This window comes from Streptomyces sp. NPDC059866, from assembly GCF_042731325.1.
In the GTDB taxonomy this organism is placed as follows: Bacteria; Actinomycetota; Actinomycetes; order Streptomycetales; family Streptomycetaceae; genus Streptomyces; species Streptomyces flavusporus.
Genome location: NZ_JBHWJT010000027.1, coordinates 57,672 through 104,993, shown reverse-complemented (window position 1 = coordinate 104,993; position 47,322 = coordinate 57,672). Strand labels below are relative to the sequence as shown.

Sequence of the window (47,322 nt, the reverse complement as noted above, 5' to 3'; positions counted from 1 at the left end):
CTCAAGTCCCTCGCCGACTACCTCGGCAGGATCACCCCACCCAACAGCTGAAGCCGGAGATAATTAACCACGGGATTTCTGGCGCATCACACTAGTGTGATGCGCCCGAAATTCCGAGGCTAAGTCTGTTGCTGGCTATCGGTGGAGGAGGCGATTCTGGCGAGGTAGTCGGCGAGAGAGTTGAGGATCTCGTCGGCGGTCTTGGTCCAGGTGAAGGGTTTCGGGTCCTCGTTCCAGGTGTCGATCCAGGCTCGGATGTCGTCCTCCAGTGCTTTCACGGAGGTGTGGACGCCGCGGCGAATGAGTTTGTCGGTCAGCAGGCCGAACCACCGCTCGACCTGGTTGATCCAGGAGGAGCCGGTCGGGGTGAAGTGGACGTGGAAGCGTGGGTGCTTGCCCAGCCAGGTCCTGATCTCGGCGGTGTTGTGGGTGGCGTAGTTGTCACAGACCAGGTGGACGTCGAGTCCGCTCGGTACAGCCTTGTCTATGGCGGTCAGGAACTTCCTGAACTCCCGTGCTCGGTGGCGTCGGTGGAGCTCACCGATGACGGTGCCGTCGGCGATGTTGAAGGCGGCGAACAGACTGGTGATGCCGTGCCGCAGGTAGTCGTGGGTGCGCCGCTCGGGCATGCCCGGCATCATCGGCAGCACCGGCTGGGACCGGTCCAGCGCCTGGATCTGCGCCTTCTCGTCCACGCACAACACCACCGCCTTCTCAGGCGGGTTGTGATAGAGGCCGACGACGTCGACGACCTTGTCGACGAACTGCGGGTCGGTGGAGAGCTTGAAGGAGTCCTGCAGGTGCGGCTTGAGGTCGAACTTCTTCCAGATCCGCCCGATGGTGGACTTCGACAGCCCGGTACGAGCAGCCATCGAGGCACGCGACCAGTGGGTGTCCTTACCCGGCGTGGATTCCAAAGTCGCCACGACCACCTCCTCGACCTGGTCGAGGAGGATCGAGGGCGGCCGACCCGGCCGGGGCTCGTCATGCAGGCCGTCGAGGCGTTTGGCGATGAACCGGGCACGCCAACGGTCCACCGTCGACGTGTCAACTCCCAGATCCGCTGCGGCTTGCCTGTTCGTCCCGCCCTCCGCGCAACGCAGCACGATCCTCGCGCGCAACGCCAGATACTGAGCGGTCTTCGCCCGCCGAGCCCACCGGGTCAGCTGGGCCCGTTCGGCCTCGCTCAGGACCAGGTCGGCCTTCGGCCGGCCGATACGAGCGGCATCCTCAAGCCCGGCCAGCCGCTCAGCGGCGAACTTCCCGCGCCACTTTCTCACCGTCGCTACCGTTACACCGACCTCTGCCGCCACACGCGCATTCGGCGCCCCGTCCGCACACGCCAGCACGATGCGCGCCCGCTCTGCAAACCGGGGCGCCACCACCCCACTTGCCCAACGGGACAACTCCGCGCGCTCTTCAGCGGACAGGGCGACTTCAACAGCACGAGGACCCGGCGACATGACAACAGACTATCAACTTAGCCTCGGAATTTCGGGCGCATCACACTAGCGCCGCGGCAGGCAACGTTTGCCCGTCAAGGAGCGGCGTCGTGGGGGAGCGTGCTCTGGGGGTCCCCTCGGCCGGAGGCTGGGGGAGTGCCGGCCGGAAGCCCTCGTACTGGATGTACGGCGAGGCCGTGGGCGACGCGGTGGCGGAGTCCGCCGGCCGGGAGGGCGGCGGACCGCAGTGGTGGGGTGTGCTCGACATCCCCGTGGGGCTCGCGCTGGCCTGGGTGGCCTCCGCCGTGATCTTCCGCTGGTCGCCCCGCCGGGTCCAGCCGGGCTACACCTGGCTGGCGTTCGGCTCCGCCGTGCACCCCCTGCTGTGGGTGGCGGCCACCTGGCTCCTCGCCCTGTACGTCGAGGAGAGCGGTGCCTTCGGCGCCGTGTACGGGCCTCTGACCGCGTTCATCGCCCTGCTGCTGTGGGCCAACCTCACCGCCGTCGCCTCTTCCTCGGCATCGCGTTCGCCGCACAGCTCGAAGCCGCCCGCGCCGGCATCGAATCGCCGGTCCGGCCCGGCCCCGGAACAGGTGCGTGACGCCGGTCGCCAGCCGGGCTGCCGTTGCCATCAAGCTCCCGTGCTTCAGCCCTTCACCGCCCCCGAAGTGAGGCCCTGCACGATGTGGCGGCTGGCGAAGGCGAACAGGAGCATGGTGGGCAGGATGGTGAGCACGGCCGCCGCGGACATCGAGCCCCAATCGATGTTGAAGCTGGAGATGAAGCCGTTCAGCGCTGTGGGGACGGTCTTGTTGCTGTCGCTGTTCATGAGCGTCACCGACAGGAACAGCTCGTTCCAGCAGTTGACGAAGTTGAAGATGAACGCGGCGATGATGCCCGGGCGCATCACCGGCAGCAGGACCCGGAACAGCGCCGAGAACCGCGACAGGCCGTCGATCATGGCGGCCTCCTCCAGCGCGTCCGGGATGTTCTCGAAGAAGCCGCGCAGCATCACCGTGCAGAACGGGATGCACACCGCGATGTAGACGAGGATCAGGCCGAGGCGGTTGTCGACCAGCTTCAGGTCCGTCATCAGCAGGTACAGCGGTCCCAGCGCGATGAACGACGGGATCATCTGGGTGACCAACGCGGCCATCAGCAGAGCCGACTTGGTGCGGAACTTGAAGCGGGCCAGCACGTACGCCGAGAGCATCGAGATCGCCGTTGCCGTCGCACCGGCTACCGTGGAGACGACGAGGCTGTTGGTGAGATAGGTCCCGAAGTCGGCCGTGCCGAACAGGCCGCTGTAGTTCTCCAGCGAGAACCGCTCGGGCCAGTAGGCGAGCGGGAACTTGAAGATGTCGCCGGGTGCCTTGAGCGAGGTGACGGTGATCCAGTAGAGGGGGAAGACGGTGAAGAGCAGCCACACGCCGAGGAAGGTGAACTTTACGGCCCGGCCGGCCGTGGACTCCTTGCCGATCATTGCCGCACTCCTTTCTTCTCGCGCGTGGCCATGAGGAAGAACACCGCGAACACCAGCAGCGCGGCCACCACGAGGAGGCCGAGCGCGGAGGCCCTGCCGTAGTCGCCCTGCTGAGTGATCTTGATCATCCAGGTGGTCACGATGTGCGTCTCGTTGTTCGGCCCGCCACCGGTCATGCCGAAGATCAGGTCGGGGAAGTTGAAGATCCAGATCACCCGCAGCAGTACGGTCAGCGCCAGCGTGGTGCGGATGTACGGGATGGTGATCTGGAAGAGCGTGCGTGCCTTGCCCGCGCCGTCCAGCGCCGCCGCCTCGTAGAGCTCGTCGGGGATCGACTGGAGCGCGGCCAGGATCATGATCGCGAAGAAGGTGACGCCGTACCAGATGTTGGCGATGAGCACGGCCACCATCGCCGTCTTCGGATCCGCCAGCCAGGCGATCGGCTCGTCGATCAGACCGGCCTTCTGGAGCAGGTCGTTGACGACACCGAACTCGCTGTTGAACAGCCAGCGGAACAGGATGCCGATGAGGAATCCGGAGATCGCCCAGGGAAAGAAGATCAACGCCTGGTACAGGCCGCGGAAGCGGAAGCGGCGGCGCAGCCACAGCGCGAGCGCGAAGCCGATCACCAGCTGGGGCACGATCGAACCGAACACCCAGATCGCGCTGTTGCCGAGGACGGTGCCCCAGGCCGGGTCGGCGAAGACGTCGCTGAAGTTCTTGAGCCCGACCCAGGAGGTGTCGGTCAGGTCGGTCAACTTCCAGTTGCGGAAGGCCATCTGACCGCCCGCGATCATGGGGTAGTACGTGAAGACCGCCACGAAGACCGCGGCCGGCGCCATGAACGCGGCGATCTGAAGACCGCGCCGGGTGGTGAACTCCCGTCGCCGGCCCCCGCGGGGGAGACCCTGCTTGTGCGAGGTCTCCCCACTGCCCGGCGCCTTCGTCTTCGTCGCCGTTGTGGACGTGACGGACATGTCTACTGCTCCTGCTGCCACTTCTCGGTCCAGTACGCGTCCCAGCCCGCGACCAGCTCCTTGGGCGTCGTCTTGCCGAGGATGAGCTTCTGCACGTCGGCGTCCGCCTTCTGCTGCCACTCGGCCCACCAGGTGACGCCGCGCGGCTGGGTGACGACCAGGTACTTGTCCGGCTGCTCGGTCATCGTGACGTAGCTCGACCAGGGGCCGGTCTTGTAGAAGGGGTCGCTGGTCGCGGACTTGAGGATGGGCACCAGGCTGTTCTTCTTGGTGAACGTCGTCGACGCCTCGCCCTGCGAGAGGAACTCGACCAGCTTGACGGCCTCGGCCTTGTGCTTGCTGCCCTGGGCGACACCCCACCCGGCGGTGGCCAGCGGCTGCACGGTCTTGCCGCCGGGCCCGGCCACGAGCGGCGCGGTGCCCCACTGGTCCTTCGAGATGGACTTGGACTCCGAGACCGTGGCGATCACTTCGGGGTCCTGGAGCAGGAACGCCGTGGAGCCGTTGGAGAACGCCTCGACCATCTCCGGGTAGCCCCAGGCGACGGACGACTTGGGGGAGGCCTGCTTGAAGAGCTTGAGGTAGTTCTCCATGGCCTCCTCCGCCTCGGGGGTGGCGAAGATCGTACGGCCGTCCTTGAGTTTGAAGCCGTTCGCCGGGTCGACCTGGTCGGCGAGGTAGGCCTCGATGGCGGCGGTGGCGTTGCTGTTGGAGTTGGCGCCGCCGCGGAAGGCGTAGCCGTATCGGCGCTGGGCCGGGTCGTGGATGGCGGAGGCCTGCTCCACCAGTTCCGCCCAGGTGGCCGGCGGCTTGCTGAAGCCCGCCTCCTTGATCAGGTCGGTGCGGTAGAAGAGGCTCAGGCCGTAGAAGCCGTACGGCACGAAGTACGTCTTGCCCTTGGCGTCCTTCGAGGCGTTGACGGCGTTCTCCGTCATCGCCTCCCAGCCCTTCCAGCCGTCGAGGTCCTTCTTCATGTCGTAGAGCCAGCCGTTGTTCGACCAGGGCCCGACGGTGATGTCCCGGACCTCCAGGACATCCACCCCGCTGCCGGACTGGAGCATCTGCTGGAGCTTCTGGTCGGCCTGCTCGGTGGGCGGGGAGACCAGGTTGACCTTGACCTTGGGGTTCTGCTGCTCGAAGTCGGCTATGAGGTCCTTGAGCAGGTCGCTGCGGGTCGGGTTCGTCAGGCTCTCGACCATGTTGAGGGTGACTGTTCCGCTCGCCTCGGGGCTCATGGTGGAACAGCCGGTCAGGACCATCGCGGCGGCGGTGCCGAGCGCGAGAGTTGCCGTCCTTCTTCTCATTGTGCTGACCTCTTCCTTCAGTTTTCTCGTGCCCACTGGCCGAGGACGGGGACGCATTTCTCGGCGAAGTACTCGTAGTCGGCGGCGGTGTTGTAGACGTGGGCGGACAGGCGCATGTAGCCGATGCCGTCGAAGCTGGTGAAGGCCGCCTCCACGCCCAGTTCGAGAGCCACCCGGTCGCGCAGTGCGTCGGCCTCGACGCGGTCGGCGGCGAGTCCGTCCGGGAGGCGCACCAGGCGCATGCCGGGGACGGGCATGCCGACGTCGACCGCGCTGTCCGCGCCGGTCGGTTCGGCGAGCGCGCTGCCGATGACACGGGCGCCGTAGTCGGCCAGATCGTCCATGTAGCGGCGGGCGGCGTGCCAGCCCCAGGTGCGCTCGACGAACGCCAGGGACGTCGGCGCGGCGAGGTAGGCGGTGGCGTCGACGGTGCCCTGCTGGTCGAAGCGGTCCGGGAACGGATCGGCCGCGGCCCAGGAGTCGATGAGGGGGTAGAGCCGGTCGCGCAGGGGGCCGCGGGCGACCAGCGCCGCGGTGCCGCGCGGGGCGCAGCCCCACTTGTGCAGGTTGCCGGTCCAGACGTCGTAGGTGGCGTCGGCGAGCGGCTCGGCGAGCAGTCCGGGCGCGTGTGCGCCGTCGACGAGGACGGGGATGCCGCGCCGACGGGCCTCCGCCCCGATGCGCTCCACCGGGAACCGACGTGCGGTCGCCGAGGTGATCTGGTCGACGACGACCAGCTCGGTGGCGTCGCACAGTTCGGCGACCACGGCCTCGTACGCCTGGTCCGCGTCCGCGTCCAGCGGCACCCGGGCGGTACGGACCCGGCCGCCGTAGCGCCGTGCCAGCCGCTCGGCCCCCATCGTCACCGCCCCGTAGCCGTGGTCGGTGACGACGATCTCCCCGCCGGGACGCAGGGTGAGGGCGGCGTAGACGACACTCGCGCCGGCGCTGGCGTTCGGCACGAGGGCGAGGTCCCCGGCACTGACGCGCAGGAAGTCGGCGAGCTCGACACGGGCGGCGGCGAGCCGCTGGGGGAGCGCCGGGAACCACACCACGGGTGAGCGTTCCATCTCCACGCGCAGCAGTTCCTGCCGGTCCTGAGCCACCAGCGGAACCGCTCCGAAGGAGCCGTGGTTCAGGTGCTTGAGGGCAGGATCCAGCGACCACGCCCGGTCGGCGGGCCGGCCGTCCGCCAGCAGCAGAGGGCGCGGTGCGGTGGTCACCTCGGTCTCGCTCACAGGACTCCACATCTGGGCAGGGCGGGTCCACGGAAGATCGGAATCCGCCGGACACGTTTGATGACTCGGCATCCTGCACCACCTGTCTCGGCGGAAACAAGGGTCGTACAGTGAAAGTCATCAGATGACTTACGTGTGACATGCATCCGGCACATCTGGCACTCGCTACAGTGCTCCAAGGGGACGGCGGCCTGATCGCCGGCCCGCCAGGGGAGGAAGAGGGGACGGATGTCCGCAGTCGAGAAGGCGTTCCACGGCCTACGGCACATGATCGGGACGGGACGCCTCGGTCCGGGCGAGCGCATTCCGCCCGAGGGCGAGCTCTGCGAGGAACTGGGCGTCTCGCGCGGGTCACTGCGCGAGGCCGTACGGATGCTCGCGGCCCTGGGCGTCATCGAGCCGCGGCACGGCTCGGGCACGTACGTCTCACAACTGAGGCCCGAAGACGTGATCGGCAGCCTCTCCCTGACCCTCGAACTCCTCCCGCTCTCGGGCCTGTTGGAGGTCTACGAGATCCGGCGCGTCCTGGAGGCCCACGTGGCCGCCCAGGCGGCGGCGCGCTGTACACCGGAGACCGTGCGCACGCTGTTCTCCCTCATCGAGGACATGGAGGCCACGAACGACCCCACCGAGGCCTCCGAGCTGGACCACCGCTTCCACGCGGAGATCGCCCGTGTGGGTGGCAACCCGACCCTGGCCTCGCTCCTGGCGGTCTTCCGCGCCCGCTCCCGCAAGTACCAGGTCTTCACCCTGCCCGAAGGCCCCGACCTGCGCAGAAAGAGTGACGACGACCACCGCGTCCTGGCCACCGCCATCGCCGACCGCGATCCCGTCGCCGCGGCCGGCGCGGCACAGGCGCATGTCGCGCAGACGGAGCGGTGGCTGCGGGCGTTCATGCCGCCGGTGGAGGAGGCCGACGCCACGGATTGACGAGCGGGGGCTGTGCGGACTTTCTGGTGTGTCGAGACGTCCGTCGCGTGGTCAGCGGCCTGCCGCGGCAGTCACCGTCGCGGGGTCCACCCCGGTCAGTTCGACCACGCGGTGCGGTGGCACCCCGGCGGCCAAGGCCCGCCCGATCAGGCCGTCACGGGCATCCGCGGTGTCGCGGTAGGCGAGCAGGTGCTCCTCGATCCGGGCGAGCGGCTTGGGCGCCGTGTGGAGCGGGATGGACCTCCCATTACCCCGTCGAGCCCGGATTACCGCAGGATCACCGTGGCGAGTGAACGCCGCCGGGTCCAGCCAGGTGCATCAGCATGAAGCGCGCGTGGACGAGCCGGAACCCGCCGAAAGAGGCGATGCTGCCGGCCGTACGCCTCGCTCGCAGTCCGGCGGTCCCTACAGTTCCTCGCCCGGGACGGGCAGGTACGTCTCGCGCAGCATGGTCAGCACCGGGTGTTCGATCGCCATGGGCGTGTCGTCGATGGTCGAGATCGCTCGGACGCCGATCGAGGTGTTCGTCGCGAAGGCGACCGGCATGGCCTTGGCCTCTGCGAGCGTGACGGGCGCGACCTTGAACTCAGTGCGCTGCTGGAGCAGCGCCGCGGTCACGTCGGGCAGCACGGGGCACGGTGCGGGCGAGCTCACCCTCACCGGGCTTGTGCGGGCCAGTGAGGTCTCCCGGCCCACCGTGGAGGAGATCGTCGCCGAGCTCGCGGCGCAGGGGCTGGCCGAGGAGGTCACGGCGGATCCGGAGGCGCCGCGACCGGTCGGGCGGTCGGCCAAGCGGTACCGGTTCCGGGCCGAGGCGGGGTGTGTGGCGGGCGTGGACATCGGACCGCACAAGGTGCTGTGCCTGGTGTCCGACCTGCGGGGCGATACCGTCGGCAGCGCGCGGGCCGACGTACGGCCCGAGATGAGCGCCGCGGAACGCCTGGGCGTTCCGCGGCGGGGTGATGAAGGAGGCGACGGGCGGACGCGAGGTGCGAGTGCTCGGGGTCGGGACGACCGGCATCGTCGCCGACGGCAAGGTGGTCCGCAGCGACCGGCTGCCAGACTGGCAAGGGGTGGACCTGGCGGCAGAGCTGGGGGACGGGCGGACGTATCCGGTGCTCGCCGGGAACGACACCAACCTGGCGACGCTGGCCGAATACTGGCGGGGAGCGGCGCGTGGCACGGGTGACGTCGTCTATCTGCCGGTCGGACGGTCCATATCGGTCGGCCTGCTGCTCGGCGGCACGCTGCACAAGGGCCGTCACGGCGGGGCGGGCGAGATAGGTGTCCTCGGGTCGCTGGGCTGGTACACGGCTTTCGACCGGTTTCTCTCCCACGGCCGGTCCGGTTCCGTCCCGGCGGGTGCGGCGGCCGAGCGGGTATTCGAGGCGGCCCGCGGGGGAGATGCGGAGGCCACGGACGTCGTCCGGGCGTTCGTCGCGGACCTCGCGACCGGTGTCGCGGCGACCGTACTCACGGTCGACCCCGAGCTGGTCGTCATCGGCGGCGGGCTATCCCGCGCAGGCGATCTGCTCGCGGAGCCCCTGCGCGCGGCACTGTCACGCCTGTGCCTCTTCCCCGTCCAGGTCGAGACGTCCGTCCTCGGCGACGAGGCGGTGGCCCTCGGCGCGGTCCGCCTGGGCCTCGACCACGTCGAAAGGGACCTCTTCGGTGTCCCGACGGTGACCGACGTCCCGTCATGAGGAAAATGCGTAGCGATCCCTGAGCCCGCCGGCAGGCGGCGACTGCCGGACTTCCGTGATTCTCCACACAAGTCCGGCTGGAGCATCAGGGCGGGACCGGAGAGATATGGCAGCCGTCGCCGCGCCGGGGGCGTTTCTTTCGGATCACCTTGCCGTCCGGACGAGGATGGCTGCGAGGCGCGCACGTGGTCAGAGGGGCTGGAGCCCGGTGTCGGGATCGGTCAGTCGTCGCGGGGCTTGCCGAACTCTTCGATCAGCACGGGATACTGTTCCCCACCGTGTCCGGCGGCGAGCGAGCGATCGGCCATCGCCTTGATCAACTTCGGCAGTTCGGCGTTGACACCCACCGCCTCGCTCTCCTCGACCAGGTGCGCCATCGCCCGTGCGTCGGTCTCCAGGGCCGACACCTCGGCCGGGAAGGAGCCGCTGTCGATCTGCTCGGCATATCCCGGCAGCCATGCGGCCACACCGGCAGCGATCTGCTGCGCGAACGGCGCATACGTTGCCGCGTCAACACCGGCCGTCCTGAGCAGGGCAGTGCCCTGGAGCCAGGCGTTCAGGACGCTCCACATCATGGCCAGTCCGGCCACGTCGTACAGGGACGCCAGCCCATGGTCCGCGCCGAGGTAGGTGACAGTACCGAGCGCGGCGAGTGTTGACTTGTGTGCCTCGAAGTCCGACTGCGGCCCGCTGTGCAGGATCATCGCCTCGGCGGTCCCGATCGCCGACGGGATGGCCATGATGGCGCCGTCCAGGTAATGGGCGCCGCGCTGCTCGGCCCATTGGGAGGCTTCCCGGGCCTGGGCCGAGGCGCCCGAGGTCAGATTGATCAACATCGTGCCGCCCAGCTCGACATCGCTCGCGCCGAACAGCTCGTGCATGGCCTGGTAGTCGGTAACGCAGATGATCGTCAGGGAACCGGCCTTGACCGCGTCGCCAACCGTCGGCGCCAGTTGTGCACCCTCGGCCACCAACTGGTCGGCCTTGGAGGTCGTACGGTTCCACACGGTTGTGGGATGCCCGGCCTTCAGGAACGCGCCGGCGAGTGCCTGGCCCATCAGTCCGAGTCCGATGACTGTCACGGGTGTATCGGGGCTGTTGTTCATGGCAGCATCGTCAACGTTGATACCGGTGTGAAGGTCAAGCGGGGGTTCGATGCGGATCGGGGAACTGAGTCGCCGGACGGGCGTCAACGCCCATCAGCTGCGCTACTACGAGGCCCAGGGCCTGCTGGAGGCGGACCGCGGCGCGAACGGTTACCGCGAGTACGACGAGAACGCCGTGCTGCGGGTGAAGCAGATCCGGCACCTGCTTGGCGCCGGTCTGTCCTCCGAGGACATCGCGTACCTGCTGCCCTGTGCGGTCGGAGAGGCCCCAGAGCTGCCCGGGTGTCCCGAGTTGCTGGCCGCGATGCGGTCACGGCTGCGGCGACTGGACGATCAGATGGACAGGCTCGCTCAATCCCGCGAGGCTCTTGCCGACTACATCGATGCGGCCGAGCGAATGGGCAACGAGAGCTATCCACCCTTTGACGATGCCAACCTGGAGCCCGTCCCCGCCTGAGCAGCCGGGGTGCCCCGTCTTGCGGAACCGTCTCGACCTCATCTTCTCAGGTCAGGAGCATTCTCGCTGGTGCTGCGCTTGGCTTCGGGCGGTCGGCAGGCCCTGGTCTCCAAGGGCCCCGGCGGCGCCCGATGCAAAGCTCGGTCCATGGCCAGGCGGCGACGACCAGCGCGATGAACGCGATGCCCAGAGAGAGGGTGCTGCCGAAGGCGACACCTGCGCGGGCGAGAGCTGTGGGAATGCTCGAGCTGTCCCAGCGGGCCAGGGCAGCGGCGGTGATGCCGGCGGCCAGGGCCAGGGACAGCACAATGGAAAGCAGGATCAGCACCACCGTGCTTCGGTCGGGGATACGCGTAACGCCACCTGGAGTTCGGACTGTTGGATCGGCTACGGGTTCACGTCCTCCCGGGTGAGTCGCGTATTTTGGCTGGTCACAGCCGGTGGTGACCGACCCGGCCGGACGGCTGCTGTGGATCTCGCCCGCACTGCCCGGCCGTGCCCACGGCCTCACCGCGGCCCGCACCCACCGGATCATCCGGATCTGTGCACGCCAAGGCATCCCGATCCTCGCCGACCGCGCCTGCCTGGGAGCCGGCCCGTGAGTGACGACACCCCTCAGACGCCCACCGGGCCGCGGCCTCACGCCACCCCAGCGAACCGTCAACCCCGCGCTGTCCGCCGCACGGGCACCGGTCGAGCGCGGCGTCGCACGACTGAAGTCGTGGCGGATCTTCCGCAGGGCCCGGTGCAGCCCGAATCGAATGTCGTCAATCTCCGCCGCCGTCCTCACCCTGGAGCGGCAACGCTGAAAAGGCTCAGTGAACAAGTGCTGTCCGTTCTCGTGAACAAAGCCAGCCGGGCCCACCTGCCGGCCTGGAAAGCACTCACCGGTTGAAGTCGGCGCGCCCCGCGGTGGCCCGGCCCTCGAGACTCCACCGGCCGGCGGAGGCGCTCGACGCGGCCTCGCGGCCTTCCCGTGGGCGTGCTGGTATGGGCGCAAAGACGGGAGCTTCCCGGACCGGCCTGTCGGTACCGTCGTCGCCTTCGCCTCCCGGCGGGAACGGCGGGACGGCGGGACGACCGTACTCTCCGGAGAGGAGACACCGCGGATGAGTGAGGTGCCGATCCACACCACCAGGCTGAACCCCACAGCCAACGAATCGCTCATGGCCGTCGCCCGCGCCGGCGCCGCCGCTTTCGGTTACACCGCCGAGCTCGGGCTGGACGGTCGGCTGGCCCAGTTGCTGCGACTGCGCGTGGCTCAGATCAACAACTGCACCTACTGCCTCGACGTCCACTACGGCGCCGCCCGGAGGATCGGTATCCCCCAAGCGAAGATCGACTTTCTCACCGCATGGTGGGAGACGCGGCTGTTCAGCGATGCCGAGCGGGCCGCGCTGGAGTACGCCGAAGCCCTCACCCGCGCCTCCGACACCACGGTTACGCAGGCGTTCCAGCAGTACCACGACAAACTGGCCGCCCACTTCGACGAGACCGCGATGCTGGAGATCGTCGCGGTGGTCATCAACATGAACATCTGGACTCGGCTCAAGCTCGCCGAGGGCGCCATGCCCTCTCCCGACTAGCGCGTGTCTCTTTGAGGAGTTGGTCAGTTGATCGGATGTGTCGGTCCGCTCAGTGATCACTGATGCGATGTGGGACCGGAACGAGCCGCTGATGCCGGCCGACCCGGTCCGCGGCCGGCGGTGGGCCGACCGCCGTCGCACCTTGGAAAGTTGCTCAGGCGGCTCTTGGGTCAAGGTCACGGGAGACGATATGAGGGTGGAGCTGCGTCGAGCCGATGGCGGGGTGATCGCGGTTGAGGTGGTGGGGGAGCCGGACGCGTCTGCGGTGCTGTTCTGTCACGGGTTGGCCGACTCCCGGCTGGCCGCGTACGGCTTCGCGGGTGCGGCCCACGCGCTTGGACTGCGCTTCATCGCCCCGGATCGCCCCGGCATCGGCGGCACCGACGCCCGTCGCCTGTCGCGGGTCGTGGACTGGGCTGCGGAAGCCACTCTGGTCCTGGATGCGTTGGATGTCGGCTCGGTGGCGCTGCTCGGCGTCTCGGGCGGCGGGGCGTTCGCGGCCGCCTGCGCGTCCGAGTTGCCTGACCGCGTCCGCAGCCTGCTGCTCATCGCGCCCCTTGGCCCGCCTGCCTGGCCCACCGGCGGGATGGCGGCCGGGCAGCGCGCGTCCTTGCAGATCGCCCGGCACGCTCCGGCCTTCGGTGGCTGGTTTCTGGGCCGCCTGGCCACGCTGGCGCGCCGGGCACCAGGGCTGTTCCTTCGCCTGGCGACCAGTGAGATGCCCGCCGACGACCGGCGTGCCCTGGCCCGGTCGGACGTGCGCGCGGCGTTCCTGACCAACTACCTGCGCGCGTTCCACCGCGGCAGCTGGGGAGTCGGGCAGGATCTGCGCGTGCTGACCCGGCCCTGGGGTTTCGACCTCGAGTCGATCAGGGTGCCCACGTCGATCCACCACGGGGACGCCGACACCACCGTCCCGCTCCAGCACGCCCGCCGCTTCGCCGCGGCGATACCGGGCGCACGCCTTCACATCCATCCCGGCCAAGGCCACTTCTCGATCCTCACCGCACCCGAGCAGACACTGGCGACACTCGCCGCATAGCCGGTCGAGGTCGCCGCCGGAGATCACGGCGACGACGCGTCCGGTGGGCAACCGGGCCGCGTGGAACCGGTCGACCACAGCCGCCTTCCGTGAGAGGTCAGGCAGGCGTTTGCGTGAGTCAGGAGAACCTCCGGGTTCGTGAAGGCGTCGGACGCCCCCACGGGTGCAGGCTTCCCTTCCGGGCCCACGCTCTACTGCCAGGTCGCGGTGTCGGGGTCGATGCTGTGGGCGCGCGCGCTGGCGTCGATGATTCGACGGAACCACGTGGCAAGGCCGGCGCGGATGCCGTCGTAGTGGGCAGCGAATCCCGGATCGGCCTCGTACTTGCGGCCGAGACAGACCTGCATCTGCCTGGTGAGGGGAAAGTACGAAGCAAAAACTTCGCGGTGCCGCTCGACGAGTTGATTCGCTTCCGGGCTACCGGGTGTGACGCCGGCGTCCATCGCATCCCCGAGGGCGCGTTCGAAGTCGGCCATGGCGTCGGTGATGGCCTGCCATTCCTCTGGATCGCGAGAGGCCGATCGTTCGGCGTACTGCCGCCATTGCGTCGTGTCTCCGTAGTGCTGACGGGCTTGGGCGGGCCCGTCCGGGTTCCACTGGGGGCCGAAGATCGCGGTCTGCTGTTCGACGGTCAGCAGCAGGCCGCGCTCGTGGGCGTCGATCATCCGGTCCAGTCCGGCGCTGAGTTGCTGGAGGCGGTCGATCCGTTCGGCAACCTGTTTGCGCTGCGTGCGCAAGGCGTCGGGCACGTCTGCGGTCGAGTCGTCCAGGATGGCCCGGATCCTGTCCAGGCCGAGACCGAGCTCACGGTAGACGACGATGCGGTGCAGGCGTTCCAGATCAGCGGCGGTGTAGAGCCGGTATCCGGCAGCCGTGCGCAGTGACGGTCGCGCCAGACCGATCTCGTCCCAGTGGTGCAGCGCGCGGACTGTCACGCCCAGACCTGTCGAGGCCTGACCGACGGTCAGGCCATCGGCGTCAGTGGCATCAGGCATGCTTCTCATTGTCGCCGCGACCGACGCCCGGTGCGGTGATTCCGATGGCTTCAAGGTTCCGCGCCTCCTGACCGGCCGGGTCAAAGGGCTTCGCCGCGGTGAAGACGATCCGTGCGTTCTCGGGGGTGATCACCTCCACATCGCGGGTGTTCCAGGGCGTTCCCGTGGGCCGTCGACCCAGTCCGGGCGTAGCGCACGACAGGCCTCGACAAGGGAATCGACCTGGCTCAGCACGCACGCGAAACTGAAGCTCGTCGCCGGTGGCTGCTCCGGAACGCTCTCCGCCGAGACGAGGAGTACGTCCTGGAACGCCCAGCGGCGCAGATGCACAAGTGTGCCGGGGATGCTGAACAACTCGAAGAACCCGAGCCCGCGGCTCCAGAAGTCCACCGACGCCGCCAGATCGCTCGTGGGGATGGTCACGAACGCAGGCATTCCATAGATGCCGCGGAACGGCTCCGGCGGAACCGCATCCGGGCCGGGAGCGGGCACGGGACTCATCTCGAACGCGTTGTAGTGGTCGCTCATGCACATCACCCTGCAGCCTCCCGCAACGTGAGGGTCAAGCCGAGTCCGTGAATCTCGCCCTACCCCAACGATGCGACCAACGTTGTGGCCGGGTACAGCCAGCTCGGGCAGATTGCGGCCTCGATGTGGGCGAGTTGGGCGGCGAGGATCTCTTGGAACGCAGCGTGGCGGTCCACCCCGAGGGGGCGGACGTCGCGGGCGAAGTGAGCCAGGGCCGGGAAGCGTTCGGGGCCGGCGCCGAGCACCGCGACGCGAAACAGCTCCATGCCCTGTTCGTACTCTCCAGGGGTGACGGTGCTGACCCCGGCCTCGGAGGCGATCAACGCGGCGATGAGGACCGCGATCCGATGGCAGCCGATCACGAGACCCCGAACGGAAACAACGAACGCATCCGCACCGCCTGGTTTGACCCGGCCAACTCCGAGGCCCTGACCGGAGCACTTGACGCGCTCCTCGCCGACCTCACACAGCCACGCCGGCAGAGACGGGCGCCCAGCCTTGTGCGGCAGCCGCAAGGAACTTCCGCACAACCGCGGTGACGACCCTGTGGATCGCCCCGTGCAGGACCGGTGCACCCCCTGGGCCGCCAGCACCGCGGGGGCCGGCCCGAGATCGGGCCGGGCGTCCATGTCGAGGCGGAAGGTGCCGTACGGGCCGCCGATGGGCTGAGCCATGGTCGCCGCCCCTGGACCCCGAGGAACTGCAGAGCTGGGGGGCGTTCGACGACGGTGCCCTGCTCGATGACGTTGCGGCCGTGCTCGACGATGTCATTCCGCCTGAGGAGCACGTCGACGAACTCGCAGAGCGGCTGCGCGGTCATTCGATGCGGCTTGTGACCATCGCGGTCGCCGCGGAAGCGGAAGAGCGGGATGCCGCAGCAGCCTGGCTCATCGAGCAGACGCGCACGCTTCGCTGCGAGCACCTGCCGGGCGGTCATTGGATCGAAAGCGTGGTGGCACACCCAGACGCGCGCCGCCGCCTCCGCGTCGATGAGGGCCACCCATCTCAGGCGGTAAAGCGGCTCTGGATGTCCGGGCGCTCGGCGAGGTGCGGGGGATAGCCGGGGCCGAGGCGCGGGTGGGTGTCGTCGGCTGTCATCGGTTCCTTGCAAGAGGCGCAAACCACCTCGGCGTTGCTCTTGTGGCCGCAGCGGTCGTGGTGGAAGACCACCGGCGGTCCCTGCTCGCCGCTGAGCCAGCGGTTGCCCCAGGTGTTCATGGCAGCCAACACGCCGAAGAAGTCGCGCCCCTTCTCCGTGAGCACGTAGTCGTAGCGCACCGGCTCGTGCTGGTAGGCCTTCTTCTCCATGAGACCCTCATCGACCAGGCGGCGGAGACGGTCGGTCAAGGTGTTACGAGCGATGCCGAGCTCCTGCTGGAACGCGTCGAACCGCTTGATCCCGTAGAAGGCCTCCCGCAGGACCAGCGGCGTCCACCAGTCCCCGAGCATGTCCATGGTGCGCGCGACGGAACAAGGCCAGTTCGCGAAAGAGGTCCGCCTCATGACCTCAGCATATAGGTCTCACCATAGGACTTAGCATTTCGGACCTATAGATCCGCAAGCCGAGCGGTAAGCAGCCGCAGGGGCGGCTGCCACCGCGGCGACACGCCACAGCGGTCGGGCTTGACCGGCCTTGGCGAAACGGTAGGCCAGGCCCCTGCCCCGGGGGCCCGTGCCGCCAACGACGGTGACCTTGCAGCTGGTCATGCTGCTCCTTGAGCATGGGGACGATGGGGGAGAAACCGGGTTGCGGCAGGAGGCGGCACCGTGGGTTCGCCGCTGTGATGACGAAGGTGCCGAAGGAGAGCAGCCCACGCTGCGCCAGGTCCTGGGCACCAGCCGCCGGCGTGCCGTCCCCGGTCCGGTGCCGGCGCCGGACCGGGGGGGGCGTCTTCGAGCGCCCGGGTTACCGGCCCGGCTCGCGCTCGATGTCACGGACCAGGTCGAGGGCCCGTCCCAGGGTGGTGAGCTTGGCGTCCAGCGTCTCCCCGGCGGGGTAGAAGCGGACGGTGTCGACGCCGGCGTCGCGCCACACCCGCAGCCGGTCCCGCACCATGTCCTCGGTGCCGATGAGCGTGGTGCCCAGCACCATCTCGTCGGTGACCAGGTCTGCCGCGCCGTCCCGGTCACCGGACTGCCAGCGCTCGCGGACCTCGGCGGCCACGTCGGCCCAGCCCTGGCGGCTGTATGCGTTGTTGTAGAAGTTGGTGCTCGCGGAGCCCATGCCGCCCAGGCTGAAGGCCAGTTCCTTCTTCCGGCCGGCCACCATCGCCCGCAGCACGTCCTCGTCCTCGGCGAAGGCCACCTCGGCGCCCTGGCAGATGTCGAGGTCTGCGCGTGAGCGGCCGGAAGCGGTGAGGCCCGCGTCCAGGTGGTCGAAGTAGGCCTCTTTGGCGCCCTCGGGAACGAAGCTGGTGCCGAGCCAGCCGTCGGCTGTCTCGCCGGTCAGGTGCAGCATCTTCGGCGAGAGGGTCGCCAGGTAGACCGGGATGTCGTGCTCGGCGCGCATCGACAGGCGCATGGGCTTGGCGTCCCGACCGGGCAGCGGGATCTGGAACTCCCGCCCGGCGTAGGAGACTTTCTCACCCGCGGCGGCCTGCCGCACGATCTCGACGGTTTCCCGCATCCGTGACAACGGCCGGTCGAAGGGGACGCCGTGCAGTCCTTCGATCACCTGCGGGCCGGATGGGCCGAGTCCCAGCAGGAAGCGCCCCTGGGAGATCTGCGACAGGGTGATCGCCGCTCGGGCGATGGCCATCGGCGTGCGGGTGGCGAGCTGGATGATGCCGGAGCCGAGCAGCATGCGCTCGGTCCGCGCGGCGAGATACCCCAGCGGCGACGGCGCCTCGGAGCCCCAGGCCTCCGCCACCCAGCAGATGTCCAGGCCCAGCTTCTCCGCCTCGGTGACGAAGTCCACCGTCTCCGGCCAACTGCCCCCGGATGCCTCGATCGTGGTCGACGTACGCATCACACACTCGCCTTTCCGGACTCTTCCGCAAGCTTCTTGATCGCCGTGAGAGTGACGCCGATGTTGGTCTCGAACTCCCTCATCCGCACGAAGACGATCTTCTGTTCCTTCTCCGGCATGCGGTCGATGGCGAAGGAGAGTCCGGAGCGGCCCGGCCCCAGCTGCATCCACTGCCTCAACAGCGTTCCGCCGTCCTCGGGTTCGAGGGTGAATCGCCAGATCGCCGAGGGTTGCTCGGGGTCCTCGACCGCCCAGGCGAACACCCTGGGCGGCTCGTACTCCACCACGTGGGAGGTGGTGGCCCACTCACCAAACGCCTCGTGCCTGCTCCGGCCCACGAAGCGGGCCCCCGGCGCGGGTCGTGTTCCCCCGTCCAGCCACTCCACCGACTGCAACTCCGCGCTCATGCGCGGCATCAGCTCGATGTCGGACACCAGCCCCCATACCCGTTCCGGTGGGGCGGCGATCCAGATAGGCACCTCGACCGTCGGCTTGTCCGCGTAGCGCGCGCCCGTCCACTCCATGGCCCGGCAGCCTCCTCATTCAGTGGCGAAGATCCGTAAAGAAGGGTTTGAACATCAAAGTTGCGCAGATGGATGCATTCGTCAGGACAGATGCGCCGACCCGAGGAGACGGTCGGCGAGTACGTCGAGCCGGTGGGCCGGCGAGCCGAGAAGTGAGCGCCGCGCACGGGCGCGCCTGAGCAGTACGTGCGACGGGTGCTCCCAGGTGAAGCCGATGCCCCCATGGGTCTGCAGGGCGTCGGCCGTCACCGACTCGACCGCGTCGGCCGCCGCCGCGAGCGCGGCACGAGCCGCAATGTCGGCGTCGGCGCGCTTGCCGTCGGCGGCGTGGGCCGCCGCCTGGACGAGCATCCAGGCGGCGTCGAGCTGGACGGACCGGTCCGCGAGGACGTGCTTGAGGGCCTGGAACGATCCGATCGGCCGGCTGAACTGCCGACGCTGCCCGGCATACTCAACGGCGCCCTCCAGTGCGCGTCGCCCGGTGCCGATGAGCTCGGCTGCCAGCACGGTGAGCAGGCGAGCGACCGTAATCGCGCCGAGCGGTCCGAGCGGTACGGCGGGCGCGCCGGTCAGCCACAGGCTCGCCATCGGCTCGGTGACGTCCAGCGACTCCACAGAGGTCCGCACGGTGGTCGGTTCGGCGAGCTCCACGAGGGCCGGCCGCGCCGGGACGTCGCCCTCGTCGACGAAGACCAGCAGCAGTTCGGCGTCGAGGCCGAACGGCACCGCTGCCAGCACGCCGTCCGCCGCCGCGCCGTTCAGCGTCAGCGATCCCGCCCGCCGGCCGGGCACCATGTCGGCGGGGAAGGTCTCCCAGGCCGGTACGGCGACGGTGGAGCCGCCCACGACGCCGGCCAGCGCGGCCCGCGCGCCGGGACTGTCGGCGTGCTCGACCAGTACCGCGGCGACGGTCGCGGTGGCGGCGAACGGGATGGTTGGCAGGGCCGCCCCTATCCGCTCGGCCAGGACGCACAGGTCCGCAACACCGCCACCCGAGCCGCCCAGTCTCTCGGGCACGCCCAGGCCGAGCAGTCCGAGTTCGGCGAGCGAGGCCCACAGCTCACGGCTGAGGGTCTGGGGGATGGCACCCCACGGCGGAGGCAGGGCGTTCCTGCGGGCACGGGCGGCGAGCAACCGCTCGGCGGTTCGGCCCAGTTCGAGCTGTTCGCCGGTCGGCGCGAAGCGCATCGGGGCCCTCCTCACGTCGGGGGAAATCCACGGCGCTCAGCATTGACTAGTAAGTCTATCTACGCAACTGTTCTGCTCATCCGCTTACCGAAGACACCAGGAGGCCTTGGTGGGACCGCAGAGCAGCGAACCGGCCGAGCGCTTCCGCGCTTCGGTCCAGGCATTCGTGGCGGACCTGGTCCCGCCGGACTGGCGGGGCATCGGCGCCCTCGACCCGATCGAGCGCGAGACGTTCCAGGAGAAGACGCGGGCCGCGCTCGCCGAGCGCGGCTGGGTTGCCCCGGCATGGCCGCGGGAGTACGGCGGCGCCGGCCTCGGGCCGGCGGAACTGGCCGTCGTCATCGAGGAGCTGACCGCAGCCGGCATTCCGTCCGGCTCGGACAACGACGAGTTCGGCATCACCATGCTGGGCAACACCATGCTGCGCTGGAGCGACCCGAGCCTGCTGCGCCGGTTTCTGCCAAGGATCGCCTCCGGCGAGTATGTCTTCGCGCAGGGCTTCTCCGAGCCGGGCGCCGGCTCGGACCTGGCCTCGCTCTCCCTGCGGGCCGAACGGTCCGACGACCAGTGGGTACTGAACGGGCAGAAGCTGTGGTCCTCCGGCGCACACAAGGCGAACTGGGCGTTCGTCCTGGCCCGGACCAACCCCGACGCCCCGGCGCACCGCGGCATCAGCATGCTCCTGGTCCCCTTGGACCAACCCGGCATCGACATCCGCCCCATCCGCAACCTCACCGGCGAGGCGGACTTCAACGAGATCTTCTTCGACAACGCGACGACCGAACTCGGCCTGGTCGTGGGAGAGGTCGACCGCGGCTGGACGGTTGCCATGACGCTGCTGGGCTTCGAGCGCGGCGCGACCGCGCTCAAGGCGCCGATCCGCTTCCGCAACGAGCTGGACCGGCTGATCGAGCTGGTCCGCGAGCGCGGGCTGCACCGCGACCCCGACATCCGCCGCCGGATCGCCTGGTGCCATGTCCAGGTCGAGCAACTGCGCTGCCACGGGCTGCGCACCGCCGCCATACTGATCGCCGGAGAGGAACCCGGCCCCGCCGCTGCCGCGTTCAAACTGCTCTGGAGCGAATACCACCAGCGGGCCACCGAGCTGGCCGTGGACGTCCTCGGTCTGGACGCGCTGACCCCGACCGGGCGGCCCTCGCCGAACTGGTTCCACACCGACGACCCCGGCGCGCCGAACTCGTCCGCGTCCTGGACCAGCGTCTACCTCAACGCCCGCGCCGGCACGATCTACGCCGGCTCTTCCCAGATCCAACGCGGCATCGTGGGGGAGCTGGTGCTCGGCCTGCCGAAGGAGCCCCGCCCCGCGCCCACTGCCGCACGCTGACTGCCGAGAGCCGAGGAGTATCGGCGATCGTCCGCAGTCCTTACCCGGACATCGCCATCCCGGACGTCGATCGGTCCGAGGTGCTGGGCAGCCCAGTCGGTGAGGTGCCCGGTGCAACCGCCGTCGGCCCAGATGCGCGAGAGCCGCCGATAGCGGCCCGCCGCTGCCGGCAACAGGATCCGGGCGGCGTCCCGGTCGGTCGTGGACGCCGGCGTGACCAGCACGGCCAGAAGGACGCCGAGCGTGTCCCCGTCGCGGTTGACCGTGGCGAATATCCAGCCTGCTTCGGCGAGTTGGTCGACACGGCTTGACTTCTCCATCGGGAAGCCATTCCGAGCGTCACAGTCGGCCGGAGGACAGCGATCGATTCGGGTAGCTGATGTCGGTTTCGATGAAGTCGACTGGATGCCGGGTCGGATTGAGTCGACTGCCGCCCCCATGGTCGGGGAGCCGACGGGGCGGCAGTCGGTAGGGCACGGCCGACTGTCATCCCAACCGGATTCTCGCTGCCTCCGGCAGTTCCAGATGCCCGCCCTGGAACCGCCTCCGTAGGGCGCGATCGTGGGTGACCAGAACGATCGCCCCCGAGTACCCGGTCAGCGCCTTCTCCAGTTCCTCGACCAGCGCCGGTGACAGGTGGTTGGTCGGCTCGTCGAGCAGCAGGAGGTCGGCGGGCTCCGAGACCAGTCGCGCCAGATCCACGCGGCGGCGCTGGCCGTACGACAGCTCGCCCATGCGCAAGTGCAGCTCCGCCGGGCGGAAGAGGCCGAGGGCAAGCAGGGCATCTGCGTGCTCGTCGGCGGAGCCCGCGCGGCCCAGCGCGAACGCCTCGGCCACCGTCAGGCCCGGCGGCCACGGCGTCTCGTCCTGGCGCAGATGGCCCACCCTGCCCGGCACGTGCACCGAGCCCGCGTCCGGCCGCAGCTCGCCGGCGAGCAGCCGCATCAGCGTGGTCTTGCCGACGCCGTTGGGGCCGGTGACCAGGAGCCGGCCGCCGCGGCCGAGGGTGAGGGAGCCCAGCTGGAGGCGGTCTCCTACGCGTACGTCCGACAGCTGTACGGCGGGGAGCTCCGCGGAAGCGGTCTCGGTGCCTTCCCCCGCGAATTCCCCTGCCGTCCCGATCCGCGCCCTGAAGGCCAGCGGGTCCGGCGGCGGCGCCACCGGGTTCGCCGTCAGCCGCTCGACCCGCTCGCGGGCGTTGCGGATACGGGCCATCGCGCCGTGCGCCCGGCCGCGGGCGCGGAAGCCGCCGTGGCCGAAGTTGGCCAGCGGCACCTTGCGCGGGATGGCGTCGAGGCGGACGGTGTGGCCGGCGGCCAGCCGCTCGTTGCGGGCCAGTTCGTCCCGCCATTCCTCGTACTCCTGGAGCCGGCGGCGGCGCTCCGCCGCCTTCGCCCTGCGGTAGCCGGCGTAGCCGTCGCCGTAGCGGATGACCTTTCCCGCCTCGGCCTCCAGGACCGTGGTGGTCAGGCGCTCCAGGAAGACGCGGTCGTGGGTGACCGCGAGCACCGTGCCGGGGTGCGCCCGCAGCTGCGCCTCCAGCCACTCCACGGCCTGATCGTCCAGGTCGTTCGTCGGCTCGTCCAGAAGCAGCAGCTCCGGCCGGCCGGCGAGGACGCCGGCCAGGGCAAGACGGGAGCGCTCGCCGCCGGAGAGGGTGCCGAGTCGGCGCTCACGGCGGAGGGTGGGCAGGCCGAGGTGGTGCAGGGCGATGTCCACCCGGTGGTCGGCGTCGTAGCCGCCCCGGGCCTCATAGCGCTCGAGGAGCACGGCGTACGCGGCGAGTGCCGCCGGGTCCGCACCGTCGCCGAGCGCCTGCTCGGCCCGGCGCAGCTCCGCCTCCAGGGCGCGCAGGTCCGCAAGGGCCAGGTCGACGGCGTCCTGGACGGTGGCGGTCGGGGGCAGGGGGAGGGTCTGTGGCAGATAGCCGATGCCGTCGGCGGCGGTCACGGTCAACTCGCCGCTGTCCGGGCGCTCCTGACCTGCGATGAGGCGGAGGAGGGTGGACTTGCCGGAGCCGTTGTCGCCGATGAGCCCGGCCTTCTCGCCCGGCTTCAGCGTGAAGGAGACCTGGTCGAGGACGGTGCGGCTGGGATAGCGCTTGGTGACGTGGTAAAGGGTGAGTTGTGAGGTGTGCAAGATCGGGTCCCTCCTGGCCGCGGGTTTCAGCCCGGGCCGGATCGGGGTGGATGGCTGCACGGCGGGGCGCGGCGACTGCGGAGCGGTGCTCTACGCGGTCGGCGCCGGCTATCTCACAGGGAACCCATGCGAAGGACGGTACGACACGATGACCGGATTGGCAAGACGATACGTCTCGCCTTGTTGAGCGCATTGGTGCAGGCGGCTTGACCTCGGACGGTGACGGCAACACTGCCGTCACCTGTTCCGTCGGTGCCGGTCGGTGGGTTGCTCAGGCTGCGACTTCCCGGCCACTCGGCGCTGGGCCGGACAACTGAAGCACTCAATGGCCGACTGAAGTGCGCAGTGGCCCAGAGCGGGGCTGCTGCCCTGAACGGTCCGCCGAGACCACGAAGGCCTGTGATGCCATGGGGGCCGACCGGTCGTCCGGCCGGCCCCGTGGTTCACAGCCGGTCGAGCACCGCGAAGGGTTCTGCGTCACCTCCGTTGTCGGCCGCGACGATGCGCCGGCGCAGGGTGAAGGCCCTGCCGGGCGGCAGGGTGACCTTGCGCTGGCTCATGGTCCAGATTCCGCAGGCGTATGCGGTGAACTTCGTGTCCTCGTAGACGAGGCCGTAGGTCTGGCCGTCGAGGCCGGTCATGCCGATCCACGGCGCGGTCGGGGTGAAGTCGGCTGGGGATCCGGCGGTGACGATGCCGGTACCGGGGACGCCGGAGCGCTGGCCCAGGCCGTCGTGGTCGATCACGTCCCCGACCCAGAAGGACTGCTCTGCCGTACCGCGGTTGGTGAAGACGCTCTCCGCGACGACCCACCGCTCGCCGTGGGTGACGGTGTACGTCGTCACGACCTCCAGGTCGGGCACCTGCGTACCCGCGCCGACCGCGCGCACGGCGGCCGTGCGGCCGGAGGCGGTGACGATGTCCACCGTGGTGGTCCGTACGGTCAGCTGCTGCCAGGCGCCGCCGCCGCGCGGCTGGGCGAGCGAGGCGTACGGCAGGTTGAGCCAGTCCAGTTGGTCGAGGTGGCCGACGGCGGCCAGGTCACGAGGCTTGCCGACGGTCACGTTCGGCAGCTGGCCGTCGTTTGAGCCGGCCGAGATCGCCAGGGCGACCATGTCGTTGCCGAGCACGATGTCGGACGTGGTGGCCTCGGACTGCGGGCCCGGTACCGTACGGCCGGTCCTGGCGAACGCCGCCGTCACCCGGCTCACGCGCAGGTCGACCCGGGACGAGCCCTGCCTGCGTACCGTCACCGTGCCACTCGACGGCTCGTAACCGGCGCCGTTCGCGCTGACCTCGTAGGTACCCGCGGGGGCGAAGGCGATGTACTCGCCCGAGGGGGTGGTCGTGGTCCGGGCGAACGGGGTGCCGTCCGGGCCCGTGACGGTGACCTCGGCATTGACCAGCGGTGCGCCGGTGGAGCGGTCGAGCACCCGGCCGATGATCCCGTCGGCCCCGTCCGGGCGCCGCTTGGCGCCGGGGACGCCGTCGTGCACGTCGAAGGAGGCGATGGTGTACGCCGGGGACGCGGCGTCCCGGGAGTTCAGCACGATCCGCAGGTCGCTGCGCCACCGGTCCTCGGTGACCTCGCACAGGACGTAGCCGCGGTAACTGCCGTTGTAGAACTTGACGTGCGGGTTCGCCGCCAGCCCCTGGCGGACATCGTTGTCCCAGCCCGCCCCCGAGGAGATCGACGTACCGACGAACTCGGTGGCGATCACCGGCGAGCCGGGGTCGGTGAAGTCGCTCTTGAGGTCGTTGACCCAGTGAGTGTGCCAGTCGCCGCTGAGGACCACGGGGTTGGACGGCTTGCGCTTGGCGATGTGGTCCAGGATGCGCGACCGGGCGGCCGGATAGCCGTCCCACTGGTCGAGGTTGACGACCTGGCCCGGACCGAGGTCGTAGTCGAAGGCCGCCATGATCGTCTGCTGGGCGATGACGTTCCACCGGGCCGTGGACGCATCGAGCTGGTCGAGCAGCCAGCGCTCCTGCTCGGGGCCGGTCATGGTGCGGGATTCGTCGTAGACCTCGCCGGTCGGCTCCTTACGGCCGTCGCCGAGCGCCTGGTCGCTGCGGTACTGGCGGGTGTCCAACACGTTGAACTGAGCGAGCTTTCCGAACTTCACCGCCCGGTACATCAGGGCGTCCGAGCCGACGGCGCGCTGCGCGGGACGCATGGGCAGGTGCTCGTAGTACGCCTGGTAGGCGTTGGCGCGCCGCTCCAGGAACGGCCGGCCGTCGCCCGCGCCGCCGGGGACGTCGGCGGCGTAGTTGTTCTGGACCTCGTGGTCGTCCCAGGTGAGGAAGAACGGGAACCGGGCATGGACTTCCCGCAGGTCCGGGGAGGTCTTGTAGAGGGCGTAAAGCCGCCGGAACTCCTCCAGGGAGCCCTTGCTGGTCTCGTAGATGTAGTCGCCGAGGTGGACGACGAAGTCGACGTCCTGCGTGGCCAGGTCGCGGTAGGCGGGATACGGGCCGCCCGCCCAGGCCTGGCAGGAGACGAAGGCGAAGCGCATCCGGTCGGCGGCCGTGCCCGGCGCGGGCAGGGTGCGGGTGCGGCCGGTACGGCTGTACACGCCGTCGGCCTGGAAGCGGTACCAGTACCAGCGGTCGGCGTCGAGGCCTTCGGCGGTCACATGGACGGTGTGCGCGGACTCGGGCGTGGCCGTGACCTCGCCGGAGCGCAGGACGTGCCGGAAGTCCTCGTCGCGGGCCAGCTCCCAACGCACGGATACCGACTGGGCCGGCATGCCGCCGGTCTCCACGTCGAAGGGGTCGGTACACAGCCGGGTCCACAACACGACGCTCTCGTGGTCCGGTTCGCCCGAGGCGACGCCGAGGGTGAAGGGCGCCGGGTCAAGTTCCGCGGCGCGGGCTTCGGTTGAGGTCCCGATCAGCTGATTGACCATCGCGGCGCCGAGGGTGCCACCGGTCAGTGCCAGGAATCTCCGTCTGTCGAGGGAGGGGAAGGCCATGGTTGGCAGGTCTTTCTGTGGGACGTCTGTGCCGTGGGGGGCGACGAACGGAGCGTTCGCGACCAGAGCGATCAGCAGATGACATTCACCTGAACTGTGCATACTGCTCACGCAGAGTCCTGCGGGCTCCGTCACGCTCACGCCCCCGGACAGGGCCGCGGCGGCCGGAGAGGCGGGCTGTATACGCTTCAAGGCGAAAAGCGAGCGCCCCACGGGTGCTGTCTGGCACGTACGGCACCGCTCTGCAGCAGTTCTTCCTCGGCCCATACGTAGCCGAAGTGCCGGGCCATGTGTACCAGGGCCCGGCGCAGTACGGCCTGGCGTTCCTGCCGGTGCATGGTGGGCAATCTGGTGATTGTGACGGCCGTCTCCGGCCGGGTGTCGCCCTCTCCGGGGCCCGGTGCCCATGTCAGCCACGGGTCTGAGGGCGGCGTTCCCCCTTGGTGTGGCTGCTCCCTGCGCTCGTCAGAATCGCGCCGGCGACAACCTCGAAGAGGCGATCGGCGCGTGGCGCGAGCGAGGGCTGATCGCCGAGCCAAGCGAGCATGGCCACCAGCGCGAACAGATCGGCGCCATCGATGTCGCTGCGCGCCATGCCCGCGGTCTGGGCGCGGGTGAGGAGCCGCGCACCGGCTGTGCGCAGGGTGACGCACGAAGCGTGGAGTGCGGATTCGGGGTCCTCGATGGCGGCTGCCATCAGCACGGTCACGCCCCGGTACTCGGTGGTCCACGCGACGCAGTCGCGCAGCCACGAAACGAGAGCGTCTTCGGGCGAGCTCGACGTCTCGAGCTCGTCTGCCTTCGCCGTCAGTTCGTCGAAGCTCGTGCGGAGCAGGGCATCGAGCAGCGCCTCGCGCGTCGGGAAGTGCCGCAGCAGCGTCGCGAGCCCGACATCGGCCCTGCGCGCGATGTCGCGCAGTGACACGTCGACGCCTTGCTCGGTGATGGCGGTGCCCGCTACTGCGAGCAGGTGGTCGCGGTTCTTCCTGGCGTCGGCCCGCATCTGTCCCTCTTGACTATCCGGATCAGTGGTCCATATATTCGGATCAGTGGTCCATTTATGTGGACCACTGATCCGAATGAGCGTATCCCGCGGCGCGGGCAGGAGAAAACGATGCCGGCACACACGATGGGGGCGGTCCGGCTCCATGAGCACGGCGGCCCTGAGGTTCTGCGTTACGACGAGGTGCCGATTCCCGAGCCGGGGCCGGGCGAGGTGCTCCTTCGCGTTCACGCGGCCGGCGTCAATCCTCCGGACTGGTACCTGCGCGGCGGGCTGACCAGGATGCCCGGGGAGACGGAATCGACGGTCGGCCTGCCGGTGATTCCGGGGACGGACGTGTCGGGAGTCGTCGAAGCCGTCGCCGCGGACGTGGACGGCCTCGCCGTAGGTGATGAAGTCTTCGGTCTTCTGCGTTTTCCCAGCTTCGACGGCAGCGCATACGCCGAGTACGTGGCCGCACCTGCGTCGGACCTCGCACGCAAGCCGGCCGGCGTCGACCACGTGCACGCCGCCGGGGCGCCCATGGCCGGGCTCACCGCGTGGCAGTTCCTGATCGAGCTCGGACACGATCACCCCTCGCCCTTCCAGGAGGCACGGCATCGCCCGACGGCGCTCGACGCCGGCACGACGGTGCTCATCAACGGCGCCGCGGGCGGCGTGGGGCACTTCGCGCTACAGCTGGCGAAGTGGAAGGGCGCACAGGTCATCGCGGTGGCATCGGGCGCGCATGAATCGTTCCTGCGCGAACTCGGCGCCGACCGGTTCATCGACTACACCAAGAGTCGTCCCGAGGACCTCGTGCACGACGTCGACCTCGTTCTCGACACCGTCGGCGGCCCCGACAGCAGCCGTTTCCTGCGCACGCTCAAGCGCGGCGGCTCCCAGTTCCCCGTGTTTCCCGGGGACTTCGACGAAGAAGAGACCGCGAAGCTGGGCGTCACGGTCTCGAGCGCCCAGGTCCGCTCGAACGGCGCGCAGCTCGCTGAACTGGGACGCCTGCTCGACGCGGGCACGGTCCGCGTCGCGATCGACAGCACGTTCGCGCTCGCGGATGCCCGAGCAGCGCACGAACGCGCCGCCCGAGGGCACATCCAGGGCAAGATCGTACTCACGGTCGCTTAGAAACGAGTCTCCTTCATCGCCACCTGCGAGGGTGGGATACGCAGCCCGGAATCGCCGCGGTGACGGGGCCGGTCGAACATGGGGACCGGTGACTCGACGGTGGCGCGAACCGGCGCATGATCTCGCCCGCGCAGAAGGCTGAAGGCCGGGCAACGGCCGCGTCAGGCCAGCCTCCGTGACCGGGACACCGAACATCGCCACCCCGCGCAGTCGGCGCTTGCCGAAGCCGATCGCCGGGAGCTGGTTCTGCCGAGCGGACCGCAGTGGGACCAGGCGGGCAGCACCGCGTTGCCCGGCGACCGGATTGAGCCCCTGTTCGCCGGCGAACGCCTCGACAAGACCGCCTACAGCCGATCAGGACCGAAGCTCACACGGTCCATCGGCAGCTGGTCCCGCTGTGGCGCCGCCGGGCCCGCGGCACACGCGTCGCGCTGCTCGAGACCCCCCTCGGGGAGAACCTCACCCTTCTCGATCCGGCCGCCGACGACCTGCGGATGGACGACCTGGTCTTCGAGTCCGCCTTCCAAGACGAGCGCATGGCCGCGGCGAGTGCATCAACTCACCCGAGGCCCGCCGCAGAGAGATCACTCTGCGCCCCGCGAGGAGCACCAGGCCCTTCACGAGGCCCGCGCTCTCCAGCAGACCGACGAGTGGAAACAGCGCTACAAGATCCGCGCCGGGGTCGAGGGCGCGACCTCACAAGCAGTACTTGCCCATGGGCTGCGTGCATCCCGCTACCGAGGCTTGGCCAGGACCAGCCTTCAGCACCAGCTCACCGGTGCCGCGATCAACCTCGGCCGCATCGACGCATGGCTCACCAACCGACCACGAGCCCGCACATGCTGGTGGTACGACAGGGAGCCGACCACCCTCGACGGCACCACCCACCCGTGGAGCAGGACCGTCCATCACGCCCGCCCCCCTGGCTCGGCGGAGACCCACCCGCACGAACAGCCATCTCGCGCGCCGTGCATGCCGGCTCACCCCAGCCGCCCGGCTACGGGCCACGGCCCACGTCAGGGGCGGCAACGGTGATCCTCGAATCCCGACCGCCTGGGCTGCCGTCGCCCGCATGTCCTACCGAGGTGCAGACAACACCGATACATCGGAGGAGTCAAGACTTGGGTGTGACTCTCTGACGTGGCATGAAGTTCCAGTCGGCCCATTAGTGCCGTACAGGAGCCCAGCTCTAGGTGCTGTCGAACTCATTGACAGGTACACGAAGCATGCTTACGTTCACCGATACACCCGATGTTTCGAGGATTCGTCTGGAGGACGAAGATGACCTCACAGCCGGGAAACCGCTCGCCGGTGCCCCGCAGAGCCGTACTCGGCACCGCGCTGGGCGGCGCGGCAGCAGCGGCCCTGCCCGGCACGCTCTCGCCCGAATACCCGGTCGTGCCGCCGCAGGACACCAACTACGACCTGGCCCTGATCCGCTGGGGCTGCCAGACACTCATCGAGTCCGCCGAACTGCTCGGCATCGACGACGAGTTGACCCCACGCTGGCAGGAGGTGCTGGCCAAGCTCACGCCGTACCCGGTCGACGACAACGGCTTCATGATCGGCGCCGGCACCGCGTACGCCCAGTCCCACCGGCACTACTCGCATCTGCTGATGGTGTACCCGCTGTACCTCGTCAACTGGGACCAGCCCGAAAGCCGCGACCTGATCGCGAAGTCGGTGGCTCACTGGCACGCGCTGACCGGCGCCCACCGGGGCTACAGCTACACCGGAGCCGCCTCGATGGACGCGATGACCGGTGACGGCGACACCGCGATCACATACCTGCGGAAGTTTTTCGACACCAGCACCCGCTACCCGTGCCAGGCCAACACGCACTACACGGAGGCCGGTCCGGTCATCGAGACGCCGCTGTCCGCCTCGCAGTCCCTGCACGACATGTTCTGCCAGAGCTGGGGCGGCATGATCCGCGTCTTCCCGGCCGTCCCGTCCGCCTGGGCGGACGTCACCCTGCACGACTTCCGGACCCAGGGTGCCTTCCTGGTCAGCGCCGTCCGCACGGCGGGTGCCACCCGGTTCATCCGGATCAGGAGCCTGGCGGGCGAGCCGCTCAAGCTCCGCCACGGTCTCAGCGGAACTCTCACCGTACTGCTGGACGACGGCACCCCGGCCCGCACCCAGGACCTGGGCGACGGCACCCTCGCCATCGACCTGCCCCGGGGCCGCGAGGTACTCGTCCACTCCGGTTCCCGGCCCGACCTCGTCATCGGCCCCGTCGCCGTCAGCGAACCGGGCCCGGCCTGGGGCCTGCCGTAACGACCCTCGCACGCGGCACACCCCGTGGTTCCGGCCCGCCGCCACGGCAGCGGGCCCGCACGGCCGTACGGCCCGAACAGCCCCCGTACAGACCCTGTTACGTCCCCCGCACGCCCGTCAGCCGGGCACACCCCGCCCGACATCCCACCTCGACATCCCACCCCCGGGAGGGTTCTCATGGCGGTTCCGATCAGGACCGCGGTCGCCGCGCTCTGCGCCGGGTTGGCGGCCACACTCTTCATCACCGTGCCCGCGCGCGCCGACCGGGACGCCGGCTCCCGCGCACAGGTCTGGGCCGTGTCCGGCCCCGAGCGTGCCGCCGCGGCGCACGAACCGCGCGCACGGGTGTCCCTGGACGACACCACCGGCAGGCTGAGCCTGTCGGTGTCCCGCGGCGGCCGGACGGTCATCGAACCGTCGCCGGTCGGCATCGTCACCCAACAGGCCGATCTCTCCCAGGACTTGCGCTTCCTGCACCGCAAGGACCGGCTGGTCGACGAGCGGTACCGGAGCAAGTCCGGCAAACGACTGGAACGACGGGTCCTCATGAACGAAACCCGTCTGTCCTTCGCCACGGCCGCCGGAGCCAGGCTCGACCTCGTGGTCCGCGCCTCCGCCGACGGCATCGCCTACCGCTACGTCCTGCCCGCCGAGTACGGCGGCGTACTCGGTGAGACCTCCGCCTTCAACCTGCCGCCGGACGCGAGCGCGTGGCTGTCCACCTACCGGGCCGACAACGAGGGCCGGTTCGCCCAGTACACGGCCGCGACAGCACCCACCGGCGAGTACTCGGACCAGGCACTGTTCGCCACCGGCGGCGGGTACACCCTGCTCGCCGAGTCCGACCTCACCGGCACCTACTCCGGCGCCCGGCTCGCTCACGACCAGGGCACCGGCACCTACCGCATCAAGCTCGCCGACACCACGGTCCCCACCGACGGCCCCCTCGCCACCCCCTGGCGGGCCATCGTCACCGGCGACCTCGCCACCGTCACCCGGTCCACCTTCACCGACGACCTCGCCCCCGCCTCGAAGGTCGCCGACACCTCCTGGATCCGGCCCGGCACCGTGTTGTGGACCTGGCTCGCGGGCGGCAGGGAGGCCGGACAGAGCCTCGCGGCGCAGAAGGCGTACGTCGACTACGCGGCCGAACGGCACTGGCCCTACGAGGCCGTCGACGCGGGCTGGTACTTCAAGGCCGACGAGTGGGACACCACCGACCCGAACTGGCAGACCAACAGCTGGATGCCGGAACTCGTCGAGTACGCGCGCGCCAAGGGCGTCGGAATCATCGTCTGGATCCACCAGCGTGACCTCGACACACCCGAGGAACGCGCCCAGTGGCTGCCCACCCTCGAGCGGTGGGGCGTCAAGGGAGTCAAGATCGACTTCATGGACTCCGAGGCGCAGTCCATGCTCCAGTGGTACGACACCATCCTCCAGGAGACGGCCGCCCACCACCTCATGGTCAACTTCCACGGCTCGACCGTCCCCAAGGGCATCCAGCGCACCTGGCCCCAGGTCATGACCCTGGAGGGCGTCGCCGGGGAGGAGAAGCGGACCAACACCGCCGCCCACCTCACCACCCTGCCCTTCACCCGCAACGTCATCGGCTCCATGGACTTCACCCCCGGCGCCTTCCAGCGCGTCGGCCTGCGCCCCAACTCCGACGCGGCCGAGGTCGGGCTCACCGTCGCCTACGAGTCGGGCCTGCAGATGTTCGCAGGCACCCCCGAGTCGTACGACGCCCGGCCGCTCGCCCGGGACTACTTCGACCAGGTTCCCGCGGCCTGGGACGACACCCGGCTGCTCACCGGTCGGCCCGGCCGGGAAGCCGTGCTCGCCCGGCGCAGCGGCGACCGCTGGTTCCTGGGTGGCGTGTACGCCGGCACCGCCCACACGGCGGAGGTGCCACTGACCATCGGCTCCGGACGATGGCTGGTCGAGACGATCCGGGACGGCGCCGACGGGCTGGTCCAGGACCGGCAGGTACTGCGCGGCGGCGACTCCCTCAGCGTCGACGTCGTCGACAACGGCGGCTTCGCCGGGATCGCCTGCCCCTGGCGTCCGGGCGTCACCACCTGCTCCCGCTGACCGAGATCTCCGGCCGGGCGTCCTACTGGGCGCCCGGCCCGCTGTTCACGTTGATGAACTGTGCTCACATGGGTGTACATCGTCGGGTCTGTTGTGCAACGCTCGGTCAACTCCTTTCTCGGACCGACCAGTTGGAGGGACGGGCATGACTGTTTCCCGGCGTACTGTCCTGGCTACGGCGGCCGGCGCCGCAGCGGTATGCGTTTCCTCGACACCAGCCGCGAGCGCGGCCGAGGCCCGGACACCGGCACCCACACTGCGCACGCTCCGCGCGGCGGCCGACTACGCCGTCGAGAAGGTCCGCACCGTCGCGCCGGGCGTGACTGCCTTCCCCGTCGGGACGAAGTTCGAGAAGTGGACCTACTCGCAGAACGGCGACTGGGTCGGCGGGTTCTGGCCGGGAACGCTGTGGATGGCGTGGCTCTACAGCAAGGACGAGGCCTTCCGTGCGGGGGCCCTGACGTCGGCGGAGAAGCTGGCCCCTCGCCAGTACGACACCGGCACGCACGACCTCGGATTCCTCTTCTACCCGTCGTGGGTCACCGCCTGGCGGCTGACGGGCGACAGCGCATGGCGGACGGGCGCCGTACGAGCGGCCGACTCCCTGATCCAGCGGTACAACCCACGCGGGCGCTTCATCCGGGCGTGGGGCGCACTGACCGACCCGAAGAACGCGGGCCGGGTCATCATCGACACGATGATGAATCTCGACCTGCTGGCGTTCGCGAGCCGGCAGACCGGCGACGCCAAGTACCTGGACATCGCCGTGGAGCACGCCAAGACCACGCAGCGGCTGTTCCCGCGTCCGGACGGATCGACCCCGCACGTGTACGACTTCGACCCGGACAGCGGCGCACCCATCGGCCCGAACACCGTGCAGGGTTACAGCCCCACGTCGTGCTGGTCGCGTGGACAGGCGTGGGGACTGTACGGATTCACCACGATGTACCGGCGGACCGGGAACGCGGAGTTCCTGGCCACCGCGCGCAGACTCGCGGACTTCGCGGTGGGCGCGCTGCGCCCGGACCACGTTCCGGTGTGGGACTACCGTGCTCCGCAGCAGCCCCACGACATCAAGGACGCGTCGGCCGGCGCGATCATGGCGTGCGGTCTTCTCGACCTGTCCGCGGCCACCGGCAGGAACACCTATCGTGAGGTGGCGCTACGCCTGCTCACCGCACTGTCGGAGACCTGTCTGACGAAGAACTCGGCCCGCGCGGACGCGGTCGTGGCCCGCTGCACCCGCAACCGCCCGGCCGAGGACGGCATCGAGATCTCCCTCCCGTACGCCGACTACTACCTGCTGGAGGGCATCCTGCGCGTGCTGCAGCCGCAGGACGTCGACCGGGCGATCGACCTGTCGACGGTCTGACCGCCGGCGCACGGATGCCCTCGGAGCAGGACAGGCGCCGGTCAGCCCGCGATGGAGTCCAGCTGCTCTGCCGCTGGACGCAGGGCCCACAGGTCGCCGCCGGGCGGCTCCTGCAGCAACGGAACGGCCTTCTGCGCCCGCTTGTCTCCCGCATCGGCGGCCGCGTGCACGACGTCGGTTGCCGCGTACCGGTGGAATTCGAGCTCCGGATGCGGCCAGGCGGCGGCTCCCGTCGCGGCGGGCAACAGGTAGTCCACAGCCTTGAACAGGCTCTGCCCGTCCGGACCTTGGTACGCCCACAGATTCACCCCGACCTGCCGGCCGATGGCCGCGAGGCGGGTGTAAGCCACCAGGTCGAACGTCGAGTAGTGCCAACTCCGGGTCCGGGTCAGCTCCTGGGGCTGGCTGCCGTCAGCCGCGATCTGCGGTGCGATGCGCTTGCTCCGGGCGTCCAGGACCGTCCGGCGGGCCAGATCCTTGTCGCCGGTCGCGTAGGCCAGGCCGGCGAGCTGCATGTCGTAGAAGGTGCCGTGGTTGTTGGTGGCGGCGGCCTCCTGCTTGCCGAAGTCGCTGTTCTTGAGCCAGTCGAGGAATTCGGCGTTCCACTTGGTCATGCCGGCGCGGTCGGTCGCGGTCCAGCCCGGAGCGCCGGTGGCCAGCAGGGCGAGCGCGTCGAGGACGCTGGTGTACGACTGCGAGAAGTCGATGATGCCGATGGCGCGGCCGTCGTACTTGCAGGGGATGAACTGCGCGTGGTTCAGGTTCGGGTTCATCCTCGTGGCCGGATCGAGGAACCAGGTCCGCAGCACCTGCCCGGCCTTCTCGGCGTACCGCTTGTCGCCGGTGTAGTACCAGGCGAGGGAGAGGTCGTAGGCGGAGTCGAAGGTCCTCTCGACGTCCTGGCGGTCGGTGCCGGTGTCGACCTCGGGGTTGCGCTCGCCGTCGCGCTGCACGTACGGGCAGCCCCACGGGTTGTCGGAGGTCGGGGGCTGGGAGGGCCACCAGTACGGCGCCTGGCTGAGGTAGTCGTGGATGTCGCCGCCGGGAGCGGGCTTGGGCTTGTCGACGACCGTCCAGGGGCCCTGGTCCAGCCACCTGTCGGCGCGGACCGTCAACGCCCTGACGGCTCTGCGGAGTTGCGGGTCGCCGTGATCCAGACGGACCTTGGTCTGCTGCAGACGGGCGCCGTCCATGACGGCGGTGTGCGGGACGCGGGGCGGTGACTGTGCTGCCACCGGCGCCGAGGCTCCTGTGGTGAAGGCGACGAGGGCTGCCAAGAGGATGCAGAGGCGGGATCGTGCGCTCATACATCCACTCCGTTCATGTCAGTGGTCCCGCGGACGAGCCGCCGCTGGGCCTCGTACAGGTTCGGCGGCCGGACCGCGTGCGCGCTGCCGTACAGCTCCAGACGCGTATGCAGGTCGCCCGTGAAATCGGGAACGTCGATCTGGTCGAACTCCGTGACCTCGTTGACGCCGACGGTGGCGGAGTACGGCGCCAGCGCGTCGATCTTCACCAGGCCCGCTCGGCCGTTGGTGACGCGGATGTTCCAATGCGTGAAGCGGGCGCCGAACAACGGACCGGCGCTCGCGTCACCACCGTGGCGGCCGTTGTTGTTCACCGTGATGTCGGTGCGGACATTGGCGAAGGGCAGGCCGCGGTGGCTGTCGAAGGTGCCCATCCGCATGTCACCGTGCGACCAGACGTTGTACGACGACAGTCCCTCGACATTGATGCCGTGCAGTTGGGTGTTCGACGGTGCGGGGCTGGTGCGCTCCTCGATCGTGAAGTCCTCGATGAGGTTGTCGTGCGAGCCCTCGCGGCAGAAGTAGGGATGATGGGAGCCGCGGCCGGCGACCCGCGTCCGGCGCAAGGTGCACGCGGAGGCGGCTACGAGCCCGAAGCCGTTGTCGACATGGCGGACCGTCACGTCGTCCACCCAGCAGTCGTAGGCGCACTGCAGGACGACGCCGTTGTAGCCCTTGTCGAGCAGGTGCGGCTGCTGGGGCACCTCCGCCGCCTCGAGGGTCAGGCCCTCGACCCCTGAGTCTGTCAATGCCGGTACATGAGTGGTCAGTTGCGGGTTCCACTCCGGGCGCACGTCGAGCGGGAGCGGGCGTTCGAGGGTGACGCGCCGGCCACGGACCCGGGCGATGCGGACGGGCCATTCGTACGGGACGTACGACGTCAGTTTCGTCTTGTCGTCCCAGAAATAGGCCTCCGGTCCCGGTCCGCCACCGCACATGTGCTCAAGGAGGGTGTGGTCCGCGTCGTCGGCGAGCCGAAGCAGGACCAGGGCGCCGGGGCGCAGCGACGACGCGTCAGTGACCGTCACCGTCCAGGAACCCTGCCGCGCCGGGGCGACCGCCGTGAGCGTTCGCCACTCGTCGCGCCCGTTGCCCGTCCAGCCCTCGAAGGGCCACGCCTTCGCCCTGATCGCGGCGACGAGAGAGTCCCACCGGGCCTCCGGGGCCAGCCAGATCAGACCGCCCGCCCACGACCAGGCCGACTTGTCACCGCCGTAACGGGAGCCGTACACGCCGATCAGTTCGGTGAGGTTCTTCGTCGCGTACAGCGTCGTACGGCCGCTGCCCGCCCCCCTGAGGATCACGTTCGAGCTGCCTATCCGGATCACGTCGTCGATGCGGAACGTGCCCGGCGGAATGATGACCGTGCCACCGCCGCCCGTGCCGGCAGCCGCGATGGCACGGTTGATCGCGGGAGCGGAGTCGGTCGTGCCGTCCGCCACGGCGCCGAAGTCGCGTACGTCGGCGACGACGGGACGGCGGGGGAAGCGCACCGCCCCGCCGTGGCAACCGGCCCGGCCGATGTACGGGATCTGCGGGTGAGTGAAGGGAGTGCGGCTCAACTCCCGCCACAGGACCGGGACGTCGGCCGAGGCGGTACTCCCGTCAGCTGCCGCCGCGGTACCGGCACCGGCGGCCACGGCGACGGCGCTGCCCAGCAGGGCGCGTCTGGTCATGCCCCTGACATTCGGGTTCTGTGCGGCGCCCGTGTGAGCGTTTCTCATACCCGTCCGCCCTTCCCATGTTTGCTTCCATGGATATGAACGACGTTCAGATCTGCGTCGAGCGGTGAGCATGCCACGACCCTCTTGAGTGGGAAAGAGGTTGCGCGACGGTTATTGGCGTGGACCTACACGGTCGGACGGCAGGACTTCCGGGTCAGATGCGTGAACAGCCGTGCGGCCGACCGGAGCGCCGACCCGCTCTTGGCGGCACTGGCGTACCGTTCCTGATCAGTGAGCAGGAGTGGGTCTTGGACCCACTGCCCGGCACTGCGCGCATCCCGAACGGTTCTGGGTGCGCTGGTCGCCCGCGTTCCTTGGTGTCTTCCTGTCCGGGCGCGACGGCGCCGGACGAGCTGCTGCCCAGGTTCGAGCAGCTCGGAGTGGCGGCGTCCATGCAGCCGCCGCACACCGCCCACACCCGCGCCGACGAGTGGTCCCGCCGGCTGGGCGCCGACCGTGCCCGCCACGCCTGGAGGCTGCGAGACCTGCGCGACGCGGGCGCCACGGTCGCCCTGGGCTCGGACTGGCCCATCGCCCACTACGGCGTCCGCCAGGTCCTGGCGACAGCTCGCCGGCCTCGTGGCGCGGCCTCCGCCCGGGCCGGGCCGACCGGACCGGAGGCACTGGAGGGCTGCACCGCCCACGCCGCCCGCGCCGCGTGCGAATCGGTCACGGCCGGCCGCATCACCCCGGGCCACCGCGCCGACCTCACAGCCCTGGGGGTCGACCCGACGGCGGCTCCGGCCGACGAACTGGCCGAGGCCCCCGTCCGGCTGACTGTGACGGGCGGTCACGTGATCCACCACGAACAGTGACAGCATTGCCCTCGATCCGGCCACGCTCAGATGAGGGGCAGCCCCCAGCGGGGCGCGTCCTCGTTCGGGCGTACGGGCGCGACAGTCGGGTCGGGCCGGTCGCCCCGCGCGGTGATCAGCGCCGACTCGCCCTTGCGCAGGGCGAGTCGGATGGCGCCGTCACCGGCATCGGAGTAGCGGAGGGGGCGGTCCCGCCCGTCCCGAACGTCGACCGATCCCGCGATCCCGTGCCGTACGACGCAGGGAGCGCCCGCCTCACTGACCAGTCGCACCCAACGAGTCGTACCGCCCTGACGGCGCGCGCTGAGCAGAAAGGCGCCCTGCGTACGGAAGTTGTGCACGGCCAGGTCCGCCCACGCGGCGGGCAGCGCGGGGAAGACCCTGATGATCCCGCCCCAGGACTGGCAGATCATGTCGTGCAGTGACTGGGCCGCCGACAGGGGCGTCTCGATGACCGGACCCGACTCCTTGTACATGGTGTTGGGTTGGATGAAGCGGGTCATCAGCTCACCGAGATACCGCAGTGCGTCCTCGCCCTTGCCGAGCAGCGCCGACATCGAGGCGGCCCCGGTGAAGGTGTAACCCTGCAGGGCGCCCTCGAAGCCCACCCAGTGCGCCAGTGACTTCTCGATCAGGGCGCGTTCGTCGGGGGTCCGGCCGGTCACCTCGTACAGCGGGTAGACCGCGAGGAGGTGAGAGTAGTGGCGGTGGGACTTCGCGAAGGGGATGTCCGCGCCGATCACGAAGCCGTTCGCGTCGGTCGGATACGGCACCAGCTTGGCCAGCACCTCGCGCCAGCGCGGCGCCAACACGTCGTCGATGCCGAGGAGTCCGGCGGCTTCGAGGAGAGTGCGGCAGCCCCAGGTGAGCAGCATCAGATCGTAGTTGCAGTCGCGTGAGTCGCCGCCGTACTCCGGGGAGAAGGTGGCGGGCAGGTGCAGTTTGCCGTCCGGGCCGCGCTCGAGGAAGTGCAGGTAGTAGTTGATCGCCTTGCGCAGGAGAGGGAACAGGACGTCCCGGAGGATCGACTTGTCCATCGTGTGGCGGTAGCTGAGCCAGACGTTGTGCAACGCCCAGGTCAGGTTGCCGACTTCGGGGGTCGGCGGGTTCTGGCCGGGGATGCCGACGCCGTAGCCCATCAGTGTGCTGGCCGCGCCATTGACCAGGTGGGGATCGGTGGTACGGGGGATACCGAGCGAATCGGCGCGGTACGGCTGCGTCACCTCGTTGGCGAGGTTGTCCCGGAACTCGCTCAACGCCCTGGTGATCGCGTCGAGTTCGAGGTGGTTGGAGCCATGGATGAGCCAGTACTCCAGCTGGGCGTTGAGGTTCCACCAGGTGTTGGGCCATGGCGTGGGCTCGAGCCAGGGTCCGCTCGTCGCCATGACAGGGGCGTCGCGGCGGGCGGCGGATGCTGCCTTGTAGAGCTGGATCCAGTAGAAACGCTGGATGCGGGCGTCGGGGAGGGAGAGGAAGCTCTTGCGGTAGTAGGCGTGCCACCATGCGCGGTGGGTCACTGCCAGGGCTGAATAGGGGAGCCGGTCCGCGGCGCGGACCGCCTTCAGGGCCTGCTCCAGGGCTGTGTTCTTCGGGTACGAGTGCGCGACGTGCACATACAGCGTCCGCGTCCGGCTCCTGGTCCGCTCCCGCCATGCGGTGACGTGCTGCCCGCCGGCCAGCAGCGGCTGCACGGCGGCGGTCGTCCCGTCGTGGTCGGCGACCTCGGCGGGCGGGTTGCCCTGGTAGCCGTCCGGCAGCGGCTTGAACGCCGCCCGCGGACTGATCGCGTCCGCCGGGTGGAACACCCAGCGGAAGCCGCTCTCGCCCTTGCTCGCGGTCACTTCCACGGCGAGGACCGAGCGGTCGTTGTGGACCAGGGCGCGCAGGGTCAGGGTGCCCTTGTCGGTGGTGAGCGTGCCGGTCAACTCGGCGTCATGCAGCGACAATCGCCAGTCGAGGCCGGTGATCGCGCCCACCGGCTCAAGTGTGAAGTACCCGATCGGCAGCCGAGCCAGGCCGAAGAGGGAACCGAACTCGGGGCGGTGGTCCTGCACTTCGGAGTGCTGGACGTTGAAGCGCACGGCCGTCGATGCGGCGCCCGGCTCGGCGTAGATCCCGGAACCGAGGAACCCGTTGCCGAGGAACGGGCCTTCGTACCAGGTCGTCGGCATCCGCTGCCAGACCAGGTCGGCGTCGTCGAGAACGGTGCGCCAGGGGTCGGCGGGAAGCACGGTGGCCTCGGCATGGTCAGCCGCGGTCGCCTGGGTGGTCAGGCCCGAGGTCAGCAGTACGCCGCCCAGAGCGGATCCGGTGGCGAGGACGGTACGTCTGGACGGATCGGGCGCGGAGGGAGAGGACACGTTTCCTCCAGACAGGTTCGATGAATCATCGGAGCTATCCCGTGATGCAACATAGAGACGAGGTAAAGGTGCGTCAATGCAGCGGGATAGATCCGATGTGTTGACTTCGGTACGCCAGGACTCGCGGCGGTCGGATCGACGAACTGCGGGGCTCCGTCGCCGGGGTGCGGCGTCACCCTCGCCGCATCCACGCGCGGGTGCCGAACGAGGAACACGCCCACGAGGCCACCGCGGCCGCGGCACGCAGGGCCTCGACGAAGCCTTGCGATGTCAAGCGGCCCTGAACCGCGAGGTGATGGGTGAGAGCCCCGTGCAGGACGTCACCCGCGCCCAGTGTGTCCGCCACCCGGACGGCAGGTACGTCCACCGTGCCGCTGCCGTCGGGCCCCGTCCACACGATGGGCTGCCCTCCCCGGCTGACCGCCGACCAGACGACCTCGTGCTCCCGCAGGAACCGCAGGGTGTCCGTCGGCGTGCTGGTGCCGGGCGGGTGGAAGTCGGCCGAGCAGACGGCCACGTCGATCGACGGCAGCAGGTTCTCGGTGCCGGCCTTCCAACTGCCCCCGTCGAGGACGGTCCGACGACCGGCGGCGCGCGCAGCGCGGGCGGCAGCCACGGCCAGCTCCATGTGGTGGCCGTCGAACTCGACGATGTCGCAGGCTGCCACCAAGGTGTCGAGGTCGTCGGGCGGGGCGAGCCGGTATCCAGTCGCATTGGTCGAGGCGACGGCACGGTCCCCGCTGGATGCGGTCACCAGAACCGAGGACACGGCGGGTGGCTCGGCCGAGTCGGCTGCCAGGTCCGACACCGTCACACCCAGCCGGTTCAGGTCCTGCGCGACCGCAAGTCCCAGCGGATGGGAGCCGATCGCGGTGAGCAACGTGGCCGCGCCGCCCAAGTGGGCGAAGGCCGCGGCCGCGTTCGCCGCCGGACCGCCTGCGGCCACCACCTGCTCACGAGCCGTCAGTTTCTCGTCGGCACCCGGCACATGGTCCACGAGCTGGATGACGTCCAGTGTGCACAAGCCGACGAACAGGCCTTCAGGGCGTCCCCGCGTCGTCGGCTCCACCCACCTGCACCTCCTCCTGCCTGGGTATCGGGTCAGTGCTTGAATTCTCTCCTGCCTTCGCTTGCGCTCAGGAAGGAGATTCCTGACTCAGGCTGCCTGGCCGCACGGCGTGCGGCCAGGTCTTACACCCTCAGCATCAGCCGGGTTGAGACCAGCCCGGACCAGCATCACGCGGGCGGAGTTCTTGTCTGTGGGCGAGACGGCTCCGCACACGGTGCAGGCATACGTTCTCTCCGGAAGTGGACGGTCTTCCGCCCAGGGGGCGGCCGGCCTCCTCACCGATGCTGACAGCCGCGGCCTGACCCCGCTGTTCTGGTCCCACGTGCGCCCGTACGGAGAGGTGAATCGACATGGCCGCCCGCCTCAGCCTCGCCGCGGCGGCCGCCGTACCCGCACCCCGGACCGCGCCGGACGACCAGCAGACGGCAGCCGGGGAGCGGTGGGCGAACCCGGGGTACCGGCCGTAAAGCCGCTACCCCGGGCACGGCCCGCCGGAACGATTCCGGCGAAGGTCAGGTGCTGTCTCTTTGGCCATGTGCAGATCGGCTGTCGACGTCCGTGGCGGTTGCGACATGACCGGTCAGCTTTTCCCAGTTGCCGGAACCGATGGCCGCCTTCTCCTCTTGGGTGAACGGCGCCTGCTCGAGGAACGACCGGGCGACCCCGCCGCTGGTGTCCAGGAAGGGGAAGCCGCCGGGTCGCGTCCCGAAGGTGTACGGGTAGTCGGTCGAGTACAGCATGCGGTCGGTGCCGACGACCTCCGCCGTCCACCGCAGGTACCGCTCGCTGACCGTGCCGCTTCCCGCCACCCAGAAGTTCCGGCGGAAGTAGTCGGCCAGGGGACGCTCCAGCTTCGCCATGTCCTGCAGGACCCCGATGTGGTCCAGGTAGAACAGGACGACCTCGCCCCAGTGCCCGGCGATCACCTGCAGGTCGGGGTGGCGGTCGAACACGCCGGAGAAGATCATCCGCAGGTACTGCACGCCCAGGTCGTAGTACCAGCCCAGCCCGGCGGTCGCGAGCGCACGGTCCACCCCGTTCGGCAGCCCCGCGTAGTAGGCGTCCTGCACCGCCTGTACCGGCGTCTGCGGGTGGAAGTGCAGCGGCACCCGCAGACGCTCGGCGGTGGTGTAAAGGTCGTCGAACTCCGGCGCGTCAGCCGGCTTGTCCCCCGTGCGCCCGTACAGCATGGCGCCACGGAAGCCGAGCTGCGTGACCGCGCGCTCCAGTTCGGCCGCGGCAGCTCCGGGCGACGGCGTGGGAATGGCCGCAAGCGCCTGGAAGCGCTGCGGGTGGGCGGCGACGACTTCGGCAAGCGTGTCGTTCGCCTCCCGCGCGACGCTCACGGCGTCCGCCGCCGCGAGGTTCTGCACGCCCGGTGTGGCCAGGGACAGCACCGCGACGTCCACGCCCTGATCGTCCATGTCGGCCAGGCGCCGATCGCCGACGTCTCGCAACCGCCGCGCGAACGGCTCGTCGCCATAGCCGAGCTGCGGTATCTGCGGCACTCCCGCCCTCGTCCATGCATCGAGCAGAACTGGCAGAACCACGTGTTCCTCAAGGCCTACGATGCGCAGTTTCTCAGGCACAGTGCGCTCCTCTCGTCTCGCTGTTTCCGACGATACGCCTAGGACGATAACATCGATATCATCAGTGGAACCAGCTTGGCGGTATCATCGATTCATGTCTGATGGTTCGAAGGCCGACGCCACGCCTGGCTCGGAGCCGGATGGTGCAGCCGACGCCCGCGAGGTCACCCGGCAGCGGGTTGTCGAGGCCGCGGCGGGCTTGCTCACGCGCGAGGGGCGCGACGCGGTGACCACCCGCGCGGTCGCGGCGGCCGCCGGGGCGCAGCCCCCTGCGATCTACCGCTTGTTCGGCGACAAGGACGGGCTCCTGGAGGCGGTGGCCGAGTACGGCTACGCCAGGTTCCTCGCGGCCAAGCACGTGGACGCCCATCCCGAGAACCCTGTCGAGGATCTGCGTGCGGGCTGGGACCTCGCCGTCGAATTCGGGCTCGCCAATCCGGAGCTGTACGCACTGATGTACGGCGAGCCCAAACAGGGCACGATGTCCGCCGCCTTCCAGGCCGGCATGCAGATCCTGCTGGGGCGCATCCGCCGCCTCGCCGCCGGCGGCTGGCTCCGCGTCGACGAGAAGCTGGCGGCCGCTCTCATCCACGCAACCGCGCGCGGCGCCGTGCTCACCTGGCTGTCGCTGCCCGAGGACCAGCGCGACCCGGCCCTGCTCACCGCCATGCGCGAATCCATGGTCACCGCCGTCACCCACGAGAAACCCGTCGTGCAAGACGCCGGCCCCGCCGGCGCCGCCCGAACCTTGCGCGCCCTCCTGCCCGAACAGACGGCGCTCAGCAGTGCGGAGCAACACCTGCTCGGCGAATGGCTCGACCGCCTCGCCGCGGACGGCTGAGGCGTGTCTCTCGGCGTGCTGAGCGGTTGATCGGAACCCCTATCCGGTCACGCTGATAAATCGACCGATTGATGAGCAAGGCCGGAAAGTGTAGGTGAAACCCACCGTTTTTGTACGATCTCGCGCGTGCAGCCACCCCAGAGCGACGACATCGACCTCCTCGTCGCCCCCGTTCCTGCCATGCAAGGCGCCCTCGTCGGGTACGCCCGCGTCTCGACCGAGGGACAGTTGCTCGACCGGCAGATCCACGCCCTCACCGAAGCGGGCTGCATCCGGATCTTCGCCGACAAGAACTCCGGTAAGAACGCCGAGCGCGAGGAACTCTGGAGGGCCCTCGACTACCTCCGCGAAGGCGATACCCTCGTCGTCCCGACGCTGGACCGCCTCGGCCGCTCCATCCAGGACCTCATCGCCATCGTCTCCGGCCTGCGCAAGCGCGGCATCGGCTTCACCTCACTGCACGAGGCGCTGGACACCACCACCCCCGGCGGGCGCCTGGTCTTCCATGTGTTCGCCGCCTCGCGGAGTTCATCCGCGAACTCATCATCCAGGGGACCAACGAGGGCCTGGACGCCGCCCGTGCCCGCGGCGCCCGGCTCGGCCACCCGCCGGCCCTGACCGAGGAGCAGATCCGTCACGCCCGTGACTTGCTCGCTCGTCAGGGGAACACCGTCACGTCGATTGCGAAGCTGCTGGGTGTCTCCAGGAACACCATCTACAAGTACGTGGCCGAGCTGAAGGGCGGTCGGCTTGCGCTTGCCGAGGCGACGGCCGCGGCCGAACTGCCCCGCCCTACGCAGTCGACGGAGTGGGCGAGACGCCGTTTACGGCTGGTGACACGGTTCTTACCAGCACCCCTTGATCCCCGTGGGTTCAGGGAAACCGAAGGTCCTTCAGCGCGAACCCATGGGTCCACCGCTGTGCCTCAGGTCGATGCATCCGTGGGTTCGGCTGGAACATGAGGACTGCACCTCAACACGGGATGTCGCACACAGTACGTCGGGCTCCGGGTGCGTGGCACCCGGGCCCTTCCCCGCAGGTGGCACTTAGTGCCACATTGCTGCTATGGACTCTCCAATTCCGACAGGGACAGCGCAGGCTTGGGCGGCACTGGGTGCCGATCCTTCTCTGCTCGACCGGGTGGCCTACGGCGGTCCGTCCGGAGGACTGCCGGCGCGTCTGCCCGTCATGGAGCTGGCGCGGGCCACCGTCGCGGTGTGCTCGCTCGCGGCAGGCGAGCTCGCCTCCGTACGCACGGGGCGGCCCGTGCCCCGGGTGAGGGTCGACGACGAGGCGGTCGCAACGGCGTTCCTCAGCGACCGGCTGGTGCGGGTCGATGGGCAGGCGTGGTCGACTTTCGCGCCGCTGTCCCGGTTCTGGCGGGCGGCCGACGGATGGGTCCGTACGCACGCCAACTACCCACACCACCAGGCCCGGCTGCTCGCGGCTCTCGGGGTGCCGGAGGATGCCAGCGAGGATGCGGTGGACGCGGTGGCGGGGGCGATCGCGGGGCGTACCGCGCTGGAGGTGGAGGAGACCGTGTACGCGGCAGGAGGTCTGGCCGTCGCAGCACGCGGCCCCGAGGAGTGGGCCACGAGCGAGCAGGGGAACTTGGTCGCCAGGCAGCCGCTGCTGACAATGGCGCGCGTCGGCGACGCACCGGACCGGGTCTTCGCTGACGCCGCGCTGCCGTGCGCGGGGCTGCGCGTCCTGGATCTGACCCGGGTGCTCGCCGGGCCTGTCGCCACCCGGACGCTCGCGCTGCTCGGCGCGGACGTGCTGCGGATCGACGCCCCACAGCTGCCGGAAAGTCAGGAAGCCCACAACGACACGGGGATGGGGAAGCGCTCGACCACCCTGGACCTGGATGACTCCACAGGGCGCCGGGTCTTCGAGGAGTTGCTCGACGAGGCGGACGTGGTGGTCACTGGTTACCGGCCGGGCGCGCTGGACCGGTTCGGGTTGACGCCCGAGGCGCTCGCCGGGCGCCGTCCGGGTCTCGTGATCGCCCAGCTGTCCGCGTGGGGCCGTTACGGGCCGTGGCACGAGCGGCGCGGCTTCGACAGCCTGGTCCAGGTGGCCACCGGCATCGCCGAGCTGGAGGGCTCGCCGGACTCGCCCGGCACGCTGCCCGCCCAGGCGCTCGACCACGGCACGGGCTATCTGCTGGCGGCCGGGGTGCTGCACGCGCTCACCGAGCAGCACCGCACGGGCGGTACCCGACTGGTCCGCCTGGCCCTGACGCAGACCGCGCACTGGCTCATCCACGACCTGACCCCCGCTCCGGGCAAGGATGACGGCTTCGACGCCGGGCGTCGGCTGACCGAAACCGACAGCCCCATGGGGCGACTGCGGCACGCGCTGCCGGCGGTGTCATACGAGGGAGGCCCAGTGAACTGGGCACGCCCGCCGGGCCTATGGGGCACGGACGCCCCGGTCTGGGTCGGCGCCTGACGAGAACTTTCGGAGCGATGCGCCCGTCAGACCGATGCGCCCGTGTCACCGACCGTGCGACACCCATGAGTTCTCCCGAGACCCTCACCTTGACCCTGGCCGTGGACCGATCAGACACAGTGAGAAATCTTCAGGAATCCTGAGGTTGCATCAGGTAGCGAAGAACCACCGCAGAAGGGACGAAACTCCTGGCCACGAGGTTGTCGGCTCCAAGGTGCTCAGGAGAACTCACGGGATGTCGCACACTTGGCGCGGCCGAGCGGTGGTCACCATTGCCTGGCAGGCGCGTGGGCTCGAGGCGCGGGCCGTGCAGTGTCGCTGGTGTCGAAGCGGGGAGTGGGCGTGGAGAGCATCACGAAGAACCGGCAGTCGCCGGAGGTTCTGCGGGCCATGGTCGAGCGGGCCTATGGTCCGGACCGAGCGCCTGACGGCGAGGGGTGGGTGAGCGAGCTGGGGCATGGCTGGTTCAACGTCGCCTACCGGATACGGCTGCGCGACGGCTATGAGGTCGTCCTGAAGATCGCGCCTCCGGCTGCGGTGGAAGTGATGACCTACGAGCAGGGCGCGATGGGGATCGAGCTGGCGGCGCTGGACCTGATCGGCAGGCACACAGCCGTGCCGGTCCCCCGCGTCGACTTCGCCGACCGGAGCCGCGAGCTGTGCGACGCGGACTGGTTCTTCATGCCGTTCGTCGGCGCCGACAACCTCGGTATCGTCGGCCCCGAACTGCCGGCGCAGGACCTGGCCGGATACAAGGAGCAGGTGGGCGCGGCCAACCGTCGGATCAACTCCATCCGCAGTACGGCGTTCGGACCGCTGGCCGGCCCGGGAGACACCTCCTGGCGACGGGTTTTCACGAACATCGTCGAGGACGTCCTGATCGACGGCGAACGCCGCCGGGTCGACCTGGGCTGGGACTACGACACGGTGCGCGAGGTACTGGCCGAGCACTCCGCGAGCCTGGACGGGGTGAGCGAGCCACGGCTGGTGGAGTGGGATCTGTGGGACGGCAACGTCATGGTCCGCGACGGGAAGATCGCGTGCGTCATCGACCACGAGCGGGCCTTCTTCGGTGACCCGCTCATCGAGGTCGGGTTCGCAGGCACGCAGATGGCTGCTGCCTTCGGCGACTCCACGCACTTCGTGCGCGGCTACGGACACCCTCCACTGACCGAGACCGAGAGCGTGCGCCGCCGCCTGTACTGCCTGCACCTGGCGCTCATCATGGTGATCGAGACCGTCTACCGCGGCCACACCGACACCACGCAGTACGACTGGGCGCGCGAGCGGCTGACCGAAGTCATGGCCCTGCTGGGCCGCACCCGCCGGTGAAAGCGTCTCTGATCAGCTGAGCGATCCAAG

Annotated in this window: 36 protein-coding genes and 9 pseudogenes; 19 read left to right on the top strand and 26 right to left on the bottom strand. The window is 69.6% G+C overall.

Annotated elements, in window-relative coordinates; translation table 11 throughout:
* Positions 1–119: 119 nt before the first annotated feature.
* Positions 120–1,463: an IS630 family transposase gene (locus ACFV7R_RS34700; protein ID WP_385270660.1), complete on the bottom strand. Its 1,344-nt coding sequence runs from the start codon at positions 1,461–1,463 to the stop codon at positions 120–122.
* A gap of 167 nt (positions 1,464–1,630) precedes the next feature.
* Here ACFV7R_RS34700 and ACFV7R_RS34695 point away from each other — a divergent pair.
* Positions 1,631–2,043 (top strand): annotated as a pseudogene (locus ACFV7R_RS34695) (YhjD/YihY/BrkB family envelope integrity protein); the annotation flags it as partial.
* A 45-nt stretch (positions 2,044–2,088) separates the two neighbouring features.
* Here ACFV7R_RS34695 and ACFV7R_RS34690 read toward each other — a convergent pair.
* The 4 genes from ACFV7R_RS34690 to ACFV7R_RS34675 are packed head-to-tail and all read right to left on the bottom strand — an operon-like array spanning position 2,089 to position 6,444.
* Positions 2,089–2,925 carry a carbohydrate ABC transporter permease gene (locus ACFV7R_RS34690; protein ID WP_385270657.1) on the bottom strand — a complete coding sequence of 279 codons (837 nt, stop codon included), beginning with the start codon at positions 2,923–2,925 and terminating at the stop codon, positions 2,089–2,091.
* Positions 2,922–3,902, bottom strand: a complete 981-nt coding sequence (locus ACFV7R_RS34685) for a carbohydrate ABC transporter permease (RefSeq protein WP_385270654.1) — start codon at positions 3,900–3,902, stop codon at positions 2,922–2,924. The genes ACFV7R_RS34690 and ACFV7R_RS34685 overlap by 4 nt, the downstream gene beginning before the upstream one ends.
* A 2-nt stretch (positions 3,903–3,904) precedes the next feature.
* Positions 3,905–5,206, bottom strand: a complete 1,302-nt coding sequence (locus tag ACFV7R_RS34680; RefSeq protein WP_385270651.1) for an ABC transporter substrate-binding protein — start codon at positions 5,204–5,206, stop codon at positions 3,905–3,907.
* A gap of 17 nt (positions 5,207–5,223) precedes the next feature.
* The gene (locus tag ACFV7R_RS34675) at positions 5,224–6,444 is read right to left on the bottom strand and encodes an aminotransferase class V-fold PLP-dependent enzyme (RefSeq protein ID WP_385270648.1); all 1,221 of its coding nucleotides are present in this window, start codon (positions 6,442–6,444) and stop codon (positions 5,224–5,226) included.
* A gap of 228 nt (positions 6,445–6,672) precedes the next feature.
* Here ACFV7R_RS34675 and ACFV7R_RS34670 point away from each other — a divergent pair, with 228 nt between their 5' ends.
* Positions 6,673–7,374: a FadR/GntR family transcriptional regulator gene (locus ACFV7R_RS34670; protein WP_385270645.1), complete on the top strand. Its 702-nt coding sequence runs from the start codon at positions 6,673–6,675 to the stop codon at positions 7,372–7,374.
* Positions 7,375–7,425: 51 nt separating this feature from the next.
* Here ACFV7R_RS34670 and ACFV7R_RS34665 read toward each other — a convergent pair.
* Positions 7,426–7,599: pseudogene (locus tag ACFV7R_RS34665) on the bottom strand (DUF6003 family protein); the annotation flags it as partial.
* A 180-nt stretch (positions 7,600–7,779) separates the two neighbouring features.
* Complete coding sequence (locus ACFV7R_RS34660; RefSeq protein WP_385270643.1) at positions 7,780–8,124, bottom strand: hypothetical protein; 345 nt, start codon at positions 8,122–8,124, stop codon at positions 7,780–7,782.
* 212 nt (positions 8,125–8,336) lie between these two features.
* Here ACFV7R_RS34660 and ACFV7R_RS34655 point away from each other — a divergent pair, with 212 nt between their 5' ends.
* The gene (locus ACFV7R_RS34655; protein ID WP_385270640.1) at positions 8,337–9,077 is read left to right on the top strand and encodes an ROK family protein; all 741 of its coding nucleotides are present in this window, start codon (positions 8,337–8,339) and stop codon (positions 9,075–9,077) included.
* Positions 9,078–9,298: 221 nt separating this feature from the next.
* Here the strand turns inward: ACFV7R_RS34655 and ACFV7R_RS34650 are convergent, their stop codons facing one another.
* A complete protein-coding gene (locus tag ACFV7R_RS34650) occupies positions 9,299–10,183 on the bottom strand; it encodes an NAD(P)-dependent oxidoreductase (RefSeq protein ID WP_385270637.1) in 885 nt (294 codons plus the stop codon).
* A gap of 49 nt (positions 10,184–10,232) precedes the next feature.
* On the opposite strand from ACFV7R_RS34650, the gene ACFV7R_RS34645 reads away from it, so the two are divergent.
* Positions 10,233–10,640, top strand: a complete 408-nt coding sequence (locus ACFV7R_RS34645) for a MerR family transcriptional regulator (protein ID WP_385270634.1) — start codon at positions 10,233–10,235, stop codon at positions 10,638–10,640.
* A gap of 46 nt (positions 10,641–10,686) precedes the next feature.
* Here the strand turns inward: ACFV7R_RS34645 and ACFV7R_RS34640 are convergent, their stop codons facing one another.
* Positions 10,687–10,971: a hypothetical protein gene (locus ACFV7R_RS34640; protein ID WP_385270631.1), complete on the bottom strand. Its 285-nt coding sequence runs from the start codon at positions 10,969–10,971 to the stop codon at positions 10,687–10,689.
* Between the two features lie 109 nt (positions 10,972–11,080).
* Between ACFV7R_RS34640 and ACFV7R_RS34635 the strand changes: the two are divergent.
* From ACFV7R_RS34635 to ACFV7R_RS34625, 3 genes and pseudogenes are all read left to right on the top strand, one after another.
* Positions 11,081–11,449 (top strand): annotated as a pseudogene (locus ACFV7R_RS34635) (transposase family protein); the annotation flags it as partial.
* A gap of 300 nt (positions 11,450–11,749) precedes the next feature.
* Positions 11,750–12,226: a carboxymuconolactone decarboxylase family protein gene (locus ACFV7R_RS34630; RefSeq protein ID WP_385270628.1), complete on the top strand. Its 477-nt coding sequence runs from the start codon at positions 11,750–11,752 to the stop codon at positions 12,224–12,226.
* Between the two features lie 196 nt (positions 12,227–12,422).
* Positions 12,423–13,268: an alpha/beta fold hydrolase gene (locus tag ACFV7R_RS34625; RefSeq protein WP_385270625.1), complete on the top strand. Its 846-nt coding sequence runs from the start codon at positions 12,423–12,425 to the stop codon at positions 13,266–13,268.
* A gap of 191 nt (positions 13,269–13,459) precedes the next feature.
* On the opposite strand, the gene ACFV7R_RS34620 is transcribed toward ACFV7R_RS34625, so the two are convergent.
* From ACFV7R_RS34620 to ACFV7R_RS34610, 3 genes and pseudogenes are all read right to left on the bottom strand, one after another.
* On the bottom strand, positions 13,460–14,263 hold the full coding sequence (locus ACFV7R_RS34620; protein ID WP_385270671.1) for a MerR family transcriptional regulator: 804 nt from the start codon (positions 14,261–14,263) through the stop codon (positions 13,460–13,462).
* Positions 14,256–14,791 (bottom strand): annotated as a pseudogene (locus tag ACFV7R_RS34615) (VOC family protein). The gene ACFV7R_RS34620 and the pseudogene ACFV7R_RS34615 overlap by 8 nt, the downstream one beginning before the upstream one ends.
* Positions 14,792–14,850: 59 nt before the next feature.
* A pseudogene (locus ACFV7R_RS34610) lies at positions 14,851–15,141 on the bottom strand (hypothetical protein); the annotation flags it as partial.
* A gap of 185 nt (positions 15,142–15,326) precedes the next feature.
* Between ACFV7R_RS34610 and ACFV7R_RS34605 the strand changes: the two are divergent.
* Complete coding sequence (locus ACFV7R_RS34605) at positions 15,327–15,851, top strand: DUF6415 family natural product biosynthesis protein (RefSeq protein ID WP_385270622.1); 525 nt, start codon at positions 15,327–15,329, stop codon at positions 15,849–15,851.
* Here the strand turns inward: ACFV7R_RS34605 and ACFV7R_RS34600 are convergent.
* The 4 genes from ACFV7R_RS34600 to ACFV7R_RS34585 all read right to left on the bottom strand — a co-directional run bounded on the left by ACFV7R_RS34600 (position 15,797) and on the right by ACFV7R_RS34585 (position 19,471).
* A complete protein-coding gene (locus tag ACFV7R_RS34600) occupies positions 15,797–16,294 on the bottom strand; it encodes a winged helix-turn-helix transcriptional regulator (protein ID WP_385270619.1) in 498 nt (165 codons plus the stop codon). The two genes, ACFV7R_RS34605 and ACFV7R_RS34600, sit on opposite strands and share 55 nt — an antisense overlap.
* A 403-nt stretch (positions 16,295–16,697) precedes the next feature.
* Positions 16,698–17,759 carry an LLM class flavin-dependent oxidoreductase gene (locus tag ACFV7R_RS34595; protein ID WP_385270616.1) on the bottom strand — a complete coding sequence of 354 codons (1,062 nt, stop codon included), beginning with the start codon at positions 17,757–17,759 and terminating at the stop codon, positions 16,698–16,700.
* Positions 17,759–18,283 (bottom strand): SRPBCC family protein, encoded by a 525-nt coding sequence (locus tag ACFV7R_RS34590; protein ID WP_385270613.1) that lies wholly within the window; start codon positions 18,281–18,283, stop codon positions 17,759–17,761. The genes ACFV7R_RS34595 and ACFV7R_RS34590 overlap by 1 nt, the downstream gene beginning before the upstream one ends.
* Before the next feature lie 81 nt (positions 18,284–18,364).
* Positions 18,365–19,471 carry an acyl-CoA dehydrogenase family protein gene (locus tag ACFV7R_RS34585; protein ID WP_385270610.1) on the bottom strand — a complete coding sequence of 369 codons (1,107 nt, stop codon included), beginning with the start codon at positions 19,469–19,471 and terminating at the stop codon, positions 18,365–18,367.
* 109 nt (positions 19,472–19,580) lie between these two features.
* Between ACFV7R_RS34585 and ACFV7R_RS34580 the strand changes: the two genes are divergently transcribed.
* Positions 19,581–20,816, top strand: coding sequence for an acyl-CoA dehydrogenase family protein (locus tag ACFV7R_RS34580; protein WP_385270607.1), 1,236 nt, complete (start codon positions 19,581–19,583; stop codon positions 20,814–20,816).
* Positions 20,817–21,302: 486 nt separating this feature from the next.
* Here ACFV7R_RS34580 and ACFV7R_RS34575 read toward each other — a convergent pair whose 3' ends face one another.
* The 4 genes from ACFV7R_RS34575 to ACFV7R_RS34560 form a co-directional block, all read right to left on the bottom strand.
* Positions 21,303–22,955, bottom strand: a complete 1,653-nt coding sequence (locus ACFV7R_RS34575) for a TlrC/CarA/OleB/SrmB family ABC-F type ribosomal protection protein (RefSeq protein ID WP_385270604.1) — start codon at positions 22,953–22,955, stop codon at positions 21,303–21,305.
* A 443-nt stretch (positions 22,956–23,398) separates the two neighbouring features.
* A complete protein-coding gene (locus tag ACFV7R_RS34570; RefSeq protein ID WP_385270602.1) occupies positions 23,399–25,930 on the bottom strand; it encodes an alkaline phosphatase D family protein in 2,532 nt (843 codons plus the stop codon).
* A 188-nt stretch (positions 25,931–26,118) separates the two neighbouring features.
* A complete protein-coding gene (locus ACFV7R_RS34565; RefSeq protein WP_385270599.1) occupies positions 26,119–26,277 on the bottom strand; it encodes a hypothetical protein in 159 nt (52 codons plus the stop codon).
* Between the two features lie 62 nt (positions 26,278–26,339).
* Positions 26,340–26,933, bottom strand: coding sequence for a TetR/AcrR family transcriptional regulator (locus ACFV7R_RS34560; protein ID WP_385270596.1), 594 nt, complete (start codon positions 26,931–26,933; stop codon positions 26,340–26,342).
* A 111-nt stretch (positions 26,934–27,044) separates the two neighbouring features.
* On the opposite strand from ACFV7R_RS34560, the gene ACFV7R_RS34555 reads away from it, so the two are divergent.
* From ACFV7R_RS34555 to ACFV7R_RS34535, 5 genes and pseudogenes are all read left to right on the top strand, one after another.
* On the top strand, positions 27,045–28,055 hold the full coding sequence (locus ACFV7R_RS34555) for an NADP-dependent oxidoreductase (protein WP_385270669.1): 1,011 nt from the start codon (positions 27,045–27,047) through the stop codon (positions 28,053–28,055).
* A gap of 549 nt (positions 28,056–28,604) precedes the next feature.
* Positions 28,605–29,090 carry a transposase gene (locus tag ACFV7R_RS34550; protein ID WP_385270593.1) on the top strand — a complete coding sequence of 162 codons (486 nt, stop codon included), beginning with the start codon at positions 28,605–28,607 and terminating at the stop codon, positions 29,088–29,090.
* 330 nt (positions 29,091–29,420) lie between these two features.
* Positions 29,421–30,335 (top strand): annotated as a pseudogene (locus ACFV7R_RS34545) (Tat pathway signal sequence domain protein); the annotation flags it as partial.
* A 177-nt stretch (positions 30,336–30,512) separates the two neighbouring features.
* Complete coding sequence (locus ACFV7R_RS34540; protein WP_385270590.1) at positions 30,513–32,429, top strand: glycoside hydrolase family 97 catalytic domain-containing protein; 1,917 nt, start codon at positions 30,513–30,515, stop codon at positions 32,427–32,429.
* Between the two features lie 145 nt (positions 32,430–32,574).
* Positions 32,575–33,801: a glycoside hydrolase family 88 protein gene (locus ACFV7R_RS34535; protein WP_385270587.1), complete on the top strand. Its 1,227-nt coding sequence runs from the start codon at positions 32,575–32,577 to the stop codon at positions 33,799–33,801.
* A gap of 41 nt (positions 33,802–33,842) precedes the next feature.
* Here the strand turns inward: ACFV7R_RS34535 and ACFV7R_RS34530 are convergent, their stop codons facing one another.
* Both ACFV7R_RS34530 and ACFV7R_RS34525 read right to left on the bottom strand, forming a co-directional pair.
* Positions 33,843–35,108, bottom strand: coding sequence for an alginate lyase family protein (locus ACFV7R_RS34530; RefSeq protein WP_385270584.1), 1,266 nt, complete (start codon positions 35,106–35,108; stop codon positions 33,843–33,845).
* Complete coding sequence (locus ACFV7R_RS34525; protein WP_385270581.1) at positions 35,105–36,784, bottom strand: glycosyl hydrolase family 28-related protein; 1,680 nt, start codon at positions 36,782–36,784, stop codon at positions 35,105–35,107. Before ACFV7R_RS34525 ends, ACFV7R_RS34530 begins: the two co-directional genes overlap by 4 nt.
* A 332-nt stretch (positions 36,785–37,116) precedes the next feature.
* Here ACFV7R_RS34525 and ACFV7R_RS34520 point away from each other — a divergent pair.
* A pseudogene (locus ACFV7R_RS34520) lies at positions 37,117–37,647 on the top strand (amidohydrolase family protein); the annotation flags it as partial.
* A 26-nt stretch (positions 37,648–37,673) separates the two neighbouring features.
* On the opposite strand, the gene ACFV7R_RS34515 reads toward ACFV7R_RS34520, so the two are convergent.
* From ACFV7R_RS34515 to ACFV7R_RS34500, 4 genes and pseudogenes are all read right to left on the bottom strand, one after another.
* Positions 37,674–40,007, bottom strand: coding sequence for a glycoside hydrolase family 95-like protein (locus tag ACFV7R_RS34515; RefSeq protein ID WP_385270578.1), 2,334 nt, complete (start codon positions 40,005–40,007; stop codon positions 37,674–37,676).
* Between the two features lie 172 nt (positions 40,008–40,179).
* Positions 40,180–41,076: a PfkB family carbohydrate kinase gene (locus ACFV7R_RS34510; protein WP_385270575.1), complete on the bottom strand. Its 897-nt coding sequence runs from the start codon at positions 41,074–41,076 to the stop codon at positions 40,180–40,182.
* 87 nt (positions 41,077–41,163) lie between these two features.
* Positions 41,164–41,319 (bottom strand): annotated as a pseudogene (locus ACFV7R_RS34505) (RNA-guided endonuclease TnpB family protein); the annotation flags it as partial.
* A 269-nt stretch (positions 41,320–41,588) separates the two neighbouring features.
* Positions 41,589–42,584 (bottom strand): amidohydrolase family protein, encoded by a 996-nt coding sequence (locus ACFV7R_RS34500; protein WP_385270572.1) that lies wholly within the window; start codon positions 42,582–42,584, stop codon positions 41,589–41,591.
* Positions 42,585–42,759: 175 nt separating this feature from the next.
* Here ACFV7R_RS34500 and ACFV7R_RS34495 point away from each other — a divergent pair, with 175 nt between their 5' ends.
* From ACFV7R_RS34495 to ACFV7R_RS34480, 4 genes and pseudogenes are all read left to right on the top strand, one after another.
* The gene (locus ACFV7R_RS34495) at positions 42,760–43,506 is read left to right on the top strand and encodes a TetR/AcrR family transcriptional regulator (RefSeq protein ID WP_385270570.1); all 747 of its coding nucleotides are present in this window, start codon (positions 42,760–42,762) and stop codon (positions 43,504–43,506) included.
* A 180-nt stretch (positions 43,507–43,686) separates the two neighbouring features.
* Positions 43,687–44,225 (top strand): annotated as a pseudogene (locus ACFV7R_RS34490) (recombinase family protein); the annotation flags it as partial.
* Between the two features lie 346 nt (positions 44,226–44,571).
* Entirely contained in the window at positions 44,572–45,960 is a 1,389-nt protein-coding gene (locus tag ACFV7R_RS34485; RefSeq protein WP_385270567.1) for a CoA transferase, read from the top strand.
* 342 nt (positions 45,961–46,302) lie between these two features.
* Complete coding sequence (locus ACFV7R_RS34480) at positions 46,303–47,292, top strand: phosphotransferase family protein (protein WP_385270564.1); 990 nt, start codon at positions 46,303–46,305, stop codon at positions 47,290–47,292.
* Positions 47,293–47,322 lie beyond the last annotated feature (30 nt).

Bases quoted from the DNA above. Each gene is read 5' to 3' on its own strand.
- ACFV7R_RS34700 (WP_385270660.1), bottom strand. From the start codon at position 1,463: ATGTCGCCGGGTCCTCGTGCTGTTGAAGTCGCCCTGTCCGCTGAAGAG.
- ACFV7R_RS34690 (WP_385270657.1), bottom strand. From the start codon at position 2,925: ATGATCGGCAAGGAGTCCACGGCCGGCCGGGCCGTAAAGTTCACCTTC.
- ACFV7R_RS34685 (WP_385270654.1), bottom strand. From the start codon at position 3,902: ATGTCCGTCACGTCCACAACGGCGACGAAGACGAAGGCGCCGGGCAGT.
- ACFV7R_RS34680 (WP_385270651.1), bottom strand. From the start codon at position 5,206: ATGAGAAGAAGGACGGCAACTCTCGCGCTCGGCACCGCCGCCGCGATG.
- ACFV7R_RS34670 (WP_385270645.1), top strand. From the start codon at position 6,673: ATGTCCGCAGTCGAGAAGGCGTTCCACGGCCTACGGCACATGATCGGG.
- ACFV7R_RS34655 (WP_385270640.1), top strand. From the start codon at position 8,337: ATGAAGGAGGCGACGGGCGGACGCGAGGTGCGAGTGCTCGGGGTCGGG.
- ACFV7R_RS34650 (WP_385270637.1), bottom strand. From the start codon at position 10,183: ATGAACAACAGCCCCGATACACCCGTGACAGTCATCGGACTCGGACTG.
- ACFV7R_RS34645 (WP_385270634.1), top strand. From the start codon at position 10,233: ATGCGGATCGGGGAACTGAGTCGCCGGACGGGCGTCAACGCCCATCAG.
- ACFV7R_RS34630 (WP_385270628.1), top strand. From the start codon at position 11,750: ATGAGTGAGGTGCCGATCCACACCACCAGGCTGAACCCCACAGCCAAC.
- ACFV7R_RS34620 (WP_385270671.1), bottom strand. From the start codon at position 14,263: ATGCCTGATGCCACTGACGCCGATGGCCTGACCGTCGGTCAGGCCTCG.
- ACFV7R_RS34600 (WP_385270619.1), bottom strand. From the start codon at position 16,294: ATGAGGCGGACCTCTTTCGCGAACTGGCCTTGTTCCGTCGCGCGCACC.
- ACFV7R_RS34595 (WP_385270616.1), bottom strand. From the start codon at position 17,759: ATGCGTACGTCGACCACGATCGAGGCATCCGGGGGCAGTTGGCCGGAG.
- ACFV7R_RS34590 (WP_385270613.1), bottom strand. From the start codon at position 18,283: ATGGAGTGGACGGGCGCGCGCTACGCGGACAAGCCGACGGTCGAGGTG.
- ACFV7R_RS34585 (WP_385270610.1), bottom strand. From the start codon at position 19,471: ATGCGCTTCGCGCCGACCGGCGAACAGCTCGAACTGGGCCGAACCGCC.
- ACFV7R_RS34570 (WP_385270602.1), bottom strand. From the start codon at position 25,930: ATGGCCTTCCCCTCCCTCGACAGACGGAGATTCCTGGCACTGACCGGT.
- ACFV7R_RS34560 (WP_385270596.1), bottom strand. From the start codon at position 26,933: ATGCGGGCCGACGCCAGGAAGAACCGCGACCACCTGCTCGCAGTAGCG.
- ACFV7R_RS34555 (WP_385270669.1), top strand. From the start codon at position 27,045: ATGCCGGCACACACGATGGGGGCGGTCCGGCTCCATGAGCACGGCGGC.
- ACFV7R_RS34540 (WP_385270590.1), top strand. From the start codon at position 30,513: ATGGCGGTTCCGATCAGGACCGCGGTCGCCGCGCTCTGCGCCGGGTTG.
- ACFV7R_RS34535 (WP_385270587.1), top strand. From the start codon at position 32,575: ATGACTGTTTCCCGGCGTACTGTCCTGGCTACGGCGGCCGGCGCCGCA.
- ACFV7R_RS34530 (WP_385270584.1), bottom strand. From the start codon at position 35,108: ATGAGCGCACGATCCCGCCTCTGCATCCTCTTGGCAGCCCTCGTCGCC.
- ACFV7R_RS34525 (WP_385270581.1), bottom strand. From the start codon at position 36,784: ATGACCAGACGCGCCCTGCTGGGCAGCGCCGTCGCCGTGGCCGCCGGT.
- ACFV7R_RS34495 (WP_385270570.1), top strand. From the start codon at position 42,760: ATGTCTGATGGTTCGAAGGCCGACGCCACGCCTGGCTCGGAGCCGGAT.
- ACFV7R_RS34485 (WP_385270567.1), top strand. From the start codon at position 44,572: ATGGACTCTCCAATTCCGACAGGGACAGCGCAGGCTTGGGCGGCACTG.